Source organism: Uliginosibacterium sangjuense (assembly GCF_059132465.1).
Genome location: NZ_CP101132.1, coordinates 1,406,581 through 1,464,251, shown reverse-complemented (window position 1 = coordinate 1,464,251; position 57,671 = coordinate 1,406,581). Strand labels below are relative to the sequence as shown.

The 57,671-nt window shown below is 67.8% G+C and carries 41 protein-coding genes (2 of these 41 only partly in view); 35 read left to right on the top strand and 6 right to left on the bottom strand.

The annotated features are described in order from the left end of the window. From NMB43_RS06660 to NMB43_RS06640, 5 genes are all read left to right on the top strand, one after another. Positions 1–442, top strand: the 3' portion of a protein-coding gene (locus tag NMB43_RS06660) for a hypothetical protein (protein WP_494351369.1). Its footprint begins 161 nt before the window's first position; 442 of the gene's 603 nt are visible here — the last part of the coding sequence; its start codon lies beyond the left edge, outside the window; the stop codon is at positions 440–442. After that, positions 439–828 (top strand): hypothetical protein, encoded by a 390-nt coding sequence (locus tag NMB43_RS06655; protein WP_494351368.1) that lies wholly within the window; start codon positions 439–441, stop codon positions 826–828. Before NMB43_RS06660 ends, NMB43_RS06655 begins: the two co-directional genes overlap by 4 nt. Before the next feature lie 32 nt (positions 829–860). Beyond that, a complete protein-coding gene (locus NMB43_RS06650; RefSeq protein WP_494351367.1) occupies positions 861–1,871 on the top strand; it encodes a hypothetical protein in 1,011 nt (336 codons plus the stop codon). Positions 1,872–1,875: 4 nt separating this feature from the next. Continuing rightward, positions 1,876–2,496 (top strand): prepilin-type N-terminal cleavage/methylation domain-containing protein, encoded by a 621-nt coding sequence (locus NMB43_RS06645; protein WP_494351366.1) that lies wholly within the window; start codon positions 1,876–1,878, stop codon positions 2,494–2,496. A 167-nt stretch (positions 2,497–2,663) separates the two neighbouring features. Continuing rightward, positions 2,664–3,962 (top strand): adenylate/guanylate cyclase domain-containing protein, encoded by a 1,299-nt coding sequence (locus NMB43_RS06640; RefSeq protein ID WP_494351365.1) that lies wholly within the window; start codon positions 2,664–2,666, stop codon positions 3,960–3,962. On the opposite strand, the gene NMB43_RS06635 is transcribed toward NMB43_RS06640, so the two are convergent. After that, complete coding sequence (locus NMB43_RS06635; RefSeq protein WP_494351364.1) at positions 3,892–5,661, bottom strand: ATP-binding protein; 1,770 nt, start codon at positions 5,659–5,661, stop codon at positions 3,892–3,894. The two genes, NMB43_RS06640 and NMB43_RS06635, sit on opposite strands and share 71 nt — an antisense overlap. A gap of 224 nt (positions 5,662–5,885) precedes the next feature. Here NMB43_RS06635 and NMB43_RS06630 point away from each other — a divergent pair, with 224 nt between their 5' ends. Further along, positions 5,886–6,548 carry a prepilin-type N-terminal cleavage/methylation domain-containing protein gene (locus NMB43_RS06630; protein ID WP_494351363.1) on the top strand — a complete coding sequence of 221 codons (663 nt, stop codon included), beginning with the start codon at positions 5,886–5,888 and terminating at the stop codon, positions 6,546–6,548. Between the two features lie 3 nt (positions 6,549–6,551). On the opposite strand, the gene NMB43_RS06625 is transcribed toward NMB43_RS06630, so the two are convergent. Further along, positions 6,552–8,522, bottom strand: a complete 1,971-nt coding sequence (locus NMB43_RS06625) for a cation:proton antiporter (protein ID WP_494351362.1) — start codon at positions 8,520–8,522, stop codon at positions 6,552–6,554. 81 nt (positions 8,523–8,603) lie between these two features. Between NMB43_RS06625 and NMB43_RS06620 the strand changes: the two genes are divergently transcribed. The 5 genes from NMB43_RS06620 (at position 8,604) to NMB43_RS06600 (ending at position 12,088) form a co-directional block, all read left to right on the top strand. Beyond that, a complete protein-coding gene (locus NMB43_RS06620; protein WP_494351361.1) occupies positions 8,604–9,605 on the top strand; it encodes a KpsF/GutQ family sugar-phosphate isomerase in 1,002 nt (333 codons plus the stop codon). Next, on the top strand, positions 9,605–10,126 hold the full coding sequence (locus tag NMB43_RS06615; RefSeq protein WP_494351360.1) for a KdsC family phosphatase: 522 nt from the start codon (positions 9,605–9,607) through the stop codon (positions 10,124–10,126). The genes NMB43_RS06620 and NMB43_RS06615 overlap by 1 nt, the downstream gene beginning before the upstream one ends. Further along, complete coding sequence (gene lptC / locus NMB43_RS06610; protein WP_494351359.1) at positions 10,123–10,692, top strand: LPS export ABC transporter periplasmic protein LptC; 570 nt, start codon at positions 10,123–10,125, stop codon at positions 10,690–10,692. The genes NMB43_RS06615 and lptC overlap by 4 nt, the downstream gene beginning before the upstream one ends. Then, positions 10,689–11,240, top strand: a complete 552-nt coding sequence (lptA, locus tag NMB43_RS06605) for a lipopolysaccharide transport periplasmic protein LptA (RefSeq protein ID WP_494351358.1) — start codon at positions 10,689–10,691, stop codon at positions 11,238–11,240. The genes lptC and lptA overlap by 4 nt, the downstream gene beginning before the upstream one ends. Before the next feature lie 278 nt (positions 11,241–11,518). Continuing rightward, the gene (locus tag NMB43_RS06600) at positions 11,519–12,088 is read left to right on the top strand and encodes a phasin family protein (protein ID WP_494351357.1); all 570 of its coding nucleotides are present in this window, start codon (positions 11,519–11,521) and stop codon (positions 12,086–12,088) included. Positions 12,089–12,206: 118 nt separating this feature from the next. On the opposite strand, the gene NMB43_RS06595 is transcribed toward NMB43_RS06600, so the two are convergent. Genes NMB43_RS06595 through NMB43_RS06585 form a run of 3 tightly spaced genes read right to left on the bottom strand, consistent with a single transcriptional unit; the run spans position 12,207 to position 16,299 of the window. Next, the gene (locus tag NMB43_RS06595; RefSeq protein WP_494351356.1) at positions 12,207–12,971 is read right to left on the bottom strand and encodes a competence/damage-inducible protein A; all 765 of its coding nucleotides are present in this window, start codon (positions 12,969–12,971) and stop codon (positions 12,207–12,209) included. A 59-nt stretch (positions 12,972–13,030) separates the two neighbouring features. Next, entirely contained in the window at positions 13,031–13,750 is a 720-nt protein-coding gene (locus tag NMB43_RS06590; protein ID WP_494352124.1) for an EI24 domain-containing protein, read from the bottom strand. Positions 13,751–13,809: 59 nt separating this feature from the next. After that, entirely contained in the window at positions 13,810–16,299 is a 2,490-nt protein-coding gene (locus NMB43_RS06585; RefSeq protein WP_494351355.1) for an ABC transporter permease, read from the bottom strand. 289 nt (positions 16,300–16,588) lie between these two features. Here NMB43_RS06585 and NMB43_RS06580 point away from each other — a divergent pair, with 289 nt between their 5' ends. Next, positions 16,589–18,178 (top strand): BCCT family transporter, encoded by a 1,590-nt coding sequence (locus tag NMB43_RS06580; protein ID WP_494351354.1) that lies wholly within the window; start codon positions 16,589–16,591, stop codon positions 18,176–18,178. Here the strand turns inward: NMB43_RS06580 and NMB43_RS06575 are convergent. Beyond that, the gene (locus NMB43_RS06575) at positions 18,139–19,305 is read right to left on the bottom strand and encodes a M20 aminoacylase family protein (RefSeq protein WP_494351353.1); all 1,167 of its coding nucleotides are present in this window, start codon (positions 19,303–19,305) and stop codon (positions 18,139–18,141) included. The genes NMB43_RS06580 and NMB43_RS06575 overlap by 40 nt on opposite strands. A 196-nt stretch (positions 19,306–19,501) precedes the next feature. On the opposite strand from NMB43_RS06575, the gene cimA reads away from it, so the two are divergent. The 23 genes from cimA to NMB43_RS06460 all read left to right on the top strand — a co-directional run. Further along, on the top strand, positions 19,502–21,064 hold the full coding sequence (gene cimA / locus NMB43_RS06570) for a citramalate synthase (protein WP_494351352.1): 1,563 nt from the start codon (positions 19,502–19,504) through the stop codon (positions 21,062–21,064). 440 nt (positions 21,065–21,504) lie between these two features. Next, positions 21,505–22,128: a Pvc16 family protein gene (locus NMB43_RS06565; RefSeq protein WP_494351351.1), complete on the top strand. Its 624-nt coding sequence runs from the start codon at positions 21,505–21,507 to the stop codon at positions 22,126–22,128. Beyond that, positions 22,125–23,078 (top strand): hypothetical protein, encoded by a 954-nt coding sequence (locus NMB43_RS06560; protein WP_494351350.1) that lies wholly within the window; start codon positions 22,125–22,127, stop codon positions 23,076–23,078. Before NMB43_RS06565 ends, NMB43_RS06560 begins: the two co-directional genes overlap by 4 nt. A 74-nt stretch (positions 23,079–23,152) precedes the next feature. Further along, the gene (locus NMB43_RS06555) at positions 23,153–25,015 is read left to right on the top strand and encodes a phage tail sheath family protein (protein ID WP_494351349.1); all 1,863 of its coding nucleotides are present in this window, start codon (positions 23,153–23,155) and stop codon (positions 25,013–25,015) included. A gap of 16 nt (positions 25,016–25,031) precedes the next feature. Further along, positions 25,032–25,481 carry a phage tail protein gene (locus tag NMB43_RS06550; protein WP_494351348.1) on the top strand — a complete coding sequence of 150 codons (450 nt, stop codon included), beginning with the start codon at positions 25,032–25,034 and terminating at the stop codon, positions 25,479–25,481. A gap of 180 nt (positions 25,482–25,661) precedes the next feature. After that, a complete protein-coding gene (locus NMB43_RS06545) occupies positions 25,662–27,653 on the top strand; it encodes a phage tail sheath C-terminal domain-containing protein (protein WP_494351347.1) in 1,992 nt (663 codons plus the stop codon). A gap of 9 nt (positions 27,654–27,662) precedes the next feature. Continuing rightward, positions 27,663–28,238, top strand: a complete 576-nt coding sequence (locus NMB43_RS06540; protein ID WP_494351346.1) for a phage tail protein — start codon at positions 27,663–27,665, stop codon at positions 28,236–28,238. Positions 28,239–28,380: 142 nt separating this feature from the next. Continuing rightward, a complete protein-coding gene (locus NMB43_RS06535; RefSeq protein ID WP_494351345.1) occupies positions 28,381–29,628 on the top strand; it encodes a CIS tube protein in 1,248 nt (415 codons plus the stop codon). 19 nt (positions 29,629–29,647) lie between these two features. After that, complete coding sequence (locus tag NMB43_RS06530; RefSeq protein ID WP_494351344.1) at positions 29,648–29,821, top strand: hypothetical protein; 174 nt, start codon at positions 29,648–29,650, stop codon at positions 29,819–29,821. 153 nt (positions 29,822–29,974) lie between these two features. Beyond that, the gene (locus tag NMB43_RS06525; protein WP_494351343.1) at positions 29,975–31,069 is read left to right on the top strand and encodes a phage late control D family protein; all 1,095 of its coding nucleotides are present in this window, start codon (positions 29,975–29,977) and stop codon (positions 31,067–31,069) included. A 208-nt stretch (positions 31,070–31,277) separates the two neighbouring features. Beyond that, positions 31,278–31,946, top strand: coding sequence for a phage baseplate assembly protein V (locus NMB43_RS06520; RefSeq protein ID WP_494351342.1), 669 nt, complete (start codon positions 31,278–31,280; stop codon positions 31,944–31,946). Between the two features lie 190 nt (positions 31,947–32,136). Further along, positions 32,137–33,945 (top strand): hypothetical protein, encoded by a 1,809-nt coding sequence (locus NMB43_RS06515; protein WP_494351341.1) that lies wholly within the window; start codon positions 32,137–32,139, stop codon positions 33,943–33,945. Beyond that, positions 33,942–34,346: a GPW/gp25 family protein gene (locus NMB43_RS06510; protein ID WP_494351340.1), complete on the top strand. Its 405-nt coding sequence runs from the start codon at positions 33,942–33,944 to the stop codon at positions 34,344–34,346. The genes NMB43_RS06515 and NMB43_RS06510 overlap by 4 nt, the downstream gene beginning before the upstream one ends. A gap of 304 nt (positions 34,347–34,650) precedes the next feature. Continuing rightward, positions 34,651–36,924 (top strand): putative baseplate assembly protein, encoded by a 2,274-nt coding sequence (locus tag NMB43_RS06505; protein WP_494351339.1) that lies wholly within the window; start codon positions 34,651–34,653, stop codon positions 36,922–36,924. Positions 36,925–37,232: 308 nt separating this feature from the next. Next, positions 37,233–39,350 carry a phage tail protein gene (locus tag NMB43_RS06500; RefSeq protein ID WP_494351338.1) on the top strand — a complete coding sequence of 706 codons (2,118 nt, stop codon included), beginning with the start codon at positions 37,233–37,235 and terminating at the stop codon, positions 39,348–39,350. Then, a complete protein-coding gene (locus tag NMB43_RS06495) occupies positions 39,347–40,819 on the top strand; it encodes a hypothetical protein (protein WP_494351337.1) in 1,473 nt (490 codons plus the stop codon). The genes NMB43_RS06500 and NMB43_RS06495 overlap by 4 nt, the downstream gene beginning before the upstream one ends. Next, the gene (locus NMB43_RS06490; protein ID WP_494351336.1) at positions 40,809–43,001 is read left to right on the top strand and encodes an AAA family ATPase; all 2,193 of its coding nucleotides are present in this window, start codon (positions 40,809–40,811) and stop codon (positions 42,999–43,001) included. Before NMB43_RS06495 ends, NMB43_RS06490 begins: the two co-directional genes overlap by 11 nt. An 11-nt stretch (positions 43,002–43,012) precedes the next feature. Continuing rightward, positions 43,013–44,398, top strand: a complete 1,386-nt coding sequence (locus NMB43_RS06485; RefSeq protein WP_494351335.1) for a hypothetical protein — start codon at positions 43,013–43,015, stop codon at positions 44,396–44,398. A gap of 16 nt (positions 44,399–44,414) precedes the next feature. Next, on the top strand, positions 44,415–45,722 hold the full coding sequence (locus tag NMB43_RS06480) for a hypothetical protein (RefSeq protein WP_494351334.1): 1,308 nt from the start codon (positions 44,415–44,417) through the stop codon (positions 45,720–45,722). A gap of 9 nt (positions 45,723–45,731) precedes the next feature. Next, positions 45,732–49,298: a hypothetical protein gene (locus tag NMB43_RS06475; protein WP_494351333.1), complete on the top strand. Its 3,567-nt coding sequence runs from the start codon at positions 45,732–45,734 to the stop codon at positions 49,296–49,298. A 102-nt stretch (positions 49,299–49,400) separates the two neighbouring features. Continuing rightward, entirely contained in the window at positions 49,401–56,387 is a 6,987-nt protein-coding gene (locus tag NMB43_RS06470; RefSeq protein ID WP_494351332.1) for an eCIS core domain-containing protein, read from the top strand. Positions 56,388–56,401: 14 nt separating this feature from the next. Continuing rightward, entirely contained in the window at positions 56,402–56,899 is a 498-nt protein-coding gene (locus tag NMB43_RS06465) for a hypothetical protein (protein ID WP_494351331.1), read from the top strand. An 87-nt stretch (positions 56,900–56,986) separates the two neighbouring features. Continuing rightward, a protein-coding gene (locus NMB43_RS06460) for an extracellular solute-binding protein (protein ID WP_494351330.1) crosses the window boundary here: on the top strand, positions 56,987–57,671 show its start. 1,151 nt of this gene lie beyond the right edge of the window; the window shows 685 of its 1,836 coding nt (coding positions 1–685); the start codon lies at positions 56,987–56,989; its stop codon lies beyond the right edge, outside the window.

Below are 57,671 nucleotides of genomic sequence, written 5' to 3'. Positions count from 1 at the left end.
GCTGGAGCGCATTCAGAAAGAGGAGCCACAGATCCGGTACACCCTGCAGCGGCTCGACAAGCTGCTCGCCAGCGGCTTGGTCGGACCCGCCCAGCGCCTCGACTGGGCAGACCGGATGCGCGACATCGCGCGCCAGCGCCGTCTCGACGACCTGAGCTTCGAAATCGCTCCGCAACGCACGCTGGGCAGCCTCGATCTGCGTGATGAGTACTCCGTACAGGCCAGTGCCATGCGCGTGAATGCCACCCTGCTGCATGAAGGAGATCTGCTTCGCTTGCTGGCCGACCTGCGCGGCCCGGTCACCGGCCGGACCTTGCCGCGCCGCTGCGTGCTGGAACGCCAGGGCGGCACAGGAAGCAACCCGGCCACACTGCGCCTGCAGTGCGACATCGACTGGATCAACATCGAGCAGGCTGCCGCCCGCCCGGGAGCCACCCCATGACCCGCATGCGCCGGACCTTAGCCCTGTGGCTGCTTGCCCTTGCCACACAGCCCAGCCTGCCGACGTACGCGGCCGAGGCCGACGCGGCTCTCGGCCGCCTGTTCAACACCCCGCAACGCCGCGCCAGCCTGGACGGCATGCGCGAGCGCAACTTGCGCATTACACCGGACGCGCAACAACAGGACAGCATCCGGCTCGATGGCATCGTGCTGCGCTCCGACGGCCGCAGTACCGTGTGGCTCAACCAGCAAGCCATCCCTGACCGCGCGACCAGCCTGCGTGCCGACCCCAGCTCGGCGCAGGTGCCGGTCAGCGGCGAACGCTCGGTACGTCTGCGCGTGGGCGAGACCCTACGCACCCCATCCACGAGCGAATCGCAGCCGTGAGAAGAAAGGCTTCCGGCTATGCTCTTCTCGCCATGCTGGTCGTGTTCTCCTTGCTGGCGGCAGGCTATGTCACACGCGGACTCCTTGCCGCGAGTACACGATCAGACAGCCGGGCACAGCGGGAAAGTCTGCGCAGCCTGCACAAAGCGCGGCTGGCTCTGCTCTCCTACGCTTTGATCGAAGACAACGTGCCGGGCACGCTGCCCTGCCCTTCCCCCGCGCTGGACGGAAAAGGCACGATGAACTGTGGCACCACCACCTCGCCCGCCTTCGGCCGCCTTCCATGGCATCAACTAGGCATGATGCATGGCACCGACGGTGCCGGAGAATGCCTTTGGTATGGGGTGAGCGGCCCCTTCAAGAATGTGGGCAGCACCAACCAGAGAAGCGCCATCAATGAGGTCAGTCCCTCACAACTCGGCCAACTCAACCTGTCTGACGGCACGACCAACACCGTGCTCGCCGCGATAGTGCTCGCCCCGGGGCGCCCCCTGGACCCCCAGATCGGCCATAGAGCCAGTCTCGGAGACGCTTGCTCGGACGGTCAGCCGACTGCATTTCTGGAGGCGGAGAACGGTCGTAGCAACGCTGATGGCGACGCCAACTATGCACAGCATGCGGAGACGGGCGCATTCAACGATCTGGCTCTGGGTATCCCTGCGGACAAGATCATCCGCCCCTTGCTCCGACGCGTGCTCACCATCCTCTCGGCCCCCTCGATCCGTGGCGAGATCGGCGTTCGGCTGTCATCTGCGCCAGGCAGTCTGAACCTGGCCCAGCTCCGGCTTCAGAACGCCATCGGTTTTGACACACTGCTCGACCCACAAGCCCAAACAAGTGGCACGGGCGACTGCCCCGCCAATGCATCCATCTTGCGCAAACCCGTCGCCTGGCTCTGCTTCAACGACTGGTACTCCCACATCAAGATTGCAAACCCGGGGCCTCAATGGTCGCTGACGCTGGCAATCAGTAACCAGCCCAACAGCTACCGATGCAGTCTGGACGGCACCAGTGGCCAAGTGACATGCAAATCAGGAACGTGAGTCAATGAAGAGAGCACAGCAGGGTTTCACACTCGCTGAACTGAGTGTCGTGCTGATCATCGTCGCAATCCTAGGCATCGGAGCGATCACCGCGTTGCGGGTGCAAAACGAACGAAGCCGTTTTCTTGAAGCGCGCGATCAACTCTTGGAAGCACGCGAAGCGCTCTTGATGTACGCAGTCGTCAAGCAGCAACTTCCTTGTCCGGACACAGACGGCGATGGCGAATCAAACAGCTGTGCAACAAACTATCCTGACGTCTGCGGGCTCCAGAGCTGCGGCCTGCCCTGGAAATCACTCGGGCTCGCCGAACGTGATCCTTGGGGACAGACTGTGCGCTATGTCGTCAGCCCGGGGTTCAGGGAGGGCGGATCATCAATCACATTAACAACACCTGGCTCCCTGACGATACACAACGCGGCTGGAAACACGCTCGCCAGCCCAGGCGCAGTCGCGTTCATTCTGTGGTCCACGGGGCCTGACTCGCAAGACAACTCGAAGGGCAGTACCCCCACCGACTACGTGGGCGAAGCACCGAACTCTGACGACATCGTTATGTGGGAATCACGTTTCGTTTTGCTGGGTCGCATGATGGAGGGTGGTTGGGATGCCCCGACCGGGCCTTAACAACAGCTCGTCATCGCTTAGCTTGGCGTAGCGCCAAATACGCCAAGAGCAAAGAAACGCTTTTCCGTGATGCACACTCAAGCCGGAGCAAGCTGCGCAGCCAACGGAAACAGCCCGGCCTTGTCTGAAGCCCCACTGAAGATGCGCACGCTGGTTATCATGTTGCCGTGAGCAACACTTCGACCTTCCTTCAGCGCTTACGCAACGCCGGTGTCGAGCCCGGCGACAGTGAAGACCTGGCCCTCCAGAAGTCCATGCTGGTCTTCATCAGCGCACTGGTCTGTGTCGCCGCCAGCCTGTGGCTGCTGATCTACTGGCTTCTGGGGCCTCGCCTGTCGGCCAGCCTGCCGTTTGGCCTGCAGGTGCTGATCGCGCTGAACCTCGCGCTATACCTGCGCAGCGGCAACTTCAACCTGTTCCGCATATCGCAGTTGGGGCTGTTGCTGTTCTTCCCCTTCGTCGCACAGTGGGCCATGGGCGACTTCGTATCGGCCTCGGGCCTGACGCTGTGGGGCCTGCTGGCGCCCGTCGCTGCGCTGTTGTGCCTGGGCGTGCGCGAGTCACTGCCGTGGCTGGTGGCCTATCTGGTGATGACACTGATCACCGGCGGCTTCGACTATCTGCTGGCCGACGTGACCGCCCGTACCGAAGTCCCGCGGCGCATCTCGATGGTGTTCTTCGCGCTGAACTTCGTCACGATCTCTAGCATCGTCTACCTGCTGCTGCGCTTTGCACTGGTCGAGCGCGAGAAAGCACGCGAGCAACTGGAGGAGGCCCATGCCCGGCTGGCCATCGAGCAGGCCCATGCCGAGCGCCTGCTGCTCAACATCCTGCCCGGCCCGGTGGCGGCCCGCCTGAAGATGTCGGACGCAACCATCGCCGATGGTTTTTCGGATGTCACCGTGATGTTCGTCGACATCGTGGGTTTCACCGAACTCGCGGCCGGGATGCAGCCCAACCAGGTGTTCGCCATGCTCAACCGGGTGTTCAGCGGCTTCGACGAGCTGGCCGAGATACGCGGGCTGGAGAAGATCAAGACCATCGGCGACGCCTACATGGTGGCCGGCGGCCTCAACGACAGCCTGAGCCACCCTTGCAGCGCCATCGCCGAACTCGCGCTGGACATGCGCGACTGGCTGCGGCGCGATCAGAGCATTCGCAGCGAGCCGCTGCAGATCCGCATCGGTATCGGCACTGGCCCAGTCGTGGCCGGTGTGGTCGGCAAGAAGAAGTTCATCTATGACCTGTGGGGCGACACCGTCAACCTCGCCAGCCGCATCACCGACGAAAGCCTGCCCAGTGGCATCTCCTGCGACGAAGCCACCTATCTGCGCTTGCGCGGCCAGTTCGAGTTCGAGGACCCGGTCACCCTGGGGCTCAAAGGCAAAGGTCAGGTCAAGATATGGCGTCTGCTGGGGCGCTCGCTCCGCCACCCGGCGCTGAGCGAGCCCCCGCTGCCAGGCTGAGCCGGAACAGCACGCAACCTGACTGATTCTCGGCCAGCACCAACTGGTAGCCAGCCGCTTCGGCCAGACGCGCCGACTGGTAAAGGCCGATGCCCAGACCGCGCCCGCCGCCCAAGGGCTGGGCAAACAGGGCCGCCGCGCGTTCCCTTGGGATGGCCGGACCATCGTCCTGCACCGACAAGCGCCCGCCCGGCTGGGTCATGTCCAGCGTCACACGGATGTCGACTGCCCCCTCGGCTCGCTTGTCGAGCGCATTGCGCAGCAGGTTGTCGGCCACCGTGTCGAACAGCGCGCCGGGCAGGCCGGCGGACTCATTCGGCAGACTGGCCACGAACTGGATGTCGAGCCCACCAAAACGCGCCTGCAGCGTTGTCCACCATACCCCGGCGGCCACTGGCCGGTCGGCATCCAGCACGGGCTGACGGATGCGCGCCAGCGCCTCGTGCAGACGCAGGCTGATCGCCGGCAACTGGCGGCCGAGCATGGCCTGCAGGTCGGCCTCGCGCCCGACCTCCGTGTTGGCGAGCGCAAAACACAGGGTGTCCAGCGACTGCAACAGGTTCTTGACCTCATGGGTCATGCGCGCGCCCGTCTCATGCACCGCATGCACGTAGGACATGGCGCGCAGCCGCTCCGCCTGCACGCGCGCGGCGGTGAACTGAGCCAGCAGACGCACCATCAGGTCGGCCTGCCACAGCAGGGTCGGGTTGAAGTCGCGCCAGCCATATAGCTGGATGACCAGCGGGCCGTGCTCAATACGTACCGGCGCACTGAGGCAGCGTCCCAAGCCGCCGCTCGCCGCTTGCCCCTCAAGTTCCCAGCGCACCCCCGCCACCCCTGGCCAGGCCAGCATCCCCTTGCAGGCGCCAGCGAGAAAGCGCGCCACGCTCCCCTCGGCCTCGCCGTCATCGACCGCCAGCCGCGCGACCTCATCCAGCCAGTGCTCGAAGGCCCGCCCGCCGGACATCACATGGCGTGCAACCTCCAGCCCCAACCCAACGAAGCCGGCACGCGGGTTCCACACCCAGCCAAGCAGCAGCAGCCCGCCTGCCGTGATGAAACTGGCTTGTAGCAGCGCCTGCAGATAGCCCCGCCCACCCACGAACATCAGGGTCAGCGCGCCCAGCATCACACCGCCCAGCACCAGCACCATCAGCAGACTGCCGACGAAATCGATGCGCGCACCCTCACGCGAAGGTCGTCGTGGGGTGCGGATCGCCAGCATCAACAGGAACAACAAGGGCGTCAGCCCCGCCACGAAGGGCCCCAGCAGTTCCGGCGGCGGTTCGCTGTGCGGCAGGATCTCGGGCAGGATCAAGCCGATCAGCGCGAAGGCCAGATAGATCAAGGCCAGCCAGTGCTGCAACCGGGCCGGCGTGGCGGCCAGCGTAAAGAGGCGCCCGCCCAGCATGCCGGCAAGGAACAGGGACCAGTACAGCATCAAGCCCCAGGACGCACGCCAGCTCACCAGGGCCGCCAGCCCGAGCCACACCACCAGCTCCAGCGCCGACAGGCGCCGATCTCCTTTGACGAGGGGCTGCCACAACAAGACAGAGCCGACATGCCCCACCAGCAGCCCACGCCCGACCGGCGAATCCACCCCCTGGGTCAGCGCCAGGTGCAACAGCAGCAGCGAGAACACCAGCAACCATGGGCGTCCGCCAAAGCGCCGCTGCCACGCCAGGCTCAGCGCATTCATCGACACCCCTCCGCAGCGGATACGCCACTTGCCGCGGACCGAAGCACCACTGTCGGGGTTTCATCACCCTGCACTGTGAAAAAAAGCACACCTGTCAGGAATCGGGCATATCGCCGTGATGGATTTGGCATTTTCATGGAACAAGAGCCTCACTCTTGCCTGGCATCTGGATTGCTAGTGGCAAATTACACCATTCCGCGCATGCCCCATCGGCCCCGATCATCATGAAGAAAAACCAGTCCGGCTTCACCCTCGTCGAAATCGCCATCGTGCTCGTCATCATCGGCCTGCTGCTGGGCGGAGTCTTGAAGGGGCAGGAGTTGATCAACAGTGCGAAGGCGAAGTCCGTCGTCAACGACTTCCGTAACACAGCGGCGATGATTGCCGGTTATCAGGATCGCTTTCGGGTTCTGCCAGGCGACGACCCCGCTGTGCAGGCACACTTGGGGAACGTCGCGGTCCAAGCCACCACACCGGCCAATGGCCCGGGAAATGGCATCATCCAAGGTGCCTGGGACTCCACCACCTTGACCGACGAGTCCCTGCTGCTTTGGCAGCACCTCCGGTTAGCCAACCTTGCGACTGGCAACACTGCAGCACCGACTGCAGCTACCGTTGCCAACTGGGTAAGTCGCAATAGCGAGGGGGGACGCATCGGCGTCACTACAGCCGCAGGCCTGCCCGCAGCGAACGCGCCAATTACGGGCCGGCTCTTCGTCTGCCAGGACCAAATTTCGGGACGCATCGCACAACAGGTGGATTCCACCATGGACGATGGCATTCCCAACACTGGCTCAGTTGGAGTGTTTGATCCCGCCAATGGTGGTGCTATCGCGCCGGCCCCGCTTGTGGAGGGCTCGCTTTACATCGTGTGTGCGGGTTATTGAAAACTAGCCGCCTTTCAACAAACGCAACTCCGCCACCGCCAGATCGGCCGGCACGCCCAGCAGCACCAGTACGTCGCCGGCCTCCAGCATCATTTCCTCATCCGGCTCCAGCATCCGCACGCCCTTGCGGCGTAGCGCCGACAGGCGCACCCCGAGCAGCGGCGTGGTGATGTCGGCGATCCGGCGCCCGACGGCCCAGGCGCCAGGCTGCAGCACAATGGATTGCAGACGCTCCTGCTGGGCGTCGGGGCGCTCCGGGATGTCGGATGCGCCATGGAAGAAGCCGCGCATGAGTCCATAGCGCTGACCACGGATGTCGCGCACACGACGCACCACCCGGGTCAGCGGAACTCCGACCAGGGCCATGGTGTGGCTGGCCAGCATCACGCTGGTCTCAAGCATCTCCGGCACCACCTCGGCCGCGCCCAGTTCCAGCAGGCGCTCCATGTCGCGCTCGTCGGCCGCGCGCACCACGATGGGCACGTCTGGCCGCAGGGCATGTACATGGGCAATCACGCGCTGCGTGGCATGCATGTCGTTGAACGACACCACGACCGCACTGGCCCGCAGCACGCCGGCCGCCACCAGGGTCTCGCGCCGCGCCGAGTCGCCGAACACCACCGAGTCACCGGCCGCGGCCGCCTCGCGCACGCGGTCCGGGTCAAGATCAAGCGCCATGTAGCTGATGTTCTCCTGCTCCAGGAAGCGCGCCAGGTACTGGCCACTGCGTCCATAACCACAGATCAGCACATGCTTGTCGGTGGCAATGCTCTGCGCAGCGACCTTGGTCAGTTGCATGGAGCGCAACAGCCACTCGGATGCCACGAAGCGCAGCACGATGCGATCGCTCCACTGCACCAGCAGCGGGGCCATCAGCATCGACAGAACCAGGGCGGCGAGCACGATCTGGGTCGGCTCGGTGGGCGCCAGGCCCAGTTCGGTGGTCTGGGTCAGCAGGACGAAGCCGAACTCGCCGCCAGCGCACAGCCACAGACCCGATCGCACTGCGGTGCCAGTCGGTTCGCCAAAGGCGCGCACCGCCCCCATCACCACCAGGAACTTGATCAGCAACATCAGCAGCAGCACGCCCAGCACCCACAAGAGGTTGCCCATCAGCACGCCGAAGTTGAGGAACATGCCCACGGTGACCATGAACAGGCCCAGCAGCACGTCGCGGAAGGGTTTGATGTCCTCTTCCACCTGGTAGCGAAACTCGGTCTCCGAGATCAGCATGCCGGCCAGGAAGGCGCCCAGCGCCAACGACAGCCCGGCACGTTCGGTCACCCAGGCCAACCCGAGCGTGACCAGCAACACGGTCAGGATGAACAGCTCGGAGGACTTGCGCTTGGCGACCATGTGGAACAGCGGTCGCATCAGACGGTGGCCAAAATAGAGTACGAGGGACAGCACCACCACCGTCTTCACGGCGGCCCAGCCCAGGGTCTCGGCCAGCACCTCGGGGCCTTGCGACAGCGCGGGCAGCACGATCAGCAGGGGCACCACGGCCACGTCCTGGAACAACAACACGCCGATGACTTCGCGCCCGTGCGGCGACTCCAGCTCCATGCGGTCGGCCAGCAGCTTGGACAGGATCGCGGTGGAGGACATCGCCATCGCGCTGGCGAGCGCCAGGCTGGAGACCCAGCCGAGGCCGATGAAGTGCTCCAGCACGGTAAGCACGAGCAGGGTCAGGCCAACCTGCGCACTGCCCAGGCCGAACACGATGCGCTTCATCGCGAACAGGCGTGGCAGCGAGAACTCGAGGCCAATGGAGAACATCAGGAAGACCACGCCGAACTCGGCGAGGTAGCGCGCCTGCTCGGTGTCTGGCACGATGCCGGCGGCATGGGGGCCAAGGGCGGCACCGACCAGCAGGTAGCCCAGCACGGGGGGGAGGCCGACGGCCCGGAACAGCGTCACCACCACGACTGCGGCAGCGAGCAGCACCAGGACGAGATCTAGGGCGTTGTGCATGAGTCCGGGAAGAACGTGCCGTCCGGGGCGGGTACGGGCTTTTGCTATACTCCGGGCCGAGTTTAACCGGAACCCGGTGCGATGACACTGAATGATTCCCCTCGCCGCCTGGTGGCCGGCCCTGGCGCGCTGGCCCTGGCGCGCCGCGTGATTGCCATCGAATCGGCCGCCGTCGCGGCGCTTGCCGATCGCTTCGACGAGCGCTTCCTGCAGGCCTTGCAGATCATCCTCGACAGCTCGGGCCGGGTGATCGTGAGTGGCGTGGGCAAGTCTGGCCATATCGCGCGCAAGATCGCCGCCACCCTCGCCTCGACCGGCACGCCAGCCTATTTCGTCCATCCGGGCGAAGCCGCGCATGGCGACCTGGGTATGGTGCAATCAAATGACGTCTTCATCGGCCTGTCGAATTCCGGCAGCACCGAGGAGCTGCTGACCATCGTGCCGGTGATCAAGCGCATGGGGGCGCACCTCATCGCGATGACTGGCCGCCCCGACTCCCCGCTGGCCAAGCTGGCCGACGTGCATCTCGATGCCAGCATCGCCGAGGAAGCCTGCCCCCTGAACCTGGCCCCGACCGCCAGCACCACCGCCACGCTGGCCCTGGGCGACGCGCTCGCGGTGGCCCTGCTCGATGCACGTGGCTTCGGACCGGCCGACTTCGCGCGCTCCCATCCGGGTGGCGCGCTGGGCCGCCGCCTGCTGACCCATGTGCGCGACGTGATGCGCAGCGGCGAGGCGATTCCGCGGGTCGCCCCTTCCGCCAGTTTTGGCGATGCAATGCTGGAAATCTCGCGCAAGGGCATGGGCATGACGGCGATCTGCGACGAGGCCGGCAAGGTGCTGGGCATCTTCACCGACGGCGACCTGCGGCGCCTGCTGGCCGCCGGCACCGACCTGCGCCAGCTCACGATCGGCGAGGTGATGCATCGCAATCCGCGCTCGATCCGTGCCGAGGCACTGGCCACCGAGGCTGCTGAAATGATGGACCGCAACCGCATCAACCAGATTCTCGTCACCGACGAAACGGGTCTGTTGCAGGGCGCCCTCAACACCCACGACCTGATGCAGGCCAAGGTGATCTGATGAATGCTCGCGACAAGGCGGCCCGCCTGCGCCTCATGGCCTTCGACGTGGATGGCGTGCTGACCGACGGCAGCCTCTTCTTCACGCCCAACGGCGACGAGATCAAAAGCTTCTCCAGCCTCGACGGTCACGGTCTCAAGATGCTGATGGAAGCGGGCATCGAAGTTGCCATCATCACCGGCCGTGCCTCGCGCATGGTGGAGCTGCGTGCGGCCAACCTGGGTGTCACACGACTGTTCCAGGGCGTGCATGACAAACGCGCGGTGATGCGCGAGCTGCGCCAGAAGCTGGGCTTGAGCCCCGAGCAAAGCGGCTACATGGGTGATGACGTGGTCGATCTGCCGATCCTGCGCGACGGCGGCTTCTCGGCGACCGTGGCCGACGGCCATGCCTTCGTACGCGAGCACGTGGATTTCGTCGCCAGCAAGGGCGGCGGACGTGGCGCGGTGCGCGAGGTATGTGACTTCATCCTGTCCAGCCAAGGCCGGCTTGACGCGATGCTGCAGGCCTACCTGGCATGAAACGCCTGGGCTCCCTGTTCCCGCTGCTGATGGTCATGCTGCTGGCGATGGCGGCCTACTGGCTGAACTACATCGTCAGCAAGGAAGGCGATGGTCGCTCGCTGAACCTGCGCCACGATCCGGACACGATCATGGACGACTTCACCGCGCGCCAGTTCGGCGCCGACGGCAAGCTGAGCACCCACCTGACCGCACAGCGCATGTACCACTACCCGGACAACCAGAGCGCCGAACTGGTCGAGCCGCGCATCACGTTACTGGCCGCGGACGGCACCAGCTACTGGTCCGGCCAGCATGGCCTCGTTTCCGAGGACAACACGCGCATCGACCTCAAGAACCAGGTCCGCGGCGTGCGCAAGCTCGCCGCCGGCGGCCCTGACCAAGTCCTGACCACCGAACAACTGACCGTGCTGACCGAACAACAGGTCGGGCGCAGCCAGGCCCCCGTGCTGTATGTCGAAGGCGAGACCCGCGTAGCCGCCGTCGGTGCCGAGTGGGATCAGGCACGCGGCCAGCTCCGGCTGGACAGCCAGGTCAACGCCACTCTGCAACAAGGCAAACCATGAACTCCCGCATCCTCCCCCTGCTGTTGGCCCTGCTGTCCTGCAGCCTGCTTGCCTCACCCGCCCGGGCTGAGAAAGCCGACCGCGACAAGCCGATCAACATCGAAGCAGACAAGCTGAGCATCGACGATCGCAACAAGGTGCAGATCTATGAAGGGCGCGTGCGCATGTCGCAAGGCACCATGCTGATCCGTGCCGACAAGGTGGTGGTCACGCAGGATGCGGACGGTTTCCAGAAAGGTGTGGCCACTGGCGGCGAAGGCGGACTCGCCCGCTTCAAGCAGAAGCGCGAGGCCAGCAACGAGTGGTTCGAGGGCGAAGCCGAGCGCATCGAGTACGACGGCCGCGCCGACCGCACCCAGTTCTTCCAGCGCGCCTGGGTCAAGAACGGCCAGGACGAGGCGCGCGGACAGTACATCGAGTACAACGCCATCACCGAAAACTACACTGTGACCAGCGGCCCCAACGCCACGGTGGTACCGGGCGGGCGCGTGACGGCCACCATCCAGCCCAAGAACGCCCAGTCGGCGCCGGCCGCGAGCAAGCCCTGACGCGGCTTTGCGCAGCACAGCATTCCGACGCAGCTCGAACTTCGGTGCACTGCGATCAACGTGCACGTGAAGCGATCTTGTTGGCGGCGCTAATTTACTGATTATTATTGATTTGTGACGCCAAACACGATTTATGCTGCGGCGCACAAAAACTTGTTGACACGCAGATTTTCTTCTCTAGAATTCGGGTTGTGCGGCGCATCAATCACGATGTAAGTCGGTCGTTTCTTTTCCGATAGCTCGCCACAGCCGTTCCACCTCTATTCAAGGAGACCGAGATGTCTGCTACCCCTGAGCAATTCGCTGCTGTCGGCAAGGCCCAGATCGAAACCCTGCTGACCCTGGCCAACAACGCTTTCGCAAGCGCTGAGAAGCTGGCTGCCCTGAACCTGAACACCGCTCGCAGTTTCCTCGAAGACAGCATCGCCAACACCAAGGCGCTGATGGCTGCCAAGGACCCGCAAGAGCTGCTGAGCCTGCAAGCCTCGCTGGCCCAGCCGACGGTCGAGAAGATCGTGGCCTACTCGCGCAGCGTGTATGAGATCACCCACGGCGTGCAAGACGAACTGAGCAAGATCGTCGAAGAGCAGGTCGCCGAAGTGAACAAGTCGATCTCCAGCGCCCTGGACAAGGCTGCCAAGTCCGCCCCGGCGGGCTCCGACGTCGCCGTCGCCGCCGTCAAGTCGGCCCTGGCCGCCGCCAACTCTGCCTATGACAGCATCAACAAGGCTGCCAAGCAGGTTGCCGAGATTGCCGAAGCCAACGTGGCCGCCGCGACCAGCGCGACCGTGAAGGCCGTCGGTGCCTCCGCCTCCGCTTCCAAGAGCGCGAGCAAGAAAGCTGCCTGATAGCCTCTGCTAGGCCCAAGAGCGTTGGCCCGGCCGCCCGGCCGGGATTGAAACCCGCAGTCGCAATGGCTGCGGGTTTTTTCATGCCCGGCTCACCTCGACCGGGACATGCTGGAGATCAGCCGGTGCTCCGCGCGGGAACCGGCGCCCATTCGTAGCGGCGGCGTTCGATCTCCGCCCGCATCTCGCGCATGGCGGCCGCCACCGCCTCGGCTGAAGCGCCCTTGGCGCCCAGCTCGATCTGGCGCCGGCCATCCGGCCCGGCCAGCGTGGGCAGGCTGAACACGGTGACGCCGAAACGCGTCTCCAGATCCGTCATGAGGTCGATCAACTGCCCTTCCATCGCGTCGAAGACGGTGATCGCCTCTTCCACCCAGCGCTCGGCGTGATGCAGGTGACGGTAGTGCGTGTCCAGCGCCCACTCCATCATCGGCCAGGACATCTGCGGGAAGCCGGGCAGGAAGTGATGCTCGCGGATGCGGAAGCCCGGGATGCGGTTGTAGGGATTGGGAATGATCTCGCTGCCCAGCGGGTATTCGCCCATCATCAGGCGCTGCGGCGTGGTCTCTTCACCAAAACGGCCGCGGATCTCGCGCTCCGCATCGGGATGCAAGGCCAGCTCCACGCCCAGTGCCGCCGCTGCACACTGCCGGGTATGGTCATCTGGCGTGGCACCGATGCCGCCGAAGGAGAACACCACGTCGCCCGAGGCAAAGCTGCGCTGAAGCAGCGCGATCAGGCGCGGCCGATCATCGCCACAGTATTCGGCCCAGGTGAGGCGCATGCCGCGTGCGCCCAGCAACTCGATGGCCTTGGCCAGATGTTTGTCTGCACGACGCCCGGACAAGATCTCGTCGCCGATGATGATCACGCCGATCGCCATGTCACCCCCTCCCCATGCCGCGCCGGCGCCTCAGGGCTTCCATCACGCCGATCGCCATGTCACCCCCTCCCCATGCCGCGCCGGCGCCTCAGGGCTTCCAGCAGGTAATGCACGAACGCCAGGCCGCAGAAGGCCGGCACGAACAGATTCAACACCGGCACATAGGCCAGCAGGCCGGCGCCGATCCCCAGGGCGTAGAGCCCGCCACGCTGCTCTCGCACGATGTCGCGCATTTCCTGGCGATCGGCATGGTTCATGAGCGCGTCGTAGCCGTAGCAACGCTTGTTGAGCCAGGCCGCCAGCATCACCGACAGAATCAGGCCCAGGCCCGGAATCAGCCACAGCGGCAGGGTCAGCAACACGGCAGCCAGGAAGAGCAACAGCGCCCACAGGGAATTGACCATGCTGCCGGTGATGCTGCCTCCGCGGCGCTGCACGATGTCGGTGTAGTCGGTGGCGGATACGCGGTCCAGCATGAAGGGCAAGGCCAGCAGGGAGACCAGGATGGCCGAGGTCACGAACACCAGCGGCACGGCCAGCAGGATCAGGAAGAAATGCACCGCGAAGGCCATCGCCACGCGCGCCGAGTCGGTGCTCACCACCCACTCGCCCAGCACTGGCCAGCCGCTGACCAGGCGCAGCACCACCTCGGCCGCGTCGCCCCACACCCAGACGATGACGCCCAGCCAGATCGCCACGGCCAGCAGGCCGGGCCACAGCATGTGCCAGAAGATGTCGGGGCGTCCCAGGCTGCGCAGCGCACGCAGCACGGCTTGCATCAGGAGCACGGTAGCAATCCCTTGCGGATGAGGAAGGGCCAGTGTGCCACGAACAGATTTCAACTGGCGGCGCGCAGGCCTTCCAGCACGGAGTGGCGCAACAGGCCGCGCACGCCGAACCAGCCGGCCACCACCACCGCCAGCGCGGCGAGCAGGCCGACTCCGCCCAGGGCCAGCCAGCGCGGCGAATACGGCAGCTCGAACACGCTATTGGACAAGGCGTAGCCAATGCCCACCGCACCGCCCACCGCGAGCAGCGCCGCGACCCCGCCCAGCACCGCGAACTCAGCCAGCATGGCGGCCCGCAGTTGCCGGTTGCGCGCCCCCAGCGTGCGCAGCACCGACAGCTCGTACATGCGCTCGTCATGGGTGGACTGGAGCGCGGCGAGCAGCACGACGATGCCCGCGACCAGGGCGAACAACAGCACGAAGTTGACCATGTTCACCAGGCGCTCGGTCATTTCGACGACCTGGGCGACCACCGCGCCGACGTCGATGACCGTCAGGTTGGGCCAGGTCGAGACCAGGTGGTTGATCATTTCGCCGCGGCCCGGCGGCAGGTGGAAACTGGTGATGTAGCTGGCCGGGTAGCCATCGAGCAGGCCCGGGGCGGCCGTCACGAAGAAGTTCACCCGCATGGAGTCCCACTCCAGCTTGCGGATGCTGCCGATCTTGCCGCTCACGCGCTGGCCGGCGATCTCGAACTCGATGGTGTCGCCCAGCTTGATGCCCAGGCGCTGGCCGATGGCTTGTTCCAGCGAGAACTCGGGCACCCGTGCATCGCCATGCCATTGGCCGGCGACGATCTGGTTGCCGGTCTGCAGGCGGCTCGCCCAGGACAGGTTGAACTCGCGCTCGACCTGGTTCTTGGCGCGTTCCTCGGTGTAGTCGGCCGCGCTGACCGCGCGCCCGTTGATGCTCATGAGGCGGCCACGCACCATGGGTAGCAGCTCCAGGCCCGGGTAGCCCTGATCGGCAAAATACTGCGCGATCGCTTCGCGCTGCTCGGGCTGGATGTTCAGCACGAACTGGTTCGGCGCATCCGCCGGCTGGCGCATCCGCCACGCCTCCAGCAGGTCGCGGCTGACCAGGGTCAGCAACAAGATCGCGGTGAGCCCCAGGGCCAACGCGACCGCCTGGATCACGCTGCTGGCGCGTCGCCGGTACAGCGCCGCCAGCCCATAACGCAGCCCCCAGGCCGAATGCAGGCTGCGGGCGCGACCGAACAAGCCCAGCACGCCCCAGGCCGCCAGCGCGAACACGCCGAGCGCGGCGGCAAAACCGCCCACCACGGTGAGCCCCAGGCGCAGATCGCCAGCGATCCACAGCATCAGCGCGGCCAGCGCCACGCCGCCGATGGCCCACACGCCGGTGCTGCCGGCTTCCAGCCCGCCCCACTCGCGGCGCAGCACGCGTACCGGCGGCACCCGGGTCAGGCGAACCAACAAGGGCATCACGAAACCCAGCATCAGGACCAGGCTCACCAGCAGGCCATGCCATACCGGCAGCCAACCGGGTGCGGGCAGTTCTGTTTTCACCAGGCCGGCAGCCAGCCCGGCCAGGGCCTCCTGCAGCAGGAAGCCGCCGAGGCAACCGAGCAGACCCACGAACAGGCCCAACAGTGCAAACTCGATAAAGTAAATGCTCAGCAACTGGTTGCGCTGGGCGCCGAAGCAGCGCATCACGGCGCAACCGTCGAGGTGGCGTTGCAGGTAACGCCGCGCCGACAGGCCGATGGCCACCGCCGCCAGCACCACCGCCAGCATGGCGGCCAGGCGCAGGAAGCGGTTGGCGCGGTCCAGCCCGTTGCGTACTTCAGGCCGCGCATCGTCGAGGCTTTCGAGCTGCTCGCCACGCCCCAGGCGTGGTTTGAGCCAGGCTTCCATCTGGTCGACCGCTGGTTTGTCGCCCGCGAACTGCATGCGGATGCGGAAGCGGCTGCCCTCCTGCAGGAGGCCGGTGGCCGAGAGATCGTCCGCGTTGATCATCACGCGCGGCACGAAGCTGAAGAAGCCGGTGCCACGATCCGACTCGAAGGTCACCAGCGCACCGACGCGGAAGGGCTGGCTGCCGAGCTGGATCTGGTCGCCCGGCTTGACCTGCAGCGCGGTGATCAGGCGCTCTTCCAGCCACACCTCGCCGCGCGCCGGAATGCGCCCGGCCTCGCGCCCAGGGTCTCCCATGCGATCGGCGATGCGCAGGCTGCCGCGCAGTGGATAACCCGGCTGGACGGCCTTGACCGCGCCCAACTGCGCCACGTCGTCGGTGCTGGCCATGCTGTTGAAGGTGGTGGTCTCGGTGACTCGCAGCCCGAGGCGCTCGGCCTGCTGCCGATAGTCGGGCGGCAGGACATGGTCGCTCGAGATCAGCAAATCCCCCCCCATGAGCTGGTTGGCATCGCGCTTGAGCGCAGCCGCCACGCGCTCGGTGAAGAAGCCGACCGAGCTGAGCGCCACCACGGCGATCGCCAGGGCGAGGATCAGCAGGTTCAGTTCGCCGGCGCGCAGGTCGCGGCGCAGGGCCTGGAGGGCAAGACGCAGGTTCTGCATCGGGAGAGGTCTCGTAGCGGGTTCTTGATCTTGTGCCGTGCGCAGGACAGACCGGCGAAACGGCGCATTGTTCCCCGCGCTCATGCCGACGCGCGCGGCCTGGCGGGGCAAAACACTGTGTCGACACCTTCTGTGTCAATCCTGGCCTTCTTGCTGAAAACCCTTGTCAGGAGGTGGTTTTCGCGCCGACGGCAGCGCCAGGGAGCGGCTCGGGCCGGCAGGCGATAAGGAACTTCTATTGCTCCGCGTTTCTCCCTCAGGACATCTGATCCTGAAAAAAGGAGGAAGCATGGTCTTGCGCATCTCGCTCACCCTCGTCGCCGCCCTCGTATTGTGGGGCATCGTTTCACCCGCCGGCATGGCAGCCACGACGGCCACCTGGCTGACCACCACCACCCAGGGCTTCGGCTGGTACTACCTGCTGGTCGTGTTCGGCATCCTGGTCTTCGCGCTGTGGCTGGCGATGGGCCGCTATGGTCACATCCGCTTCGGTGGCGAAGATGCCCAGCCCGAGTTCTCCACTGGCGCCTGGTTCGCCATGCTGTTCTCGGCCGGCATGGGGATCGGCCTGGTGTTCTGGGGCGTCGCCGAACCGCTGACCCACTTCCTGAACCCGCCCGGCGGCCTCGCCTCGGGTACGCCGGAAGCGGCACGTGCCGCGATGCGCTCGGTGTTCTTCCACTGGGGCCTGCATCCCTGGGCGCTGTATGCGGTGGTCGGCGCCGCGCTCGCCTTCTTCAAGTTCAATCGCGGCGCGCCGGCCCTGCTGAGTGCCGCCTTCCGCCCGCTCTTCGGCCACCATGTGGATGGCTGGCTGGGCAAGCTGATCGACGTGCTGGCGGTGGTCGCCACCACCATCGGTGTAGCGACCTCGCTGGGCTTCGGAGCGAAACAGATCGCCCACGGCCTGTCGCATGTGTTCGGCCTGCCCAATGGCGAGTGGACGCTGTACGGCGTGATCGTGGTGTCCACCGGCTTGTTCGTGCTGTCCTCGGTGACCGGCCTGGCGCGCGGCGTGAAATGGCTGTCCAGCGTCAACATGCTGCTCGCCTTCACCCTGCTGCTGGCGGTATTCCTGCTCGGGCCCACGCTGTTCACGCTGGACATCTTCACCGCCACGCTGGGCACTTACCTGAATGGCATCATCAGCCAGAGCATGCACATGACGCCCTTCACCCAAGGCACCTGGGTCAGCAACTGGACGGTGTTCTACTGGGCCTGGTGGATGACCTGGGCGCCCTTCGTGGGCATGTTCATCGCACGCATCTCGCGTGGCCGCAGCCTGCGCGAATTCATGTTCGGCGTGCTGGTGATCCCCTGCCTGGTGAGCTTCCTGTGGTTCTCGATCATGGGCGGTGCAGGCCTGCACCGCGAGCTGTTCGACGGGCTGAACATTGCCGCCACGGTGAGCCAGCAGCCGGACTCGGCGCTCTACGCACTGCTCGACACCCTGCCCCTGGCCAAGCCGCTGGCGGTGGTGACGATCCTGCTGGTGACCAGCTTCTTCGTCACCTCGGCGGACTCGGCGACCTTCGTGCTGGGCATGATGTCGTCGGAGGGCAAGCTCAATCCTTCGGCCAGGATCAAGCTGGTGTGGGGTGTCGCAATGGCTTTGATCGCGCTGGTGCTGATGCACGGCAACGGCCTCAAGGCCTTGTCGACGATGTCCATCCTGTCGGCCCTGCCCTTCACGCTGGTACTGGTCGGGCTATGCGTGTCGCTGGCCTCGGGCCTGAAAGTGGAACTGCGTCACCAGGAGTTGCGCGACCGCGAGTTGCGCCGTCGCCTGCGTGACATCGCCGACCCGGAGGCCACCGTGATCGGCAGCCTGGGCAGGGCTCATTCCTTGAGCCAGGTCTCCGCCAAGCGCACCCAGTAGGCGGCGCCCAGGGGCAGGATCGCGTCGTTGAAGTCGTAGCGGGTGTTGTGCAGCATGCAGCCGCCCTCGCCCGGACCATTGCCGATCCACACATAGCAGCCGGGGCGCTGCTCCAGGAAGTAGGCAAAGTCCTCCGCCCCCATGCTGGGGCGGTGGGCCCAATCGACCTGCGCATCGCCCACCAGTTCGGCCGCCACCCGGCGGCAGAACTCGGCTTCGTCCGCAGTGTTCACGGTCGGCGGATAGCCCTCGACCCAGTCGAGCTGGATCTGCACATCGAAGGCCGCGGCCACGCCCTCGCACACGCGCTGCATGCGTGCCTGCGTGGCCGCACGCACGGCCGGCGCCAGGGTGCGCACGGTGCCGCACAGCGTGGCCGTGGTGGGTATCGCGTTGTAGGCCTCGCCAGCATGGAACTGGGTGACCGACAGCACCACCGCATCGAGCGGATCGGTGTTGCGCGTGGCGATGCTCTGCAACGCCGTCACGAGCTGCGCGCCGGCGATCAAGGGATCGCGCGTCTGATGCGGCATGGCCGCGTGACCACCATGCCCGGTCAGCGTGATGTCGAAACGGTCGGCGCTGGCCATGACCGGCCCCGGCGTCACGCCGAAACGACCGGTCGGCATGCCTGGCCAGTTGTGCATGCCGAACACCGCTTCGACCGGGAAGCGCTCGAAGAAACCGTCGGCGATCATCGCCGGCGCACCGCCCTTGCCCTCTTCCGCCGGCTGGAACACCAGCACCACGCGGCCATCGAACTGCGCGTGGTGCTGCAGGTAGTCGGCCGCGCCCAACAGCATGGTGGTGTGCCCGTCGTGGCCGCAGGCGTGCATGCGGCCGGCGTGCTGCGAGCGGTGGGCGAATTCGTTGAGTTCCTGCAGTGGCAGGGCGTCCATATCGGCGCGCAGCGCGATGCCGCGCTGGCCCTGGCCCTTGCGGATCACGCCCACGACGCCGGTCTGGCCGACGCCGCGATGCACCTCGACGCCGATGCGTTCGAGTTCGCGCGCCACCAGCTCGGCCGTGCGATGCTCCTCGAAGGCGAGTTCGGGGTGGGCATGGATGTCTTGACGGATACGGGTCAGCGCGTCGTGGCGCGCGGCGATCTGCTGGGGGAGCTTCATCTCTGGCCTTCTCCGGCCCGCGCCGCGGGGGCGAGCGGCGAGCGGGCGCTTTGCGGGGGAATCATCTTACACGCGCCGCCGCCCGCCGCGCCAAGCCCCTCCGGCAAGGGCCATCGGCCCTTCCGCCAAGCCCCTGATACATGGTACTTTTCGCCTCTTTTCCCGGCGTTTTGCCGGTCTGATGCAGGGTTGGACGATGAACAAGGTTTTTGCCTACGACACCACGTTGCGGGATGGCGCCCAGGCGCAAGGCATCTCTTTTTCGGTGGACGACAAGCTCAAGATCGTGCGCAAGCTCGACGAGCTGGGCATTGCCTACATTGAGGCCGGCAACCCCGGCTCCAACCCCAAGGACCTGGAGTTCTTCCGCCGCGTCGGCGAGATCGAACTGAAGAACGCCAGGATCATCGCCTTCGGCAGTACCTGCAAGGTCGGCGCCAAACCGGCGGAGGACAATCAGCTCGCCTCCCTGCTGTCGGCCGACACGCCGGCGGTCGCGATCTTCGGCAAGACCTGGGACTACCAGGTCACCGACATCCTGCGCACCACGCTGGACGAGAACCTGCGCATGATCCGCGAGACCCTCGCCTTCCTGAAAGGCAAGGGCAAGGAGATCGTGTTCGACGCCGAGCACTTCTTCGACGGCTACAAAGCCCATGCCGATTACGCCATGAAGGCGCTGGCCGCCGCCGTGGAAGGCGGCGCCGACTGCCTGGTGCTGTGCGACACCAACGGCGGCAGCTTCCCGGACGAGATCTTCGACATCACGCGTGCGGTGGCCCAGCGCTTCCCCGGTGTGGCGGTCGGCATCCACTGTCACAACGATTGCGAACTGGCGGTGGCGAACTCGGTGCGTGCCGTGCAAGCCGGTGCCACCCAGGTGCAGGGCACGATCAACGGCATCGGCGAGCGCTGCGGCAACGCCAACCTATGCGCGATCATCCCCAACCTGCAGTTGAAGCTGGGTTTCGACGTGATCCCGTCGGCCAACATGCAGACGCTGACGCCGCTGGCGCGCTTCGTCTCGGAGACGGCCAACATCGTGCACAACGACAAGGCCGCCTACGTCGGCGCCGACGCCTTCGCACACAAGGGCGGCATGCACATCGACGCGGTCAACAAGAATCCGATCAGCTATGAACACGTCACGCCCGACTCGGTGGGCAACGCACGCAAGATCCTGATGAGCGAGGTCGCCGGCCGCGCCACCATCCTGGGCAAGATCAACGAAGTCGATCCCGCGCTGGGCAAGGACTCGGCCGAGACCCGCGCCATCATCGACCGCCTCAAGGCCTTGGAGCATGAGGGCTACCAGTTCGAGAGCGCGGAGAGCAGTTTCGAGCTGCTGGTGCGCAAGATGCTCGGCAAGTTCACGCCCTCCTTCGAGCTCAAGGAGTTCAAGGTCATCGTGAATGAGCCCAGCATCAACGGCGTCAACTCCTCGGCGATGATCAAGATCCACGTCGATGGCGTGGACGAGATCACCGCGGCCGAGGGCGACGGCCCCGTCAACGCCCTGGACAAGGCCCTGCGCCGCGCGCTGGACCGTTTCTATCCCGAGTTGCGTGAGATGAAGCTCACCGACTACAAGGTGCGCGTACTCGACTCCGACCAGGCCTCAGCCGCCAAGGTGCGCGTGCTGATCGAATCGGCCGATCGCACCGACTCGTGGACCACCATCGGCGTGTCCACCGACGTCATCGACGCCTCCTGGCGTGCCCTGGTGGACGCCGTCGAGTACAAGCTCGCCAAGCGCTGAACCCGCGCGGGTGCCGTCGCGCACCCGCCCGTCTCTCCGTCCCCCCAGTGCCCGTTCGTCACACAGCGACGCAAGGCATTGATCCACCGAACAAATCGAATGCCAGACCACCCCCGGGCCAGGTCTGCCGCTGCCCATTGGTCCGGGCGCGTAGCAATTCGTTCATGCAGCACCTATAACCTTTTTCATTCGATCGGCACATCCTTCGTGCCTTAAAGCTTGTTGACCCCCTTGCGGTCCCTGCGGTACAAAGCACCCTCCGCACACAGCAGCATCGGCAGCACTGGCAACACCCCGGTTACACAGGAGCAGCACACGGAACAGCAGCACGGAAATTGAAGCAAGTCGATGGCTGGGCGCCGTGCATGCACGGACAAGACACCACCCACGACGCTCACCCACGCGGCCCACCCGGCCGCCACACAGAGAGAGCGGGCAGCATGGCAGGATTCACTGGCATCGCGGCAGTCGGCACCAGCATCGAGCGCTTGCTCACGCAGGCCTTCACGATGCGCCAGCCCGTTCCCAACAAGGTGGCCAAGGCCGCGCTGATCCGCACCGAAGACCTGGCCGACGACCAGGCGATCAAGGCCTTGATCGGTGACCAGGGGCTGACGATCCTGCTCTACCGCGTCGACTTCAACAAGACGATGCGCGCCGCCTGGTCCGCCGTCGGCAACGCCGATGGCAAGGGCTACCTGGCGCTGGACCTGCACTACCTGCTCACGCCCTGGGCCGAGAACGCCGAGCACCAGCACATGATCGTGGGTCGTGCCATGCAGGTGCTGGAGCACACGCCGGTACTCGCCGGCCCCACCCTGTACGCCCCCACCCTGCCCCTGCCCGACTACGCCGGCGAGCCGCACAACGCCCCTGCCGACGCGGTGCAGATCCTGCTGGAGGAAATCTCGACCGAAGCGCTGATGCGCACCTTCGATTCCCTGCCCAGCGACTACCGACTGTCGATCCCCTACGTGGCGCGCGTGGTGCGTATCGACACCGCCGAGGCGCAGCCGACGCCGCCGGTCGTCGATGCCGACATCCGCCTGCGGGTGACGACGTGAGCGCCGTCACCCGCCCCCTGCTGCTGGAAGACACGGTGCAGGTCAGCCGCGTGGGCCACCGCCTTGCGCTGGGCCTGCAGTGCCGCGATGCGCTGACGCAATTGCCGGCCACGGCGCTGAGCTGCGCGCTGGAACAGATCGGCGAGCGGCCCCTGCCGCAGCGTTGCGAGGCGCACGAGGCGGGCCGCCATGCGCTGCGCTGGACGGGGCCCCTGGCCAAGCGGCTGGTCCTCGCCGCCGCGGACAAGCAGGCCAATCCGCCAGCCACGCCGGCCGACGACCCCACCCGCATGCTGCTGCGTTGCTACGCCCAGCGCAGTCCGCTCGCCACTGCCTACCGCGCCGACCAGGACCCGCGCCACTTCGTGCCGCGCCGTCTGGCCTTGATCCCGGTACAGACGGACGGCGAACCCCCGGCGGACACCCGCAACATCCGCGAGGCCTGGCTGTGGCCCGGCGCCAACTACCCGCTGGGTGCCAACAGCACCGCGATCCGTGGGCGCATCCGGCGCGGTGCCTCGCTGGCCACCGCCACCCCGGTCGCCTGGGCACGCGTGGTGGTCACCCGCCCGGCCAACTTCGCCAACCCACCCGACTTCGCGACCGAGCCCCAGGTCGGCTGGGCGCACGGTGACGATCGCGGCGAGTTCCTCGCCGTGCTGGGTGCCGATGCCGTGCAGGGCGGGGCCATCCTGCCCACCACCCTGCCACTGCGCCTGTGGGTATTCCTGCCGCCTGTCCTGGCCTCGTTCCCGGACAACCCGGTCGACGCCCTGCCGCTGGAAGAGGCCGGCAGCGACGCCATCAACGACGTGCTGCGCGGCAAGACGCCCCCTGCGAACTACGTGCAGCGGGGTCCGATCGACCTGCCCCTGCCCGCGCCTACCAGTGAGGCGGTGCGGCCAGGCCGTGTGTGTGTATTGAACGATGCAGTCCTGCTGTTTGCGTAGCCCATGAGAACGTGCGCCACGGCCCGGCCGCGGCGCGCTCCTGTCATTGCCGCTGTTGAACAAAGGGGAACACCATGCCCGAGTATCTCGCACCAGGCGTCTACGTCGAGGAAGTCAGCTTCCGCTCCAAGTCGATCGAAGGCGTGCCGACCAGCACCACCGGCTTTGCCGGCATCACGCGCTACGGCCCGGTGCAATACACGGGCGGCCCCAGCACCACCAAGCCGCGCCTGATCACCTCCTTCACCGAGTTCGAGCGCGTCTATGGCAGCTTGCAGGCGCTGGAGCTGGACAGTGGCGAACGCACCGCCTACCTGGCCCACGCCGCGCGCGCCTTCTTCAACAACGGTGGGCGCCGTCTGTACGTGTCGCGCGTGTTTGCTCCCGCCGCCGGCAATGACATCAGCGACCACATCGCCGAGCTGCCGGTTGTCACCACACTGGGCAACGCACGCTGGCTCGCGCGCTGGCCCGGCGCGGATGGCAACGTGCTGGTCGACACCCAGGCGGTCCGTGGCAAGAACCTCGCCTTCGAGTATCAGCCCGACCCCAACGACATCCTCGCCCGCCACACCTGGGGACCGCAGGCCAAGAGCGTGAAGGCCGGCGCCGTGGTGGAGATCACCGCGCCGCTGCCCGCCGTCATGCCGGTGGGCAACGCCACCCTGCAGGCGGCCAACCTGCGGGTGGTGAGTGTGGATGCGGACGGCCGCCAGAGCTTCATCGACAGCACCGGCCTGGCGGTTGCCGTGCCTGCTGGCTCGCAGATCGGTCTGGTGGAGCTGCGCGTCACGGTCTACGGCCCGGATGGCCGGGTGGACAGCTACGACCAGCTCGGCGCCTCGCCCCTGCAGCGCCGCGACATCGCCAAGGTGCTGGAACTGGACGACCCCGAGGATGAGAACGCGATGGTGGCCCTGGAGTGGACGCCGGGCGGCAATGCCTTCGCCCCGGCCGCGCTGATGGTGGGCTTGCAGGCCGCTGCCAAGCGCCTCACCGGCGGCAGCGACGGCGACCTGCCAGGCCCCGACGCCCTGCGTGGCGACGAGGCCGACCCCGACGTGGTGACGGTGCGCGCCACCGGCCTGGAGGCACTCGGCGAACTGGAAGACATCGCCATCGTGGCCCTGCCGGACGGCGGCTCGCTGGCCTCGCCGGAGGAGATCCAGGTCGCGGCCGACCACCTGATCGCGCATGCCGAGAAGTACCGCTACCGCATCGCCGTGGTCGATGCCGCAGCCAACAGCTCGCTGTCCGACATCCGCGACTTCCGCAGCAAGTTCGACAGCAAGTACGCCGCGCTCTACCACCCCTGGATCGAAATCCTCGACCCGCTGTTCCCGTCGGTGCCGGGCGTGCCGCCACGCAAGCTGCTGCTGCCGCCGTCCGGCTTCGTCACCGGCATCTATGCACGCAACGATATCGAGCGCGGCGTTCACAAGGCCCCGGCCAACGAGATCGTGCGGGGCCTCACCAAGTTCGAGATCAACATCAACAAGGCACGCCAGGACGTGCTCAACCCCGAAGGCGTGAACTGCCTGCGCTTCTTCGAAGGGCGCGGCAACCGCGTGTGGGGCGCACGCACCATGAGTTCCGATCCCGAGTGGAAGTATGTGAACGTGCGACGCCTGTTCATCTACATCGAGCACTCGATCGACAAGGCCACGCAATGGGCGGTGTTTGAGCCGAACAACGAGCGCCTGTGGACCAACATCCGCAGCATGGTGGAGGACTTCCTCTACGTGCTGTGGCGTGACGGCGCGCTGATCGGTGCCAAGCCCGAAGAGGCTTTCTTCGTGCGCTGTGACCGCACCACGATGACCCAGAACGACCTCGACAACGGCCGCATGATCTGCCTCGTGGGGGTCGCCCCGAGCCGCCCGGCCGAATACGTGATCTTCCGCGTCGGCCAATGGACCGCCGACTCCAAGGCCTGATTGAGGAGGAATGACGATGGCAACCCAACGCAACAACCCCTACGGCGCGTTCAACTTCCTCGTCTCGCTCGGCAATGGCAGCGAGACCAGCGTGATCGCGGGCTTCTCCGACGTGTCCGGCCTCGGCACCGAGATCAACTACTCCGAGTACCGCAACGGCAACGACGTGGTGAACACGGTGCGCAAGATCGCCAACACCTTCAAGCAGGAGGACGTGACGCTCAAGCGCGGCCTGATCGGCTCCACCGACCTGTTCCAGTGGGTCAAGGACGTGCGCGAGGGTGGCGACGGCCGTCGCACCGTGACCATCACGGTGCTGGATGAAGCACGCAATGCGGTGGCGGCCTTCAAGCTCGTCAACGCCCAGCCCAAGAAGTGGGTCGGTCCCACATTGGCGGCCAAGGGTGGCGGCGAGGTTGCGATGGAAGAGCTGCACATCACGCATGAAGGCGTGAGCTACGAGTAGGCGATAGCGCGGCCCCCGTCTTTCCCGCGCCTGCTGAAAGCGAGCGGGAATCCAGAGACTTGAGCGGCACAAAAGACACTGGATCCCTGCTTTCGCAGGGATGACGGCAAAGCGCCCGCGTCTGCCCTGTACCGCGCTCGTCTCACGTCATTGCCTTCTTGCGTCAAGGGAAAGCCACCCATGCTGCAATCCGTCCGTACCCCGCTCGGCGCGCCCGGTGTGTTCGCGCTGCCGGAAGTGCCCACTCCGGCGCTGCATCCGCAGCGCATGGACGTGTGCGCTTTCGTCGGCGTGGCGCCGCGTGGGCCGGCCTGGCTGCCCGTGGTCGATGCCGACTGGCCGCCTGGCTATCGCATGGTCACCGATGCGGCACGCCCGCTGAAGCGCAGCGTCGCGGTGCCGGTACGCAGCTTCGACGAATACCAGCACCTGTTCGGCGGCTTCGAAGGGCCGGGCCTGCTGCCACATGCGGTGGCGAGCTACTTCGAGCAGGGCGGTCGACTGGCCTGGATCGTGCGCATCGTGCATCAGCGTAACGGTGCAAAGCTGGGCGACGGCTGCGCGCAAGGCAGCGTCGCCGGCCTGTGTACGGCAACGCTGGACTTCCTGGCGCGCAACCCCGGCAGTTGGGGCAATGCGCTGCGCGTGAGCCTCGCCTTCACCACCACCACGGCGGGCTTCACGCTGGCTGCAGGTGCGGTGCAGGTCGACACGAGCAGCCCCTTGATCGTGGGCAGCACGGTGCGCTTCACCGACGCTATGGGCCTGCGCAGCCTGTCCCTGGTCACCGGCATGCGGCGGATACGCGACACCGAACGGGCACGCGAGCGCTGGCAACTCGAATTCGATGTCGCCCCCGTCGCACCCGAGCGCGCCGAGCTGGTGGAACTGCGTGCCGAAATCAGCGATGGCCTGGGCCGCCGCGAGCAGTTCGAGCATCTCGCACTGGCGCCTGATCACCCGCAGAGCCTCGCCAACGTGCTGTGCGAGCGCTCTTCGCTGATCTGGCCGCATCCGGATTGGGCCGCGACGCGCCTGCTGCCGGCCGATACCCAGGTGGAATTCCTGCGCGCCAGCAGCGATGCTTTCAGCGGAGGCGACGACGCCTGGGCCGACATCTTGGGCGACGACTTCTTTGACGCGGCATGGACGCCTGCCGACGAGACCCCTGGCGACGGCCTGTGCGCACTGGCGCAATGCGGCAGCGTCACGCAGGTGCTGCTGCCGGACCTCTACCTGCCCGCGCAATGGGCCGGCGAGGAGGAAGTGGAGATTCCCGCCAGCGGCGGCGCGGGTGCCGAATTCGCCGCCTGCGTGGACATCGTGCCCGCCGCCAAGGCCGCCAGCGTGGCGCCGAATGCACTCACCGGCCTGATCCTCGACCCGCGCACCGCGTCCGGCCTGGCCGACATCACCGCCCTGCAGCAGCGCGTGGTCGAGTTCTGCGACAGCACGCAGAACCACATCGCGCTGATCGACGTACCGCCGGGCCTGTCGCAAGGCCGCATCGAGCAATGGCGCGCCGCCTTCGACAGCAGCTATGTCGCGGCCTATCACCCCTGGCTGGTACCCACGCGCCGCAACAACGACGCGAGCGGCCAGGTGCGGCGCCAGTTGCCCCCGTCCGCCGTCGCAGCCGGCATCGTCGCGCGACGCGAGTTCGAGCGCGGCATCCAGTACGGTCCGGCCAACGAGATCGCGCGCGAGATCATCCACTTCGCCGAAACCCAGCCCAGCGGGCGCGCCGACACCCTGCATCCGCAGAACATCAACTGCTTCGTGCGCCAGCCCGATGGCATCGCGCTGGTCGCCGCACGCACCCTGTCGCGCGAGTCGGACTGGCGTCAGCTCTCGGTGCGCCGCCTGATGCTGATGCTGCGCCGGACCCTGCTCGTCGACACGCAGTGGGCCGTGTTCGAGCCAAATGGCCCGGCGCTGTGGCGCGATCTGCGACATGCCATCGAGAGCCTGCTGCGCGGGCTGTTCCGCGTCGGCGCCTTCGCCGGGCGCAGCGAGGCCGAGTCCTTCTTCGTGCGCATGAACACCGAGCGGGCACGCCTGGACCGTGGGGAGTTGCTGGTGGAGATCGGCGTCGCGCCGGCCGAACCGCTCGAATTCATCCTCGTGCGTCTGCGCCGCGACGGCGACGGCACGCTCACCTTGGAAAACTAGAGCCTCGACATGGCTGACACCCTGATCCTCCCCGCCTTCCGCTTCGAGGTGAAGCTGATCCGCTCGCCCAACATCATCGCGGGCAGCCAGCAGCCCCCCGGCGCCGGCAGCGGCTACACGCCACCGAGCGGCGACACGATGCTGGGTGGCCGCAGCGCGGACGAATGGCGCGGCGCCTTCCAGGAATGCAGTGGCCTGGAGATCGAGATGGACGTGCAGGAATACCTGGAAGGCGGCCGCAACAACGGCACCGTGCGCCGTGTGGGGCGCGGCAAGTACCAGCCCATCGTGCTCAAGCGCGGCATGTTCTACCAGCCGCAGGGCGAAGGCCGCGTCAACACCGAGCTGTGGCACTGGATGCAACGCATCCTCAATGGCGAGCGGCCCGTGCCGCGCCATGACGGCATCATCTACGTGATGAGTGCTGACGGCGAGGTGCGCGCGAGCTGGATGTTCGACCGTGGCCTGCCCTCCAAGATCCGCGGCCCCGAACTGAATGCGAAGACAGGCGAAGTCGCCATTGAGGAACTGAGCATCGCGCACGAAGGCCTGCGCCTGCTGCCGGCTGAGGAGCGGCTGACATGAACAGCCCCATCCTGAGCGGATACGTAGGGTGGGTTCGCGCAGCAACCCACCACGATGCACGGCAAAACGCCACGGTGGGTTGTCGCTACGCTCCGAACCCACCCTACACACAACACCGGTCCTTCACCAGGGAGCGCCTGACATGACGGCACTCACCAAGGCCCAACTCGGCGAGATCACCTCCGGCGACAACCCGACGGAAGTGCCCAACACGCTCGTCGATGTGCAGTTCAACCCGACCACGCTGCGGGTGCAGATTTCCAACCGCACCGCGGGTGGCCAGCAGGCTGGCGCCCAGGCCCGCCAGCGCCCCGGCACCGGCGACATGCAGGTCAGCTTCGACCTGGTGTTCGATACCGCCGACGAAGGCAGCGCCGAGCAGGGCGTGAGCGTGCTGGAGAAGACCAAGATGGTGGAGCGCTTCGTGCGCCCCAAGGGCAACCGTGCCGGTGAAGAGGCGCCGCCACGCGTGATCTTCAAATGGGGCAGCTTCCTCGTCCAAGGCACGATGGAGAGCGCCAACATCGACCTCGATCTGTTCGATGCCAAGGGCGTGCCGCTGCGCGCCAAGGTCGCCGTCACCATCAAGGGGCAGGACCCGCGCTGGACCTACACCCCGGCACCCAACCCGCAGCCCCCGGGCAGCGCGGCCGGCGCCAGCAGTGGTGCGCCCAGCACCAGCCTGCCCCCCGGCACCCCGGGTACGCGCGGCAGCAACGCGGCACCGGATCGCATCATGCAGGCCATGCCCGGCGAAAGTCTGGCGCAACTCGCCCAACGTGCCGGGCTCGATCCTGGTGCCTGGCGTGCGCTGGCCGATGGGCTGGGCAACCCGCTCAAGCTCTCGCTGGGCCAGGAAGTGCCGCTGCCGGCCTCGGCCAGCAAGGGCACGGCCAGTGCCAACACCAGCCAGGACCCCGGCAAGACCGCCGCCAGCCTGCCCCTGGTCAACGCCGGCCAGGCCACAACCAGCGGGGCCGGCAGCAACGATGCCGCGCGCAACGGGCGCGTTCAGGCTACTGACCCGGTGCGCAAGGGCCAGGCCGTGGTCGCCCAGGGCGGCGTGGGCGGTGCCATCGCCAACGTGAAGGGCTCAGCCCACCAGCAAGGCGCCACTACCAGCCTGCATGCCTTCGGCATTGCCGCCGCCGATACCGCCGATACCGACACCCGCCCCTGGGGCGCTGGCGTGCCACTGCGTCCGCGCTTCGGCAGCCAGGGCGGCGCCACGCGCCGCGATCCGACGCAGGCCGCCTGGATCGCCCGCCCGGCCACACCGCCAACGGCCAGCGCCCGCCCGACCACCACCGCCACCGCGCGCAGCACGGCCCGCAGCACGCCACGCGTCGGGTGCGGTTGCCGTGGCCGCAAGAGCCGCCCCGTCAAATGAAGGATTCGAGGAGTACGCCATGCCCGTGACCATCAACGAAGTGGACGCGCAGATCGAAGTGGAAGGCAACGCCGCGCAGGCCGAGGGCGGCCGCGAGGAAGACGCGATGCAGGCCATGCAGCGCTGGCAGCAACTGGCGCGTGAGCAGATGCGTCGCGAGGCGCGCACCGCCGCCTGGGGTTTCGATGACTGATCTCTACCAGACCAGGTCTCTCCTGGATGCGCCTGAACCCCTCCCCAACCCTCCCCTTGTCAGGGGAGGGCGCAAGCTCTTGCCCCCCCTGACAAGGGGGGGATGGGGGGGTTGCCGCAGGCCCCGCCACACGCGCTTTCGTGAGGCCAGGGTATGCCACTGATTCCCACGCCCCTCCAGGCCGCCACCGTCCCCGAGATCAGGATCGACGGGCAGGCGCGCGCCGAGCTGCAGCGCGACCTCGCGTGGCTGCAGATCGACGAGGACATCAATGGCATGAAGCGCCTGGCCGCGAGCTTCATCGCCATCGGCCCGCGCGAGGGCGAGCGCGACGAGCAGCTCAACTGGTTGGACGGCCAGGTGCTGGATTTCGGCAAGGAGCTCAAGGTCTCGATGGGCCCCACCGATGCGCGCACCGAGATATTCAGCGGCAAGCTCAGCGCACTGGAACTGCTGATGGACCAGGGCCGCACGCCCGAGGTCAGTTGCCTGGCCGAAGACAAGCTCATGGACCTGCGCATGACGCGCCGCTTCAAAAGCTACGAGAACGTCAGCGAGTCCGATCTGCTGCAACAGATCGCCGCGCAGCACGGTCTGTCGGCCGTGGCCGATGTCAGCGGCCCGACCTGGCCGCTGGTGCAGCAGTGGAACATGAGCGATCTGGCCTTCCTGCGCGAACGCGCACGCCGCCTCGCGGCCGAGGTGTGGGTGGAGGGCAGCCAGCTCCACATGGCCACGCGCGATGCGCGCAACGGCAACACGGTGACGCTGATCCAGGGCAGCTCGCTGATGGAGGTGCGCCTGTCGGCCGACCTCGCGCACCAGCGCAGCAAGGTGATCGCGGGCGGTTTCGACGACGCCGAACAGGACGCCATCGACGAGGAAGCCGGCAGCGATGCCGTGGCCGCCGAGGCACAAGGCCATACCCATGGCATCCAGGTGCTGGAACGCGCCTTTGCCGAACGCACCAGCTACCGCGTGCGCGAGGTGCCTCTCAAGGACGCCGAAGCCACCGCCCTGGCCCGCGCCGCGCTGCTGAGCCGTGCGCGCCGTTTCGTCACCGCCAGCGGCGTGACCAATGGCAACACCGAGATCAAGGTCGGCAGCCTGCTGCGCCTGGAACGCGTGAGCCCGATGTTCGAGGGCGACGGCTACTACGTGACGCGCGTACGCCACCAGTTCGACCTCACGAATGGTTACCGCACGCACTTCGAGGCGGAGCGGGCTTGGATCGGGGGTGGGCAATGATGTCGCGGCGCATTTCTCCCCAGCGCAGGCATGGCTCCGGACTATTCCCCTCTCCCGGGAACGGGAGAGGGTGGCCCGCAGGACCGGGAGAGGGTGAAACGGCCGCTGCTCCAGTGCCATCGATCTCCCTCTCCCCCAACCCCTCTCCCGCAAGCGGGCGAGGGGAGCGTTCAACCCCTTCGTGCTTCATGACGCGGGAGGTCGGCACATGAGCGACCCCCGCTTCCCGCGCGATGGCGACGGCCCCCGCTGGTTCGGCCTCTACCCGGCCGTGGTGGCCGAGCTCGTCGACCCCGACGGCAAGGGCCGCATCAAGGTGAAGTTCCCCTCCTTCGGCGCGGCCGGCGAATCGGTCACCGCCTGGGCCACGCTGCTCACACCCTATGCCGACGACGACCAGGGCATCGAGATCCTGCCCGAGGTCGACTCGCAGGTCGTGGTGGGCTTCGAGGCTGGCGATCCGAGCCGCCCCTACATCGTGGGCGCGTGCTGGAACGGCAAGCGCCCCCTGCCCGAAGCCGCGCAGGCACCCAACAACAAGCGCCTGTGGAAGACGCGCGCGGGCAGCAAGCTGGAGTTCGACGACACCGAGGGGGCGGCCAAGGTCACCGTGTCGATGCAGAGCGGCCACAAGATCGTCATGGACGATGGCGCGCAGGACATCACCATCGAGCACAGCAACGGCTGCAAGATCAACATCAACATCGCCGGCCAGGTCACGATCACCGCCAACGCGACGGTCGAGGTCAACGCCTCGGCGGTCAACATCCACGCGCCGACGGTCAATTGCGACGGCATCGTGCAATGCACGACGCTGATCGCCTCCACCGGCGTGGTCTCGCCGAGCTACACACCGGGTGCGGGGAACGTATGGTGACGCGCCGCACACACCTCCTCGTGGCGTCGTCCCTGCGCAGGCAGGGACCCAGTGGCTTTGCTCTTTCGTTCGACCCCGCCCACTTCGTCGAAAGACGCTGGATTCCTGCCCCCGATCGGGTCGAGGGCAGGCTCTTCGCAGGAATGACGGGGTTTGGAAGCGCCAGGGATAGCCGGCGCGGGGTGACACCATGGTAGCCACCGTCGCCCGCCGCCCCACCTACCCCACGCCCGCCTGGAAACTGGTAGGTCCCTGGTATCGCTGGCCGCGCCCCGGTCATCCGGAGGATGGTCGCCTGTCTCGTCCGGTTCTCCAGAAGTTCGCCGGCGACAACTTCATCGCCGACTTCCTCGAACGACCGCAGCACTCGCTGAAGTTCGATCCAGTCATCGACGTGGTCAACAACTACGACCTCGTCAGCGCCGGCTCCTCGCTGCCGGGCAAGCTGGCGAGCTTTCTGCCGCTGAACGCCAAGGGCGAACCCGACCAGGCAGGCGGCCTGCGCGCGCGCCTGGCACCCAGTTCGCTGCGTAAGCTGTACCTGCCGGCGCACGACCGTCACTACCTCGTTACCTGCGAACTGCATTGCGAGGAACCGGGCTTCCCGCGCGTGGCGCGGCAGAAGGTGTGCCAGGCCGGCTTCGTGCTGAGACGGCGCAACAGCATCGTGCCTGGCGGCATCACGCCGGCCATGATCGAGGCACAGACGGCACCGGTGCGCAGCGCCGAAGCCAGCATGCTGGAGCTGCTGCAACTGGCCGCCACGCTCGACGAGCCCAGTGCCAGCGCCGCCCTGAAGACAGCCACCCGCGCGCGCCAGCAGGCACTCGCCACCCAGGCCGGCGTGGCCGACTGGGGTGCCTTAATGAGCCTGCGCAGCGCCGAACTGGCCAGCAAGCGCGCCGCACTGGATGCCTGGTACCAGACGCATGGCATCACGGTGGAGGTGCAAGGCTGGTTCCCGACCCTGCATAACGGCCGCCCCAGCAAGACCTACGGCACCTGGAAGACGCTCAGCGCCACGGAGCAGATCGCCGACGTGGCCGACAGCGGCGAGACCATCTACCCCTTGTTCCCGCTGATCCCCGACCCGCGCGAGACGGCGCACGACGCCGCCGGCCGCACCATGTACTACGGCACGGTACCCACCGGCGGCATCGAGCACGATGCCAACGGCATTGCCCGCTTCGACGACAGGACCACCTACGAGCTGCGCTGCTTCGTGCGCCAGCACCAGGACAGCCCCGGCCGCGTCGGCAAGAAGCCCGACTGCTGCGGCCCGCTGGCCTGGAGCCTGGCCTCCGAGGCCTTCCGCGTCGCCGCCCCCTTCGACGTGCTGGGTTCGGCCAACCGCCCCATCACGATCAAGATGCCGGACCTGCGCGAACTGGCCGCCCAGGCGGCCGCGCGGCCACGCGGCAAGCTGTCGCCGATCCGCTTCGTGCAGCCGCAGCACATGTCGCCCAAGGTCAGCGGCATGGCCGCCGACGGCGGCAACATGGGTGGCGAGGCGATCTGCAGCTTCTCGATTCCGCTGATCACGATCATCGCGCTGTTCGTGCTGAGCCTGTTCCTGCCCATCGTCGTCTTCATCTTCAACCTGTGGTTCCTGCTGGTGTTCCGCTTCTGCATCCCGCCCGAGATCAAGTTCGCGGCCGACGTGGATGCCGCACTGGCCGCCACGCCGCCCGGCATTGACCTGGACGCCGATTTCGCGGTGGAAGTCAGCGGCGTCGACCAGCTCGCCAGCCAGCTCAACACCTTGCTCGGCAACAGCATGGACACGCGCATCAAACAGGACACCGGTCTGCAGGACGACCCCACGCTGGACGGTTTCTCCAACAACGCACTGGGTCCGCTGGACCAATCGCTGCAGGACAACGCCGATCTCAAGGCCGATGCCAGCGGCAAGCTGCCGCCCCCGCCGCCGGTGGGCACGCCGCTCGTCTATGAAGACCCGGTCACGCCGGTGTGGCCGGCCAAGGGAGTGCCCGCATGAGCGCCATCTTGAATCGCTACGAACGCCTGGGCCAGGGCCTGGGCCAGCCCATCGCCCCGGACGAACGCGGCCGCCTGCCGCTGGTCTCAGGGCCGGAGAAGGTACGCCAGGCCATCTTCACGCTGCTCGACACCGAACCCGGCGAACGCGTGATGCGGCCCGATTTCGGTTGCGGCCTGCGCCGCTACCTGATGGCCCCCAACAACCCGGCCACGCGTGCCGGCATCCGCCATGAGATCGAGAACACGCTCTCACGCTGGGAGCCGCGCATCAAGCTGGTGGATGTCGCCGTGAATCCCACCGACGACCGCGCCATGGTGCTGATCGAAATCCACTATGCCCATGTCCTGGACGGTCGGCAGGACATCCTGGTCTACCCCTTCTACCTGGAGCAGACGTGATGCTTTCCCATACACGCCTCGCGGCACGCCCTCCGATCAGCCAAGCTGCCGTCGTCCCTGAACATGCAGGGCTCCAGTGGCTTTGCTTCGCCCACAGCCTTCACGTGCCCGCTCGAAAGACACTGGATTCCTGCCTGCGCAGGAATGCCGGAGTCCGCTCACGACGCACCATGCCATGCACCGTCGTCCCTGCGAAGGCAGGGACCCAGCGGCTTTGCCTCTTCGACCGCCCGAGCCCGCTTCATCGAAAGACACTGGATTCCTGCCCTCGCAGGAATGACGGCGACAACACGGGAGCCACGCCATGCCCTTGATCGCCCCCATCCTCGACGACCGCAGCTTCGAAGATCTCTTCGCCGAGCTGCGCAACCGCATCCCGGTCTACAACCCGGCGTGGACCGACCATCTTGATTCCGACCCCGGCATCACGCTGCTGCAGCTCTTTGCCTACCTCGGCGAGGGCCTGCAATTCCGCTTCAACCAGATTCCGGAAGCGACGCAGATCGCCTTCCTCCGGCTGCTGGGTATCCCGCTGTACCCGGCACGCCCGGCGCAGGCCCTGGTGCGCTTCGAGAGCAAATCCGCCGCTGGCGTGAGCCTTTACGCGGGCGACCAGGTCAAGGCCGGCAAGACGCGCTACACCCTGGGCCAGGACGCCACCGTGTGGCCGCTGGACTGCGTCAGCGCGGCCCGCGTCGCCCTGCTGTCCGAGGCGGACCAGGCCGACAACGCCAAGGTCGCGGCCTTCCTCGCCAAGCTCGAAGACCCGGAGAAGCGCGTCGCCGTGCAGGCCAGCATCGACGCCTTGCAGCTCGCACAGGACGACCACATCGCGCCCTACGAGGTGAAGACCCTCGCCTCCGACGGCCTCGGCGAGGCGCTGGACTTCTCCAGCACCGTCGACGGCTGCGCCTGGATCGGCGTGCTGCTGTCCAAGGACGCGCCCTTCGACCTGGCCGACATCACCGATCCCACGCTGGGCCTGCAGCGCGTGGCCGGCCGCAGCCTCTCGCTGTCGCTGGGTTTCTCGCCGGCCACCTGGTATCCCGATATCGACCAGGCGCCGGTATGCGCGGCCGGCGACGGCCCTTCGCTGATCTGGCAGGCCTCGCTCGCCGCGCTGAAGAAGGATGGCAGCGTCGATTACACGCCGGTGCGCGTGGCGGGTGACAGCACCGCCGGCTTCACGCAGGAAGGCGTGGTGCGCCTCGAACTGCCCGCCGACCTCGCCGGGCTGGGCGTGCCGCAGGCGCCGGCCGATCTGGGCGGCACCGGCGAATTCCCGCCCGAACTGGATGACGAGCAGAGCGAGCGCCTGTGGTTCTGGCTGCGCGTATGGCGCGGCGACGGCAGCCGCATCGGCCCGGTACAGCTCATCAGCCTCAACACGGTCGCGGTCGAGCAGGCCGTAGCCGCCACGCCCGAACTGCTGGGCACCGGCACCGGTCAGCCAGGTCAGGTCTACCAGCTCGCCTATGCCCCTGTGCTGCTCGACGTGCGGCATCCGGTGAAGTTGCAGGTGGAGGAATCCGGCGTGTGGACCGACTGGTCGCGCGTCGACGACCTCGATGCCTCCGGCCCCGAAGACCGCCACTTCACGGTCGATGCCGAGGCCGCCACCGTGGCTTTCGGCGAACGCTTCCCGCAGTTGGGCGAACGCATCCGCGTGCTCGGCTATCGCTGGGGCGGTGGCAGCGCCGGCAACCTGCCGGCGGGCGCCCTGGCCAAGCTGGGCGACACCCTGGCTGGCCCCACGCCGCCGGCGCCGCTGCTGCGCCCGGGCCAGGCCGAGCTCAAGTGCGCCAATCCGCTGCCGGCCTATGGTGGTGTCGATGCCGAAAGCCTGGATGCGGCGCTCGCGCGCATCCCCACCGAACTGCGCCGCAACCACCGCGCGGTGGCGCGCGACGACTTCGCCGAGCTGGCCTTGCAGACGCCGGCGGTGGAGCTGGGCCGCGCCGAATGCATGCCGCTGTTCCATGCGCCCTCGCGCAGCCGCAAACCGGGCTGCGTCAGCGTGGTCGTGTGGCCCACGCGCGACGCGCAGCACCCCAACGCCCCGCTGCCGGATGCCTGGGAGCTGACCCAGGTGTGCAGTTGGCTGGACCGCTGGCGCCTCGTCACCACCGAGCTGTACGTGATCCCGCCCACCTACCGCCGCCTCGCGCTGGCGGTGTCGGTGAAGGTGCGCGAAGGCTATGGTCTGGACGCCGTGCGCGACTGGCTGGACATCCTGCTGCGCCAGTACCTCGCGCCGCTGCCGCCGTATGGCCCGGATGGTCACGGCTGGCCGCTGGGGCGCCGCGTCATGGCGCGCGAACTGGAAGGCGTGGCGATGCAGGTCGAGGGCGTGGAATACATCGAGGCTCTGCGCCTGGACTACGCCACCCCGCAGGCCGACGGCAGCGAAAGCTGGGATGACATCGCCATCCTCACACTCAACGACTGGGAAGTGCCCGAGGTCGCCGGCATCACCGTGGTCGACGACGCCACGCCGCTGCCTGCCCCGGGCGCCGGACTGGTCCCGCCGCCCGCCAAGCCGGCCGTTCCGGTGCCGGTGATCCGGGAGGAGTGCTGACATGGGCGCACACATTCTTCTCCCCATCGAAGGCATACGTCATTCCTGCGAAGAGCCTGCCCTCGACCCGATCGGGGGCAGGAATCCAGCGTCTTCCCAGCCACCCAGCCCCCGCAGGCGCAAAGGCAAAGTCACTGGGTTCCTGCCTTCGCAGGAACGACGGAACTCGACACGTAGGATGGGTGGAGGCCACCAGGCCGATACCCATCGCCCGCTCTGCACCCACCGCGTGATGGGTATCGCTGCGCTCCACCCATCCTACGCAAACACCCCGGCCTCCGCGCCGACGAACCGGGAGGCGTGCTGACATGCGCCTGATCCCTGAATCCGGCGCCCTGGTCATGCGCGGCCCCGCGCAGTGGCGCCAATGTGCGCTGCACGACACGGTGCTGGTCGATGACGAAGTCATGCTGCAAAGCCTGCCCGCGCCGAGCTCGGGCGAAGGCGCCAGCGGCACCTTCACGGGCGGCTTCGCCGGGCCGGCCTTCGACGCGCGCTGCCGCCTGTTCCACCCGCGCCCCGAAGACGGCCTCGTCGACTACGTGCCCTGGGGCGAGACCAGCACGCTGGGCGTGCATGCCACGGCGCCCTTCCCCTTCCTCATCACCGCCGCCGGCACCGAGGTCGACGGCCAGCCCACTGGCGCGCTGCCGCAGCGCCCGCTGGCCCTGGCGGCCGACACGGCGGACTACCTCTACGTGGCCGACCCGGACGCCAAAGCCGTGTGGCTCATCGACACCTGGCAGCAGGAGGTCGCACGTCGCATCGAGTTCGCACTCGCCCCGCTGGACGTGGCCGCCTGCGGCGCCGAGGTCTTCGTGCTGCTGGAAGACGGCAGCGTGTGGCAGCTCGCCCCCTGCGACACCCCGCTGCGCCTGGACTGGCCGGCCATCGCCGGTGCCGATCGCCTGGCCGTGTGCACCGGTGCGCAAGGCGGTCGCCTGGCCTGGGTGATCGTCGGCGCCGGCAAGTTCGACGCCCGCCTGCAGGCCCTGCACCTGGCCAAGAGCTGGCCCGTGCCCTTCGCCACCGACCTCGTCTGCGAAGCCGAGCATGCTGAGTTCGGTGCCCTGCTGACCCTGGCGCAGCGCCCTGGCGAGGAGTTCCTGCGCTTCCGCCTACTGAGCGCCCAGGCCACGCTGCAGCCGGGCCTCAGCGCTCCGCATTACGACGGGCGCGGCATCGCGCTGGCACCCGATGGCCGCATCGCCTACTGGACGGCGCAAGGCCTGCGCCACGCCGCGCCGGCGCGCATGCACTACAAGCAGGACGGTCGCGTGTTCGGCTTCGCGCTGGACTCCGGCCATGACCAGAGCCGCTGGGGCCGCATCACGGTGGAGGCCTGCATTCCGCCCGGCACCACGATCCGCTTCCGCGCCTTCAGCCGCGACGAGCTGGATTTCACCGACCCCATCGACGGTCTCGGCGCAGGCACGGATGTGCCGGTGCTGTCGCAACGCACCTGGGACCACTACGCCGGCCCGGCCCAGCAGTTGTTCCGCGATCCCTCGCAGCGCCCACTGTCACCCGTGCCGGCCGAGGGCTTCGCCTTCTACGATGCGCCCGTCATGGTCGAGCCGGGCCGCTACCTGTGGCTGGTGTTCGAGCTGACCGGCACGCGCAGCAAGAGCCCGCGCCTGCGGGCCGCCAGCGTCGAGTTCCCCGGCCACGAACTGCTGGCCAAGCTGCCGCGCACGCTGTGGCGCGAGCCGGCCGCGCGCGACTTCCTGTTCCGCTACCTGATGCCCATCGCGGCCATGCTGGACGAATGGGAGTCTGTCTCCAGCACGCGCCACCGCCTGCTCGACGCGCGCATCGCGCCGGGCGCGGCCCTGTCCTGGCTGGCCGGCTTCGTCGCCCTGGTGCTGGACCCGTGCTGGCCCGAAGCAGCGCAGCGGCAGATGATCCAGGAGGCGGCCACGCTGTTCCGCACGCGCGGCACGCTGGCCAGCCTGCGCCGCATGATCGAGGTGCTGACCGGGGCCGAGGTCATCATCATCGAACACTTCCGCCTGCGTGGCGGTGGCGTGGTCGGCAATCCCGAGGTCAATGCCTCGCAGGCCGTACTGGGCGTGGGCTACCGTATCGGCGGCATGATCGGCGAAGTGGCACCGACGGCCTTGCCGGATACCGAACCCGTCGACTTCGACGATTTCGCGCACCGCTTCACCGTCACCGTGGTGGCCGCGCTCAGCGACGCGCAGCTCGCGTGCGTGCGCCGCCTGATCGAACACCACAAGCCGGCGCATACCGACTTCACGCTGTGCACCTCGGCCACCAGCATGCGGGCCGGGGTCGGCGCGCATGTGGGCATCTCCTCGGTGGTCGGCAAATCGGCCGGCTTCGACACCGCCATCCTGGGTGAGGCCGCGCTGGGCGCCGGCTTCCTGCTGGGCAGGCCCGCCCTCGAGGAGAGCGCGGAATGAACGCCCCGCTGCGCCGCGAGGCGCTCACCATCGAGCTCCTCAAGAACCGCTTCCACGGCCCGGCGACGCTGGACGAGGCACGCTGCGCACAATGGGTGGACGGGCTCGCGCAGGCCGACGGCGAGGCGCTCACCGCCGGCCTCGTCGGCCCCGAGGAATGGCTGCTGATCCGCTACCTGCCGCTCGCCTTGCGCTGGCGGCAGGATGCCAGCGACGCCGACATCGCCGCGCAATGGCAACAGGCCCTGCGCGAGGCGCTGCAACGCGCCGTGGCGCGGCCCGACAGCCCCGACTTCATCCACTATCCGCAGCGCCGCGCCGCACTGACCGACCTCTTGTACCGCAGTGCGCTGGGCGAGACCACGCGCCAATGGGCCTGGCAGCGCATGGGCCTGATTCCGCGTGATGGCCTGTCGCCCACCGAGGTGCTGGGGCACGGCCTGCGCGTGCTGCTGGCCGAGCCCGCCCTGATCTGGCCGGTGCTGCATGGACTGATCCAGGGCGAGCCCGCCACCGCCTCGCTGAGCGCGGTACTGCGCGTGCTGCCGCGGGGCGATTGGCTGAGCCTGCTGCGCGCCAGCCCGCGCAGCGCGGGCTATGCGTTGAGCATTGCCGCGGCAGAGCTAGCGTTGCCGGCAGAAGCCACCACCGCCGACGCGACCAATCTGTTGCTTGAAGCCAGTGACGAGGTCCATAGCCTGCTCGGGTGGGCCGAATCCCGCAGCCATTTCGCAGCACGCCATGCACCTGTGCTGAGCGTGCTGATCGCTGCCCTCGCCTGGCCCGCGCCTGCCCTCACAGCCACCCAGCAAGCGCTGCGACTGCGCGCGGTGCAGGCTGAACTGCGTGCCCTGCTGCCGGCCATCCCAGCACGCCGCCCGGCAGCACAGGATGCCCAGGCCGGCGCCACCATCCCGCCCACCGCGCGCGCCGCCGAGCTGCCCCCCTTGCCAGCCCTGCCCGCAGCCGACGCCACCCACGAGTGGAGCCCCACGCACTGGGCCGGCGCCCTGTTCTGGCTGGGCCGCCTGCCGGCCACCGGCATGCTCGACTGGCTGGCCGCGCAACAGGCCGCGCACGGCGCGTCCCCCTCATTGGCGCTGTTGCTGCGCAGCCTGGGAGAAGCCCTGGGCGTTCCGCCCGAAGACCCGGCGCTGCGCGCCTTCTGCGGTGGAGAAGTCCCGCGCAACGAAGCCGATGAGGCCACGCGCGCACTGGCGGCGGAATGGGCCGCGATGCAGGTCGTCGCCTGGTCCGCCTGGCTGGACGAGGCCGCACCGGACCTGCCTGCCCCGCGCCTGGCTGCCGTGTGCCAACGCCCCGGCCGGCTGCGCTTCGAGGCCGGCTGGATCGAACTCCACCTCCCCCTGGACCAGGCCGATACCCGCATCCGTCGCCTGGGCCTGGACCTGGACCCCGGCTGGTTGCCCTGGCTGGGTTGCGTGCTGAGGATCGTCTATGACGAATGACTCCCCTGCTCCTGGCGTGCCGCTTGACGCTGTCGCCGCACGCCAGCAATTGACGGCCGAACTGCGTAGCCACACACGGCGCGCGCTGGCCGCTGTTGGCCTGCGCCTGGCGCGCAGCCTGGCCGCGCGCTTCAGCGAGGCGGAGGCCCCCGCTGTCAGCGGCCTGGGCGAGCCGGCACGCGACGCGTTGCTCCCCGCCCTGGCCTTCGCCGAAGATTTCGCCCGTAGCCAGCCCGCGGCCGTGGCCCCGCCGCCGTCCCACCATCCACTGCTGCGCCTGGCAGCGATGTCGCGCTCGCCGGTCGGGGCACGATTGTTGGAAGACCTGCTCTTGCTGGCCTGCCTGCCCGAGGCCCATGAGGGTTTCGCCACCTTGTGCCGCCTGCTGCATCCGGCAGGCCTGCCACTGCCCACCGGCGCGCTGGCGCTGCACTGGCTGGAGTGGGAAGCCAGCGATGGAGGCCAACTCGCGCTGGCCCAGCCCTTCGCGGTGCGCGACGCGATGGAGGATCTGCTGTGCCATTCGCCCATCGCCGCGATGGGCCTGGTGCGCCTGGAAGGCAGCGGCCCCTGGCACAGCCGCGCACTGGTGGCCGGCCCCGGTGTGTGGGCGGCACTGATGGCCCGCGCACCGCAACTCGATGATGCGCAGCTCGTCAGCGGCTATGCCGAAGTACCGGGCCTGGCCGACTGGCTGGCCGAGGGTGTGGTGCAGCAAGCTGTGGCCGCGCTGCGTCGCGGCCTGCCCTGCCAGGTGATGCTGATCGGCGGCGAGGCCGCGATGCGCGCCACGCGCGTGCGCGCCCTGCTCGGCGCCGCCCAGGTGGTGGCGATGCGCAGCCTCAGTGATGGCCTGGAAGGCCAGGCCCACCTCGCGCAATGTGGGGCGGCCTACACCGCGGCCTTCATGCACCAGGCCTGCCTGTGGCTGGAGTCGCGCCAGGACGATGGCGACGACAGCCGCGAACTGCGCCTGCCCGCGCTGGACTGGGCCCTGCCCGTCCTCACCAGCGCACGCAGCGAGCGCCAGGTGGCGAGCTTCGGCCTGCCGCTGATCCGCCTGCCGGTCCAGGCACTCACGCCGCTTGCCCGGCGTGCCCTGTGGCAGACCCTGCTGCCGCAACTGGGCAACCAGGCCGGGCTGCTCGCCGCGCGTTACCCGATCGACCCCGACGACGCGCGCGACGTGGTGCGTGACCTGGGCCTGCGCCAGTCGCTGGGCGACGCGCCGCTGGCGGTGGACGAAGTCGGTGCCTGCATCCGCGCGCGCACCAGTTGGTACAGCCGCCCCGGCATCCAGCGCGTGCTGCCGCGTGCCGACTGGACGGCCCTGCTGGTGCCGCACACGGCGCACACCCAATTGCAGTCGGCAGTGCGCCGCGTACTGCAGCAGATCACCGTGCTCGACGACTGGGGCTTTGCCCAGGGGCGTGCCGAGCGACGCGGTGTGCGCATGCTGTTCTTCGGCCCGCCGGGCACCGGCAAGACGCTGGCCGCCGAAGTGATGGCGCGCGCCCTGGGCGTGGACATGCTGGTGGTCGACCTCGCTGCGCTGGTCTCCAAGTGGATCGGCGAGACCGAGAAGAATCTCGCCGCGGTGTTCGACATCGCCGAGCGCTCGCGCGCGCTGCTGCTGTTCGACGAAGCCGACGCCCTGTTCGCCAAGCGCACCGAGACACAGGACGCGCACGACCGCTACGCCAACCTCGAAACCGCCTACCTGCTGCAGCGCCTGGAACGCTACGAGGGCGTGGCGGTGCTCACCACCAACCTGCGCTCCAACCTCGACAAGGCCTTCACGCGCCGCTTCGAGTACATCGTCGAGTTCCCCGAGCCCGACGCCAGCACCCGCGAAGCCCTGTGGCGCCTGCACCTGCCGGCCGCCGCGCCGCTGGCCGCCACGGTGGACCTCGCCGAGCTGGCAGCCTGGTACCCGATCAGCGGTGCGCAGATCAAGAACGCCGCCCTGTCCGCCGCCTTCCTCGCGGCGGCGAGCGGGCGCGAGATCCAGCAACACCATTTCCTGCTCGCCATCGAGCGCGAATACGACAAGGCCGGGCGCGCCCACCCCGGCTTCCCGCCGCACACGCAGTGGCCCGCCGGGCAGGCCGACGCAGTTCCCGCCCCCTCCCTCTCTCCCGCCTCTTCCCACTCTTCCGCCACGCCCTCGCCGGCGCGTTGAAAGGAGCCGCCATGCCTAGCCTGAAGCAATACTGGAGCGACGAAGTCACCCGCCTTACCACCGCACTGAGCGCCGCCCAGGCACGCCAGGCCAGCCTGCGCAGCGCGCTGCTGGCCGCCGAGGCGGCACAGCGCGCGACGGCCGACCAGGTGCGCAGCCACAGCGATGCGGTCGCCGCCGCGCGCCGCGCGCTGGCCAGCATCCCCATGCCGGCCGACGGCGACCCCCTGCTCGACGCGATGGAGGCCGCGCTGGTGAGCCTGCGTGCCAGCCAGGCCACGCTGACCGAGGGGGCGACCCAGCTCTTGCTGCTGCGCGCCGATCTGCAGGCCACCGAGCAGACGGTGCAGGCGCTCACCGCCGAGGCCGCCGCGGCCAGCACCACGCTGGCACGCGAGGATGCCGCGGCCACCGCCCGCCAGGCGCTGGCCGCGCGCTTCAAGCCCGGGGGTGACCTGGAGCAGTTCATCCCCGACATCCTCGCCGCGCTGGCCGCCGACAAGGCCACCGCCGTGGCACGCGTGGAACATGGCTTCCCCACCAGTGGGACGGCCAGCAAGAACCTGCTGGCCCGCGTGCGCGAGCGTGCCCGGCTGGTGCGCGACATCGCGGCCAGCGCGGCCCAGGTGGAAGTGCCCGCCCATGCTGCCTCCGCTGGCGCCCTGGCCGTCGCCCAGCGCAACTTCGACGCCGCCGTGGCCGCCCTGCAGGCGGTGGCCGATGCCCCCACCCAGGCCGGCGTGGACCGCGCCACCCTGGCCCGCCTGGCCGCGCTGCCGGCGCCGAACCCACCCGCCACCTACCCCATCCTGAGCCGCTGGCAGCACGAGCTGTTGCAGGACAGCGGCAAGAAGACCAAGCGCGAGAACACGCTGGCCAAGCTCACCGCTGTGGATGAGGCGCGACACGCGGTGATCGCCGTGCAGGTGGCCTACGACACGGCCCTGCACGCGGCCATGAAGGCCGAACCGGACCAGAGCGTGGCGCAGCTCGATGCCACCACGCTGAGCGCGCAGCGCGCCGCCCTGGACGCCAAGCTGGGCGACCTGGCGACCGCCCGCAGCGACTACGCCGCCCTTGCCGCGGCCGACCGCGCACTGCTCGATGAATGGTTCGCCGGCATACCCGATGCGCTGTGGGAGGCGCTGGATGCCCTGGACGGCGCGGTGGCACGCCTGGAGAAGCTCGCCGGCTCGCCCACCCCGGGTGACCTGGAGAACGCCATGAACAACGCCGAACTGGTGCTGGAAGCCGCCCTGCGCAGCGCACGCGAGGATGCCCGCAAGGCGGCTGGCGGCCAGCGCGCCCTGCAGCAGGCGGCGGCCGCCCTGAGCGCCCAGCGCGACACCGTCGCGGTACGCGCCGCCGCCATGTCGCGCAGCAGCGCCCTGTTCTGACCCAGGAGAGCACACGATGAATGCCGCCGACCTTCCTTCTTCTTCCTGCAGCGGCCTGCCGGCTGGTGAGCGCTGCGCGGCCGAACTGCCGGACAGCCCGCAGTGCGCGCCGAACTACCACTTCGGCATGCTGCTGGGCGTGGAGGACTTCCGCGCCGAGCAAGGCTTCCACGTCGGCCGCCTGCGTCGCCACCAGCGCCTGCTGCATGGTGCGGGCGTGGTGGCCGGCTTTGCCGTCGATTTCGACGCGACGAACTTCGAGCTGCGGGTCGATGCTGGATATGCCATCGACATCCTGGGTCGTGACCTGTGGCTGGACTCGGCGCGCTGCGTGAATCTCGCGCTATGGTGGGCCAAGCACAGAAACGATGAGGACTTCGAAGACATCGTGCCGGGCGAGGACGCCTTCGATCTCGACATCGTGGCCTGCTACGCCAACTGCCTGGACCGCCCGGTGCCCGCCATCGCCGAGCCCTGCGCGGGAGATGCCGCCGACATCGCGCACTCACGCATCTGCGAGACGGTCACGCTGGGCCTGCGTCGCCATGTCGATGCGGGAGCTGCAGCCGCGCCCGGCAGTCACCACCTGCTGCGCATGTGGCTGGGCCTGGAAGAGGCGGCGCGCGACCCCGAGGGCAAGCCGTTGCCCGACGACCAATGGCTGATCGACCGCTTCGCCGCCATCCAGGCCCTGCCGGCCGATCAGCAGGAAGCCGCGCGGCGCACGCTGCTGGCCGAGCTGATCGCCCGCGCCACGGCGGCGACCTCCCCCTTCGCACCGGACCTGGGCGCCGACGAGTCCGCGGCTTGCCTCACCCTGGCCCGCCTCAGCGGCGTGCGGGTGACGCCCGATGGCGAGAACTGGACAGTCGCCGTCGATGCGATGGACTTCGCCGCGCGCCGCAACCTGCTGCCCACCGCACTGCTGCAGGACCTGTTGCTGGCCGAACCGCCCCCGGCCCCGGCTGCCGCCGGCCCGGTGCTGCTGCCGGCAGGCGCCAGCCTCGCCGGCAGCACGCTCACGCTGGTGTTCAACCAGGCCCTGGCCGCCGCCAGCGTGGCGGATGCAGCCTTCACCGCCAGCGAGTTCGACGCCACGCAGGGCTGGCAGGGCTTCACGCTGAGCGGCGCAAGCTACGACGAGAACGATCCCGCCGCCCCCAGCGTGAGCCTCACGCTGGACCGCGCACCGAGCGGGCAGCGTCTGCGCATCACTGTGATCGGCACCGGCAATACGCCGCTGCTGGGCAAGAACCTCATCCCCGCCGGCGCCATTCACCCGGACAGCGACGGCCGCAACCTCACCACCACTCTTTCGATCTAGGGGCATGCCATGGGCAACAAGGAACTCACGGAAGGCGTCGTCCAGCTCTCAGCCAAGGATGGCGTGAGCTTCATCGAGCAAGCCAGCCCGCTGACGCGGCTGCACTATTTCGACGGCAAATTCCTGCGCGCCGACGCCTTCGCGCTGGAGCAGGACTACCACCGTGCACGCACGCGGCTGTCCAACATCGCGGGCGGCTGGGGCGTGGTCAATGGCCTGGGCATCGGGCTCAAGGGCAACGAGCTGCAGATCGGCGCCGGCCTGGCCATCACTGCGGCCGGCAACTTCGTGCTCGCCACCGGCGATTTCGGCGCCGACCTGGCCGAGCTGATCGAAGTCGCCGCGCCCGCGCCGGTCAGCGGCAACAGCGAGTTCGACGACTGCCTGGAGAAGGGCAAGCCCGGCTTCACCGAGAGCAGCGGGCTCAACCTCTACGAGATCACGGTCGGCCCGGTGGAAGGCCTGTGCGGCAACGAGGCGGTGTACGGCAAGCTGTGCGAGAGCGCCTGCGTCAGCAGCTCGCAACACCCCTACTGGCGCGAAGGCGTGGTACTGCGCCTGCGCCCGATCAGCCTCAAGCTGCCAGTCAGCAGCGCGATTCCCTTCTCCAGCACACACCTGCGCAACCGCGTGGCCTCGGCCTACTTCGCCGCCGAACCCTGGCTCACCCCCAGCGCACTCTCCAGCGCCGGTCTGGCCAGCGACCTGTGGTGCAACCCGGCCAGCCTGTACGGCCGCGACGAGGTCGTCATCGGCCTGCTGGTGCGCGACGGCGGCGTCAACCGCGTGATCGACGCCTGGAGTGGCCGCCGCGAGCGCATGGACACGCAGGCACGCGGCTACTGGCAGGGGCGCATGGCGATGCGGCCGTGGAACGTGTTCGTGGCGCAGATCCTGCAGTTCCAGTGCCAGCTCGCTGGCTTGTTCGACGGCAGCGGCGGCGTGATCAACCCGCCCGACGACTGCGAAGCTTTGCGCCAGTTGCTCGACAAGACGCGCAAGGAGATCGAGGCCCTGCACAAGAAGTACAGCGCGGGCACGCAGAAGATCCTCAAGCAGTTCGGCGAGAAGGCGCTGAAGAAGGATGCGCAGAGCGTGGCCGACCAGGTGAAGGCGTCATACGCGGAGCTGTACGAAATCTCCGAGACGCTCAACATGGCCGAGCTGGGCCAGGGCGCGCTGCCCAAGAACCGCCTGCTGCTCAACGCCGGCTTCGTCGAACTGCCGCCGGCCGGCTACCTGCCGGTCGTGCCTGGCAAGCAGGCGCTGGAGACGCAGCTCTCGCGCATGTTCGGCGAAGGCGTGCGCCTGCACTACCACGCGGTGCGCCACGACGAGATCGCGCATCTCGTCGAGGAAGCACAGCACATGGAACGCATCTCGCTGACGCGCGGCCTGGACGATGCCACGCGCATCGAGGATGTGGAAATCTTCGTGCCCGATGGCGAGGCCTACGGCGTGCAGCAGGCCGCGCCGGGCGAGTGGTGGCAGGTCGAGATGGCCTTCACCGCCATCAGCGCCTTCGACCTCGGCCTGTCGGTCGCCAAGGAGGGCAGCCTGGACCAAAGCGCGCCGGCCGCACGCGAGCTGATACCGGAGCAGGCTAGCCAGGCAGAGCTGGCAAAGAGCGAGGCAGCCAAGGCTGCGACAGCCGATGGCGCGGCCGACAACAGCACACGCAAGCTCAAGATCAACACGAATGCCGACGGCACCGAAACCGCTGCCCACGCAGCCGCCGCGCTGGACCCGGACACGCTGGCGAAGCTCAGGGCTCAACTCGTGAAGCTGATGATGTCGATCAGCGAGCGCAGCGTGCTCGGGCTGGCGCGCACCGAGGGCCGTGCGGACGGCAGCTATGGTTTCACCCTGGTCGGTCACCTCGACATCGACGACATCGTGGCGCAGATGCGCGCCATGATCGACAAGTACCCCGAGCTCGATCCGAACGGCACGTTCAAGAAACAGCTCCAGTCCTTCTCGGAAGTCTCCCTCTACGTCGCCGGTGACATCGCCAGCGACCCGCTGGACCTGCCTTTGAACGCGAGCGTTCCGCTCAGCGGCGAACTGGCGATGGGCAAAGCCATCGTTCAGATCAATGGCCAGCTCACTGCACTGTTCGACCGCCCACTCAACAACGGGCGCAGCGAACGCATCGCCCAGCTCGCCCTGGTGATGGTCGACGCCGAGGGCAAGGCCACCGCCTCGCGCGGCCGGATCAGCCTGATCCGCCAGGGCACGGCCGCCGACGGCGAATTCATCCTCGACGATGCCAACCACGACCCCGCCACCAGCCCCAACTTCTTCGATTGGCAAAGCACACCGCGCATCGCCACCATGTCGGTGCTGGATGACGATGCCACCGAGGCGGTGGTGATGAAGATGATGCGCAGCGGAAATTCCAGCGGCCTGGAGAAGCTCAACACCGGGGGCAGCTACACCGCGGGCGCTTCGGTCACGCACGACACCGCCACACGCAAGCAGTTGCTGAAAATGAGCGGCCTGGCCGCCATGCCTGCGCTGGACAGCGCCATCGGCGCCGCCGCGATGAACTCGCTGATCGCCATCGCCGAGGCAGCCGACGACCCCGCCTTCCTGGCCCGCGCGCGCCGCCGCCTGTTCCCCACGCTCGACACCCCGATCACCGAGCGCGTGCGAGCCGTGCTGGACTGGGTGATGTTCCGCCGCGCCCGCACCCACCTGTGCTGTCCGCAGATCCCGACTGCGCCGATCAAGCCCGCGCTTGAGGCCTTCCAGACCTGGCACATCCAGGTCCCCGATGCTGCCGCGCTCAAGGCACTGCAGGACGCCCTGGACCGCAACGACACCAAGCTGCTCGCTGGCTACAAGTTCCAGCGCGTGGGGGTGTTGCGCTATCGCGACGAGAGCACCGTGGCCGAGGAAAGCGAGGCCCAGATCGAAGCCATGTGGCGTCAGGCCAACCCTGGCCCGCAAGTGGTGCTCGGCCGCTACTGGGAAGAAGCGCCCACCACCGGTCAGGGCTGGCAGAACCACTTCCGCCTGCGCAGCATGCTCGACCAGATCAGCGAGATCACTGCCCCGCCGGTGCGTGGCGACGGCGCGCTCGCGCGCCTGCAGGCCGTCTCGCCACCGCTGTCTGATGGCGCCATGGAGGGCGGTTTCCTGGTCGTCACGCAAGGCAGTGCAGCGGTCACCCGCAAGGCACTGCTGATCTACACAAACTGGGATCGCGCGGGCGCCGGTGGCCCGGGCAACCACTTCCTGAATGCGCAGAATCCGCGCACCGACATGCTCTTCATCAACGACGTGCCGCAGGGCAACACGTTGGCCGACTTCATTGCAGCGATCGCCAGCACCGCCCCGCTCAACGGCGTGACGGTGGCCACTCCAAAAGCGGCGCCCGATGCCGGCGCGCAGGCGCGGCTGAAAGCGGTGGTCGAAGCGCTCGTGGCCGCTGGCCGCCCCGCGCCCGGCCCCACGCGGCAGGTCGCGGAAGCCCTCAGCACGCATGACCGCGAGCAGTTGCTGCGAGCGCTGCAGATCGACGCCAACGACTATGACGACATCGTGTTCCTGGAGATCAATGGCGGTGCGTGATCGGTGTCGCCCCCTTCGTGAGACGCATCCGGTGCTGCTGCACCGGCCAGCACGCCGCTGTGCTGACGATCAGCGCACAGACGTCTGAGGGAAAGGATCGCCATGCCCGCTGCAGCGCCCGCCACCGACACGAAGAAACCCGCCACCCCGCCACCCGCCAAGGACGACAAATCCAAGGCTGCAGGCGACAAGAATGCTGCCGGCGGCAAGGGCGGCGCGGACTCCGCCGCGCCCGGCGCCAAGCCCCCCGAGGCGAAAGCGGGGCCAGCGCAGAAAGGCGCTGCGGAAGCGGGCAAGGAGGCAGGAAAGGAGCCAGGAAAGGAGGCGGGCCAGAACGCGCAGAGCAAGGGTGGCACGCAAGGCAATGCCGCCAGCCAGCAGCGCTTCGACCGCATGGCGGTGCGTGCCAAGCTGGCGGTCAGCGAACCGGGCGACGCGGCCGAGCGGGAAGCGGATGCGGTGGCCGAGCATGTCAGCCGCGCGCTCGACCCGGCGCAGGCCCCGGCCGGTGGAGCGGGAGGCGCCGCCACAAAGGGCAAGCAGCCCGCCGGGGCCGCCGGGCCGGAGGCGGCAGCGGGCGCGCCCGGCAAAACCGGCACGCCAGCCGCTGCGGCACCCACGGCCAAGACGCCCGCCGCCGGCCCCACCGGGCGCCAGGACACGACGCCGGTTTCACGCGCCGTGGCCCAACAGGAATCGCGCCCGAACGGCAGCACCCCGCCGCCCGAGGAAAGCGGCGGCAGCGAGCCCGAGCGCGGTACCGATCCCAGCCTGTCGATCAAGTCCCAGCTCGGCCAGGGCGAACCCATGGCCGAGGACGTGCGTGCGCGCATGGAAGGCCAGCTCGGGCACGATTTCAGCCAGGTGCGCATCCACCAGGACGCGCGCGCCCATCAGTTGTGCCAGCAACTGGGCGCACTGGCCTTCACGACTGGCAACGACATCTTCTTCGCACACGGGCGCTACCAGCCAGAGAGCAAGGCGGGCCTCGCCCTGCTGGCCCATGAACTCACGCACGTGGTACAGCACCAGGATTCCGGCCCGGTGATCGCGCGCAAGGTCGATCCGGACCTCGACAGCAAGTACAAACCACGTAACGAAGCCGCCACCGAGGCCGCGCTGAAGGCGCTGGACACGCTCGATGTGCCGGCCGTCAAGGCACGCCACCTGACCTACTACCAAGGCGTCCCGCTCAAGCGCAAACGCGGCTACACGCGCGGCAACCCGGCCCAGGTCGGGGTGTGGAACGCGGGCATCACGATCACCGAAGGCAAGATCCGCGAAAAGCTGAAGGGGCGTGGCCTCACCAACGTGCCGGACGATGCGGATGAGTCCTTCAAGCTGCAGCTCGGCAACAAGAAGAAGCCGCAATCCAAGAGCATCAAGCAACTGCAGAAGCTGCTGAAGATTCCGACCTGGACGCGCCATGGTAAGCCGGTCAAGAACGGCTTCCAGGTCGACCACATCGTGGAGCTGCAGGTGTCGGGCGAGAACGGCACGGGTACCGGCAACAGCCTGGAGAACATGGAGCTGCTGGACCAGCCCAGCAACAGCAGCTCGGGTGGCGCCATCCGGGCTGGCATCTACACCAAGGTCGACGCCTACCTCAACAGCTTCAAGGCCCCGCAGCCCAAGCGCAAGACCTTCCTCAAGAACCACGACCTGGTCTTCGGCAGCGTCAAGGCGAACCTCAAGACCGGCGCCGACGCCTCGGACAGCGCGTGGTGGAACCTCACCGAGATCAAGGACGCCAAGCCGCTTGAAAGCGCCGAGAAGGCGCCGGACGTCGACGAGGAAGGCACCGACAAGGAGTTCCTGCTCGCCGACGCACCAGGCGGCATCGTGATCCAGCGCATCGCGCACAAGAGCGGCACCGGCAGTTTCCCGATCAGCGGCACGGCGCAATCAGCCATCTCCGGCCTCACGCTCAAGAACCTCAGCATCACCGAGGCTGCCAAGAAGGGCACTGGCACCGTCGGCTCGCTCGACGCTACCTGGAACCTGCCGAAGAACTGGAAGCATGCGAAGCCGGATGTCACGCTGACGCTCACCGGCGATGGCAAGTACCGTGGCTACCCCTCCAAGCTCGGCAAGCAGGCGCTGCACTTCGAGAACCTGAGCCCGGTCGAGTTCGACGACATCCTGATCGAGGACGGCAAGATACTCGGCGAAGGCCAGCTCACGCCCTCGATCCCGCTGCTCAACGCCCCCATCATGGTGCGGCTCGATGGCGACGATATCGAGTTCTTCATCCAGTTCAGCTCGGACCAGATCAATCTCTCCGCGCCGGGAGTGGAAGTCGACGAGGCCACGGTCGAGGCCGCCTATTCCGTGACCAATGGTTTCAAGCTGGGCGGCGACATCTTCTTTACCATCACCAACGTGGCCGATGGCACGCTCAAGGCCAGTTTCTCGCAGGGCAACGGGCTGTCGGTCGAGGGCAAGGTCGATTTCCAGAGCGAGCTGTTCGACAAGGCGGCCATCACCGCCTCGTGGAGCGAGAAGGAGAAGTTCGGCGCCAAGGGCGAGCTGGAGATTTCCAAGCCGGGCAAGATCAAGGGCATCAAGTCGGCCAAGCTGACCGTTGCCTACACCCAACTGAGCCAGACCTTCACCGCCTCGGGCAATGCCGAGACCGACGTGCCCGGCGTCAAGAGCTTCACCGCCGATGCGAAATTCCAGAACGAGGAGAACTTCAGCATCAACGGCAAAGCCGAGCTGGAAAAACTGCCCGGCATCAAAAGCGGCCACCTGGACATGACACTGGCCAAGGCCGCCGGCGACTGGTCGCTGGAGGGCAAGGCCAGCGCGGTCCCCGACCTGCCCAAGGGCCTCAGCGGCAGCTTCGGCGGCAGCTACAAGGATGGCCTGGTCGACCTCAATGGCCAGCTCACCTACGAGGACAGCAAGGTCTTCTCCGGCAGCTCGATCAGCATCGGCGTCACCAACGGCGGCGCGGACGAAGATGGCAAGCCGCTCGGCAAGGGTGGCGGCAAGGAGTTCGTCGTCTACGGCACGGGCAAGCTCAAGGCCAAGCTGACCGACACCATCACCGGTGATGCCACGATCAAGCTCAAGAAGGACGGCAGCATCCGCATCGCCGGCACCATCACCAAGGCCGAGGCCAAGGTCTTCGAGCGCTATCCGAAGGGGGAGGACTCGCGCAAGACCCTGTTCGACATGACCTCGCCCAAGATCCCGGTACCCGGATTGGGTATCTCGGTCGGCGGCGTGGCGGTGGGCCTCAACCTCTCGCTCAAGGGCGGGCTGTACAGCGATGCCTGGGTCGGGCCGGGCGCGTTCAAGAACATCAGCGTCGAGGTCAAGGAGTTCAATCCGGCTGAGGTCACCCTCGACAAGCTGTCGTTCGGCGGCAGCGCCAAGTTCGAGGTGCCAGCCTACGCCGGCCTGGCGGCTGACATCAACGCGCGCCTCTCACTCGATGCGGGCGTCGCCTCGGTGGGCGGCAGCGTAGGTATCGAGGGCAAGGCCGGGGTTGAACCGACGATCGAGGCCAATCCGAAATTCACCTGGAGCTATGCCGATGGCCTGGACGTGGAGAGTGACGTCACCGCGTCCCTCAAACCGGTACTGTCGGTGGGCGTCAACGGCAAGCTCTTCGCCGAGGCCAATCTGCTCGTCAAGACCGTCACCCTGTGGGAAAAGAAATTCGACGGCCCCGAGTACAAGCTGGACCCCGGAATCTCGTTCTCGGCCAAGATTTCCGCCGGCTACAACAGCGCCACCAACAAGGTGCGCTTCGGTCGCCCGGAGTTCCAGACGCCCAAGATCGATGTCGGCGAAGTCATGGCCAGCATCATGGGCAAGGGCGGCGAAAAGACGGAAACCAAACCGACCGGCGACGACAGCGTCAAGCAGAAGGCCGAGGAGAACGCCCCTGAAGCGGTGATCGAATCGCCCCCCGCAGAGACCGCGACGGAGGCCACGGAAGGCGCCACCGATCCACGCAAGCCGCGCGCGGTATCCGCCAACAGCGCAGCCGGCGGCGCGGCCACCACCGCGCGCGACCCTGGGCGCGCCATCGGCATCGGCCAGCCGCTGGACGAAGCCACGCGCGGCCATTTCGAGCAAAGCATGCAGGCGGATTTCAGCCGGGTGCAGATCCACACCGGTGCCGCAGCGGCAGAAGAAGCACAACGCCTGTCGGCGCGCGCCTTCACGGTGGGCCAGCACATCGCTTTCGCGGAAGGCGAGTTCCGCCCCGACACCGAGGAAGGCCGCGCACTGCTGGCGCACGAGCTGGCGCACGTCGTGCAGCAATCCGGCAGCAGCCCCGAGGCCCTGATGCGCTGCGCCACCACCACCTCGCCCACGGCCACGGCCGCCGCCGGCGGCAACTGCTTCAGCGTGGCCAGCGGCCCCTATGCCGGCGCCAGCCTATGCACCGATGCCGGCAACCGCTGCTTCAGCCTGCCGACCCTCCGCCTGCCGGCACTCAAGGAGCGCAATTCCACGCTGTTCCCCACGCCCTTGCCGGTGCGCCAGGGCGCCCGCCCGGCCACCGACCAGACGAATCTGTGGCGCGCTGCCGTGCAGGGATCGGCGCAGACCCGCCTCACCGAGCTGATGACGGCGGCACAAACGGCCGGCGCCGTCGACGACAGCAGCGGGCAGACCCTCTACTTCCTGACCCTGAACCGCGACCCGGACTTCCTGCTGTTCGGCACCGAGGACACGCTGCGCCCGCGCATCGAAATCCCGATCTGGGACAAGCGCGCCCGCGCCACCAACTTCCAGGTCGACCACGTACGCGAGATGCAGCTCGATGGCGTAGACGCCGACAGCAACTACGAGTTGCTGGAAGGCGAGGCGAACATGGGCGCCGGCCGCGCAATCGCCGATGAAATCCGCGAGACGATGCAGGGCGGCCTGGAGGCACTGCGTACGGCCAACCCCACAGCCACCACCATCCCCGCGCCGACGACCTGGCGCAACGTCAAGAACACTTACCGCGTCAGCTACGCCGCCCTGCGCTGGACCCTGCCGCACGATGGCTCGGCCAATGGCAGCCGCTTCTGGTCGCGACAGGAAGTGCTCGATGGCGAGCACAGCGCGATGCTGCGCCCGATGCGCGCCGCCGAGCGCAGCCGCATGGGGCGCGCGAGTTCGCCCGCCATCTTCCCGTCCATGTCCGGTGGCGAGCCCCTACCCTCGGTGCGCACGCCGCGCCGCGACTGGATTCCGCGCGTGGACCTCGTGTCCTGGACGCCCACCGACGACGCCACCGGAGACAGCCTGGGCACGCTGAGCGTCGACGTGCTGAAGGCGCGCAGCGGTGCGGCGCGTGCATCCGGCGTGGCCGTCCCGCCCGACTATCCTGCCCAGAGCTGGACGGTCAAACGCGTGCCCGGGCTCAACGCGGGTTACGTCGACCCCGCCAGCGTCAGCATGGGCGTGCGCAACAGCCTGCGCCTGCCCGGCATGAGCCCGATCGAGATGGGCGAGGTCACGCTGAGCCGCGCCGGCCTCAACGGCGAAGGGCGGGTGCTGCCGACCGTGCCCCTGATCGCCGACGCCGACATCCGCATCCGCATCAGTGGCGACGAGGCCCAGGTCTACAAGAGCTTCTCGATGGATGAGCTGGCCCTGCCCGCCCCCTTCCACATGGACAGTTGTGACCTGAGCGTCTTCTACGGCACGCGCAGCGGCCTCGGCCTGGAAGGTCGCGCCGACTTCTCGGTCGATCGCCTGGGTGCCGGCTTCCTCGGCGCGACGGCCTCCACCAGCGGAGGCTTCGCGCTGGAAGGCAGCTTCGATTTCGACAGTCAGCTCTTCGACCGCGCCAGCGTGACGATGGCATACCGAGACGACCAGTTGAGCCTGGCCGGGGACATCGGCATCGACACGCCCGACAAGATCCGCGGCATCCGAGCGGCCAACCTGCACATGGAATACGCAGCCGGCAGCTTCGAGGCCAGCGGCACGGTCGACCCGGACCTTCCCGGCGTGCGCCAGGCCGGCCTGCGCGTCAGCTATGCGGAAGAGAACGGCCTGGTCATCGGTGGCAACCTGGAACTGGAGGAGAACGCGGCCATCCGCTCCGGCTCCATCGACGTCACCCTCAGCAAACCTGCGGATCGCTGGATCGTGGCTGCGACCGGCACTGCCCAGCCGGCCATTCCCGGCGTCGACTCCACGCTCACCGTGGCCTATGACGATGGCGCTTTCGACGCCTCGTTCGAGGGCAGCTTCGAACGCGGCATGCTGTCCGGCACCGCCGAAGTCGGCGCCACCAACCGCGCGCTGGACGCCAGTGGCGAGCCCACCGGCCCGGCCGAGCCAGACGCGCCGATCATCGTCTACGGTGGCGGCTCCGCCACGATCCAGATCGCCCCCTGGCTGCAGGGCACCGCGGGCATCCGCTTCGCGCCCAATGGCGAATGCACCGTGTCCGGCGAGATCGGTCTGCCCGACACGCTGGAGATCTTCCCGCGCCAGGAGATCGACCGCGAGCTGTTCTCGCTGTCCACCCAGATTCCCATCGTGCCCGGCGTCGTCGCCGAGGTTGGCGGCAACCTGCGCGCCACGGCGGGCATCGGCCCTGGCGAACTCGACGAGGCGCGCATCGGCATCGAGTACAACCCGGAGCGCGAAGAGGACACCCACGTCACCGGCGACGCGCACCTCAACGTGCCGGCCGACGCCGGGCTGCGCCTGGGCGCGCGCGCCGGCGTGGGACTGGGCATCACCGGCGCCAGTGCCACTGGCGGCATCGAGCTGGGCGGCGCGCTGGGCATCGCCGGTGCGGCCGAAGCCAGCGTGCATGTCGACTGGATGCCCTCGCAGGGCCTGCAGATCGACGCCGACGCAGCACTGCACGCGGCGCCCCGCTTCCGCTTCGACATCTCAGGCTATGTCGCTGTCACCGCATTGGGCGCCGACATCTACGACGAGACCTGGGAGCTGGCCGCCTACGAGGTCGGCGCCGACTACGAGTTCGGTGTGCGCTTCCCGGTCAGCTACCGCGAGGGCGAGCCCTTCTCCATCTCCACCGAGGACATCGAGTTCGAGGTGCCGGAGATCGACGCCGAATCCCTCATCGGCCAGATCGGCACGGAAATCTTCTGAACGCGAGGTGACGCATGGAGCCATCCCAATTCGACTTTCACCTCGATGAGTTCAAGCAGATTCGCGACGAGGTGACGACCATGATCACCAAGACAGAACAACTCGTTCAGTACTGCGTGGTGATTGCAGCGGGTGTATTTGCCTGGTTGGCCACCGAGGCGCTGGGGACGAGCGGCGGAACACTGTGCGCCAAGCTACCTGTTGACGCCCCGCTTGCCATACGCGCCTGGTGGATACCTACCGTCGCCACGGCGGTCATCGGCCTCCTAGCGCTAGCTCGGTACATTCGGGCTCGGGAAATGGGGGCCTACCTTCAGAAACTCGAAAACGCGCTTGGGCACGCGAGCTTGGGATGGGAAAAATTCCTCAAGAAACAGCCGGCCACGGTTTCCGTAGTCACGGTCCTAAGCTGGTTCGCGATCCTGGTTTGCACGAGCTATATCGCGCTCGAGATGCAGTCCGTCGTACCCGGACTGCAGGCCTGTTCCCCTGCCCAGGCCCAGGGCAAATGAACCTCGTGCCTGCCGCCGTGTCACAGCCCGCAGCCTGGGTTAGCATTGCGCCCATACCGTCGCAACCGCCGAGAGAAGCCCCGGAACATGCGTTTTCGCGCCACGCACCTGCTCCAGCCCTTGCTGCACATCTGCTGCGCACTGACCGTATTCCATCTGCCTGAGGCCCTCGCCGCCCACGCCTACGCGCAGTTCGGCGACATCAAGTATCCCGCTGGCTTCAGCCATTTCGACTGGGTCAATCCGGCCGCGCCCAAGGGCGGCGAGATCCGGCTGGTAGCGCCCACGCGCGTGACCCAGTTCGACAAGTACAACCCCTTCACGCTCAAGGGCACGGCGCCGCCGGACCTCAGCGAGATGATGTTCGAGAGCCTGCTCACCGGCTCGCTGGACGAGCCCACCACCGCCTACGGCCTGCTCGCCGAGGACGTGAGCGTGGCGCCGGACCGCCTGTCGGCCACCTTCCGCCTCCACCCGGCGGCACGCTTCAACGATGGCTCACCGGTGCTGGCGGTCGATGTGAAGCACAGCTTCGACAGCCTGATGAGCAAGCAGGCCGCGCCGCAATTCCGCAACATCTATGCCGATGTCAAACAGGCCGTGGTGCTGGGCGAGCGCCTGGTGCGCTTCGATTTCAAGCGCCCCAGCGCCGAGCTGCCGCTGATGGTGGGCGGCCTGCCGGTGTTCTCGCGTCAATGGGGCGCGGGCAAGCCCTTCGACCAGATCGTCACCGACCTGCCGATCAGCAGCGGCCCGTACAAGATCGGGCGCA

Bases quoted from the DNA above. Each gene is read 5' to 3' on its own strand.
- NMB43_RS06655 (WP_494351368.1), top strand. From the start codon at position 439: ATGACCCGCATGCGCCGGACCTTAGCCCTGTGGCTGCTTGCCCTTGCC.
- NMB43_RS06650 (WP_494351367.1), top strand. From the start codon at position 861: ATGCTGGTCGTGTTCTCCTTGCTGGCGGCAGGCTATGTCACACGCGGA.
- NMB43_RS06645 (WP_494351366.1), top strand. From the start codon at position 1,876: ATGAAGAGAGCACAGCAGGGTTTCACACTCGCTGAACTGAGTGTCGTG.
- NMB43_RS06635 (WP_494351364.1), bottom strand. From the start codon at position 5,661: ATGAATGCGCTGAGCCTGGCGTGGCAGCGGCGCTTTGGCGGACGCCCA.
- NMB43_RS06630 (WP_494351363.1), top strand. From the start codon at position 5,886: ATGAAGAAAAACCAGTCCGGCTTCACCCTCGTCGAAATCGCCATCGTG.
- NMB43_RS06625 (WP_494351362.1), bottom strand. From the start codon at position 8,522: ATGCACAACGCCCTAGATCTCGTCCTGGTGCTGCTCGCTGCCGCAGTC.
- NMB43_RS06620 (WP_494351361.1), top strand. From the start codon at position 8,604: ATGACACTGAATGATTCCCCTCGCCGCCTGGTGGCCGGCCCTGGCGCG.
- NMB43_RS06615 (WP_494351360.1), top strand. From the start codon at position 9,605: ATGAATGCTCGCGACAAGGCGGCCCGCCTGCGCCTCATGGCCTTCGAC.
- lptC (WP_494351359.1), top strand. From the start codon at position 10,123: ATGAAACGCCTGGGCTCCCTGTTCCCGCTGCTGATGGTCATGCTGCTG.
- lptA (WP_494351358.1), top strand. From the start codon at position 10,689: ATGAACTCCCGCATCCTCCCCCTGCTGTTGGCCCTGCTGTCCTGCAGC.
- NMB43_RS06600 (WP_494351357.1), top strand. From the start codon at position 11,519: ATGTCTGCTACCCCTGAGCAATTCGCTGCTGTCGGCAAGGCCCAGATC.
- NMB43_RS06595 (WP_494351356.1), bottom strand. From the start codon at position 12,971: ATGGCGATCGGCGTGATCATCATCGGCGACGAGATCTTGTCCGGGCGT.
- NMB43_RS06590 (WP_494352124.1), bottom strand. From the start codon at position 13,750: ATGCAAGCCGTGCTGCGTGCGCTGCGCAGCCTGGGACGCCCCGACATC.
- NMB43_RS06585 (WP_494351355.1), bottom strand. From the start codon at position 16,299: ATGCAGAACCTGCGTCTTGCCCTCCAGGCCCTGCGCCGCGACCTGCGC.
- NMB43_RS06580 (WP_494351354.1), top strand. From the start codon at position 16,589: ATGGTCTTGCGCATCTCGCTCACCCTCGTCGCCGCCCTCGTATTGTGG.
- NMB43_RS06575 (WP_494351353.1), bottom strand. From the start codon at position 19,305: ATGAAGCTCCCCCAGCAGATCGCCGCGCGCCACGACGCGCTGACCCGT.
- cimA (WP_494351352.1), top strand. From the start codon at position 19,502: ATGAACAAGGTTTTTGCCTACGACACCACGTTGCGGGATGGCGCCCAG.
- NMB43_RS06565 (WP_494351351.1), top strand. From the start codon at position 21,505: ATGGCAGGATTCACTGGCATCGCGGCAGTCGGCACCAGCATCGAGCGC.
- NMB43_RS06555 (WP_494351349.1), top strand. From the start codon at position 23,153: ATGCCCGAGTATCTCGCACCAGGCGTCTACGTCGAGGAAGTCAGCTTC.
- NMB43_RS06550 (WP_494351348.1), top strand. From the start codon at position 25,032: ATGGCAACCCAACGCAACAACCCCTACGGCGCGTTCAACTTCCTCGTC.
- NMB43_RS06545 (WP_494351347.1), top strand. From the start codon at position 25,662: ATGCTGCAATCCGTCCGTACCCCGCTCGGCGCGCCCGGTGTGTTCGCG.
- NMB43_RS06540 (WP_494351346.1), top strand. From the start codon at position 27,663: ATGGCTGACACCCTGATCCTCCCCGCCTTCCGCTTCGAGGTGAAGCTG.
- NMB43_RS06535 (WP_494351345.1), top strand. From the start codon at position 28,381: ATGACGGCACTCACCAAGGCCCAACTCGGCGAGATCACCTCCGGCGAC.
- NMB43_RS06530 (WP_494351344.1), top strand. From the start codon at position 29,648: ATGCCCGTGACCATCAACGAAGTGGACGCGCAGATCGAAGTGGAAGGC.
- NMB43_RS06525 (WP_494351343.1), top strand. From the start codon at position 29,975: ATGCCACTGATTCCCACGCCCCTCCAGGCCGCCACCGTCCCCGAGATC.
- NMB43_RS06520 (WP_494351342.1), top strand. From the start codon at position 31,278: ATGAGCGACCCCCGCTTCCCGCGCGATGGCGACGGCCCCCGCTGGTTC.
- NMB43_RS06515 (WP_494351341.1), top strand. From the start codon at position 32,137: ATGGTAGCCACCGTCGCCCGCCGCCCCACCTACCCCACGCCCGCCTGG.
- NMB43_RS06510 (WP_494351340.1), top strand. From the start codon at position 33,942: ATGAGCGCCATCTTGAATCGCTACGAACGCCTGGGCCAGGGCCTGGGC.
- NMB43_RS06505 (WP_494351339.1), top strand. From the start codon at position 34,651: ATGCCCTTGATCGCCCCCATCCTCGACGACCGCAGCTTCGAAGATCTC.
- NMB43_RS06500 (WP_494351338.1), top strand. From the start codon at position 37,233: ATGCGCCTGATCCCTGAATCCGGCGCCCTGGTCATGCGCGGCCCCGCG.
- NMB43_RS06495 (WP_494351337.1), top strand. From the start codon at position 39,347: ATGAACGCCCCGCTGCGCCGCGAGGCGCTCACCATCGAGCTCCTCAAG.
- NMB43_RS06490 (WP_494351336.1), top strand. From the start codon at position 40,809: ATGACGAATGACTCCCCTGCTCCTGGCGTGCCGCTTGACGCTGTCGCC.
- NMB43_RS06485 (WP_494351335.1), top strand. From the start codon at position 43,013: ATGCCTAGCCTGAAGCAATACTGGAGCGACGAAGTCACCCGCCTTACC.
- NMB43_RS06480 (WP_494351334.1), top strand. From the start codon at position 44,415: ATGAATGCCGCCGACCTTCCTTCTTCTTCCTGCAGCGGCCTGCCGGCT.
- NMB43_RS06475 (WP_494351333.1), top strand. From the start codon at position 45,732: ATGGGCAACAAGGAACTCACGGAAGGCGTCGTCCAGCTCTCAGCCAAG.
- NMB43_RS06470 (WP_494351332.1), top strand. From the start codon at position 49,401: ATGCCCGCTGCAGCGCCCGCCACCGACACGAAGAAACCCGCCACCCCG.
- NMB43_RS06465 (WP_494351331.1), top strand. From the start codon at position 56,402: ATGGAGCCATCCCAATTCGACTTTCACCTCGATGAGTTCAAGCAGATT.